The sequence below is a fragment of the Rhizobium sp. No.120 genome (genome assembly GCF_054558365.1).
On the sequence record NZ_BAAJNQ010000011.1, the window covers coordinates 57,672 to 114,703 of the forward strand.

The window sequence follows — 57,032 nt, forward strand, 5'->3', positions numbered from 1 at the left end:
CGCTTACGGCGGGCAACGTGAACTACCGTACGAAGGCCAATGGCCGCGTGTACGTGTCTGTAATGCCGAAAGCGGAAGCAGCGGAATAAGCCGGTAGCGCTCTAAAACAGCCGGCGTCTCATCGACCCGGCTGACCGCATCAGGTTCAGTCCAGAAAACAGGGGAGATGGGGCGCCATCTCCCCTTTTTCTTTACCCTCAACCAAGGAGGACTGAACCATGCAAGGCGAATTGTTAAGGGAAGGCCAATCGAGGTCTCCCGAAGAGCGGCTGAGGCCGGAACGGTTAAGGACCGATTGCCCCGTCTTACTGTCGGAAAGGCTCGTTCTGCGCGCGCCCCACGAAGAAGACATCGACGCCCTTGCCCATCTCGCCAACAACGCCAATGTCGCCACAATGGTATCGCGTATGCCGCACCCGTATACGAACGCCGATGCCGCCGATTTCGTGCGACGCACGAAGCTTGGCGAGATTGGCAAGTGCGTCTATGCCATTACCAAAGCCGACAACGGCGCCTTTCTCGGTTGCTGCGGGGTCGAACCCACGGGCGATCCGAACACGGTCGAGATTGGTTACTGGCTGGGCGAACCTTATTGGAACCAGGGCTATACGACGGAAGCGGCTCATGCCCTTATCGACATGGTCTTCCGCACCCGTGAAAACGTCGCGCAGATCGATGCCCGTTGCCGGGTAACGAACGTCGCATCGCGGCGCGTCGTCCAGAAGTGCGGCTTCCAGTTCCAGGGATCCGGCCTTGCCGCATCGCTGGCGCTCGGCAGCACCGTACCGGTCGAATGGTACCGGCTCGACCGCAAGACCTGGATCTCGCTGCGCAGCTGGGGAGGCATGAGATGAACGCTCTCGCCCTCACCCGCCGCGACGCCCGGATACTGATGCCTGGGCCAACGCCGGTCATCCAGACCGGCCGACTGACGCTGCGCCCGCACCGGCTCAGCGATGCCGATATGATTGCGGAATCGCTTTCGGATTTCGCCATCACCCGCATGCTGGCCCGCGTTCCCGCGCCCTATGACCGGCAGGATGCGCTCGACTGGCTGGTCGAGCACACCTCCGGCCTCGGTGTCGATTGGGAGCTCGCCATTACGGAGCGGGATGATGCCCATATCGGCTGCGTCGGCATCGAGCTTCGCCACGGCCGCTGGCACCTCGGTTATTGGCTGAACCGCTTCTATTGGCGGCAAGGCATAATGACCGAAGCGGTCAAGGCTGCGCTCGAACGTTTTGCCCGCCGCATGCCCGAAGTCGCCGTTCATTCCGGCGTCTTCGCCGACAATCCGGCGTCGCTCAAGCTGCAGCAGAAGCTCGGCTTCGAGATCACCGGCTGCTCGGAGATCTACAGCTTCGCCCGCAACACCATGGTTCCGCATATCGAAACCGTGCTGAAGCCGGGAGCGCTGCGGCTCTCGCAGGCGGCTTGAAGTCCTGAGAATAGGCCATCGCTGGCCCGTCCGGCGATGGCCGTCATACCAATCATGCAGTTCCGCCCCTTTATGGCGCTGGAACCGCACGATATTCTTTGACCTCAGCTCGAAGCGCCTATATCGAAGGCGACATGACGGGCAAACGGCCGCTCGATGTATCTTTTGGATGCAAAAGGAGCGGCAGACATTGAAAAGAGCGCATAGGCTTTTGTGAATCCCAATCGATCCAAAGGGATATGCGTCGACACCGGGTGACGGACGTAAGATGAAATTTCTCGATGAAGCAAAAGTCTATATTCGCTCAGGCGATGGCGGCGCGGGCAGCGTCTCCTTCCGCCGCGAGAAGTTCATCGAGTTCGGTGGTCCAGACGGCGGCGATGGCGGCCGCGGCGGCGATGTCTGGGTTGAGGCCGTCAACGGCCTGAATACATTGATCGATTTCCGCTACCAGCAGCACTTCAAGGCCAAGGTCGGCATGCATGGCATGGGCAAGAACCGCGCCGGCGCCAAGGGCGACGATGTGACGCTGAAAGTGCCGGTGGGAACGCAGATTTTCGAAGAAGATGGCGAAACCCTGATCTGCGACATCACGCAGGAAGGCCAGCGCTTCCGCCTTGCCGCCGGCGGCAATGGCGGCTTCGGTAACGCCTATTTCAAATCCTCGGTCAACCAGGCGCCTGACTGGGCCAATCCCGGCCTTCCGGGCGAAGAAAAGACCATCTGGTTGCGGTTGAAGCTGATCGCCGATGCCGGCCTGGTCGGTCTGCCGAATGCCGGAAAATCGACTTTCCTGGCTGCCGTCAGCCGCGCCCGGCCGAAGATCGCCAACTATCCGTTCACGACGCTGCACCCTAATCTCGGCGTCGCCACCATCGACGGCCAGGAATTCATTCTGGCCGATATTCCCGGCCTGATCGAAGGCGCCCACGAAGGTGTGGGCATCGGCGATCGCTTCCTCGGCCATGTCGAGCGTACCCGCGTACTGTTGCATCTGGTCTCCGCCCAGGAAGAAAAGGTCGGCAAGGCCTACAAGACCGTGAAGCACGAGTTGGAAGCCTATGGCAACGACATCACGGACAAGCCGGAGATCGTCGCCCTCTCGCAGATCGACGTGCTGGACGAGGAAACGCTGAAGAAGAAGACGCGCGAGCTGGCGCGGGCCTGCGGCAAGACGCCCTTCCAGATTTCCGCCGCCACCGGACGCGGCATGACGGAAGTATTGCGGGCGCTGCGCGACGTAATCGTCGAAGCCAATGCCGGCGAAGCGGACAAGCCCGCGAAAACGCCGAAGCTGCGGCACCGCGACATGCAGTCCGCCGATGATGTCGGCGCTGACGACGAGGACAATCAGGGATGACTGCCCGCAAGCCGCTCGATCGCTACCGCCGCATCGTCATCAAGATCGGCTCGGCCCTTCTCGTCGATCGCAAGACCGGCTTGAAGAAATCCTGGCTCGACGGCATGTGCGCGGATATTGCCGCGCTGAAGGCGAAGGGCATCGATGTGCTGGTGGTTTCCTCGGGCGCGATCGCGCTCGGCCGCTCCGTACTCGATCTGCCCTCCGGCGCGCTGAAGCTGGAGGAAAGCCAGGCGGCAGCAGCCGTCGGCCAGATCTCGCTGGCCCGCGCCTGGTCGGAAAGCCTATCGCATGACAATATCGTTGCGGGCCAGATCCTGCTGACGCTTGGCGACACAGAAGAGCGACGGCGCTATCTCAATGCGCGCGCCACCATCAACCAGCTCCTGAAAATCGGCGCAGTGCCGATCATCAACGAAAACGATACGGTCGCGACCAGCGAAATCCGCTATGGCGACAATGATCGCCTCGCCGCCCGCGTCGCCACCATGACCGGCGCGGACCTTCTGGTGCTGCTGTCTGACATCGACGGGCTCTACACCGCCCCGCCGCATCTCGATCCGCAGGCGAAATTCCTCGACGCGATCGCCGAAATCACGCCCGAGATCGAAGCCATGGCCGGCGGCGCCGCCTCGGAACTGTCGCGCGGCGGCATGCGCACGAAGATTGATGCCGGCAAGATTGCGACCGGCGCCGGCTGCGCCATGATTATCGCATCGGGCAAGACCGACCGGCCGCTGAATGCGATCGAGAGCGGCGCCCGCTCCTCCTGGTTTGCGCCGTCGGGCACGCCCGTCACCGCGCGCAAGACCTGGATTGCCGGCCAGCTGCAGCCGGCCGGCGAATTGCATGTCGACGATGGCGCGGTGACTGCGCTTGGCGCCGGCAAGAGCCTGCTGCCTGCCGGCGTCCGTAAAATTGTCGGTCATTTCGGCCGCGGCGACACCGTTGCCGTCATAGGACCCTCCGGCCGCGAGATCGCTCGCGGCCTTGTCGGCTACGATGCCGAAGAGGCCCGCCAGATTACCGGCCGCAAATCGGCTGAGATCGAGGCAATCCTCGGCTATGCCGGCCGCGCCGCCATGGTGCATCGCGACGACCTCGTCATGACCGCTTCCGTCAAGGCGAAGGCCGAGAAATCGAAGAAGGATGAAGCTCATGCTTGATACTGTCGCACAAAGCCCCGACATCGACGCGCTGATGAATGATATCGGCCGCAAGGCCCGGGCTGCGTCGCGACCGTTGGCCTTCGCGTCTACTGACAGCAAGAATAAAGCTCTGAATGCCATGGCGGATGCCATTCTGGCTCGCAAGGATCATATCCTCGCTGAAAACGCCAAGGACCTGAAAGACGTCGAAGGTACCGACATGCTCGCCTCCTTTGTCGACCGCCTGACGCTGACTGACAAGCGGGTCGCCGAAATGGCCGAAGGCATCCGCGCCATCGCCGCCCTGCCTGATCCCGTCGGCGAAGTCATCGCCGCCTGGGATCGCCCGAACGGTTTGAAGATCGAGCGCGTCCGCACGCCGCTCGGCGTCATCGGCGTTATCTTCGAAAGCCGGCCGAACGTGACGGCCGATGCCGGCGCACTGTGCCTGAAAGCCGGCAATGCCGTGATCCTGCGCTGCGGCAGCGATTCGCGCCGCTCCTCGCAGGCGATCCATGAGTGCCTGGTCGAAGGATTGAAGGCCGCTGGCCTGCCGGAACATGCTATCCAACTCGTGCCCGTCAGCGATCGCGCCGCCGTCGGCGCCATGCTGCGCGGCCTCGAAGGCAATATCGACGTCATTGTGCCACGCGGCGGCAAGAGCCTCGTCGGACGCGTGCAGACCGAGGCGCGCGTACCGGTCTTTGCCCATCTTGAAGGCCTTTGCCACATCTACATCGATGCGTCGGCTGATCTCGACATGGCGAAATCCATCGTCGTCAACGCCAAGATGCGTCGCACGGGCATCTGCGGCGCGGCCGAAACGCTGCTGGTCGACAAGAAGGCCGCTTCCACCCATCTGAAGCCGCTGCTTGACGGACTTGCTGCGGCCGGCTGCGAAATCCGTGGCTCCGCCGATGTGCTGCAGCTCGTTCCCGGCCTCAAGGCGGCAACGGAAGAGGATTGGACGACGGAATATCTGGCCGCGATTATCTCTGTCGCGCTGGTCGACGGCATTTCAGGCGCAATCGGCCATATCGGCAAATATTCATCGAACCATACCGAAGCCGTGATCGCCGAAGATCCTGATGTTGTCGAGCGTTTCTTCACCGAGATTGATTCGGCGATCCTGCTGCACAATGCTTCCACGCAATTTGCCGATGGCGGCGAATTCGGCATGGGCGCGGAAATCGGCATCGCCACCGGCAAGATGCACGCGCGCGGGCCTGTCGGCGTCGAGCAGCTCACCTCCTTCAAATATCGCGTTCGCGGCACCGGACAGATACGGCCCTAACGTGCTGAAAGAAGAGGTCGATCAACGCTATCTGCGCATGCCCCATGCCGAGCGCGGCATGGTGGTCGGTCTTTTCGGCGGCTCGTTCAACCCGCCGCATGAAGGCCATGCCTTGGTTGCCGAAATCGCCATCCGCCGGCTTGGCCTCGATCAGCTCTGGTGGATGGTAACGCCGGGCAACCCGCTGAAGAGCCGCAATCATCTGGCGCCGCTTGCCGAGCGCATCGCGCTAAGCGAACAGATCCTCCACAATCCGCGCATCAAGGTGACAGCCTTCGAGCAGACGCTGGGCATGAGTTACACGGCCAACACGCTGGCGCATGTGAAGGCGCGCAACCGCCATGTCCATTTCATCTGGATCATGGGCGCCGATAGCCTGAATACGTTCCATCGCTGGCAGAAGTGGCAGGAAATCGCGCAAACCTTTCCGATCGCCGTCATCGACCGGCCGGGATCGACGCTCTCCTATCTCTCCGCCAAGATGGCAAAGACGTTCCACTACGCACGCGTCGACGAAGATGACGCCCGAGTACTCTGGAAGAAGCGCGCGCCGGCCTGGACCTTCATCCACGGACCGCGCTCGACGCTCAGCTCGACAGCTTTGCGAGCCGCACAATAATTCCGCCAATTTTCGGAAAACCTGGAAAAATAAAAAGCCCGACGCGGGAGGAGGTGCGTCGGGCTTTTGAACCTGATCAGCAACTGGGAGGAGGAGAGTTGCTGATCCATATCGGACGGCTTTGGGAGGAGGAGATCGCCGTCTCGATGGTTATGTTTTACCAGATTCTACCGATTGATAAATGGGCGATTGCGCAATGCAGCAATGCATTTAACGCATGGCTATCAAAATTTTCTGCCCAAAAAACGCTTCTTTTGCAAATTGCACGCCGCTCCGCCTTCAGTGTCCGGCTTAATTCGGCGAAAGAATGACGCGGGATCCCACGGTTCGTAACGTTACGTCTTGCTTCGTGAGCGTTCGCCAATCCATTGAGCAAATCGAGTCATGCATTTTTGTAATGCCCAAAGCCATTCATATGCGCCATATCATGGAAAATCCATAAAATTCGTGGGTTTATACGATCATATTGCGATGTGTTTTTCTAAATACATCCCTAGCCAAGCCTTGTCGGTCGTTATATCTCTCAGAATATGTCGACATCTTTGGGAGAATTCAGATGACCACCAGCCGACGCCGATGGATCAAGCTTGCCGCCGCTGCAATATCAACCGCATGGCTGGGCCTTTCGGTCATCCCAGCACCGGCCGTCGCCGCCGACAAGATCGTCGTCTTTGCCGCCGCCAGCATGAAAAACGCACTCGACAATGCCGATGCCGCCTTCACCAAGGAAACCGGCAAGGAAGTTACCGTCTCCTATGCGGCGAGCGGACCGCTCGCCAAGCAGCTTGAAAACGGGGCGCCGGCCGATGTTTTCATCTCCGCCGACACCAACTGGATGGATTATGTCGCCGGCAAGAAGCTGATCAAGGACGATAGCCGCGTGAACCTGCTGGGTAATAAACTCGTTCTCGTCGCCGCCAAGGACAAGGCGAAACCGCTCGAGATCAAGCAGGGCTTTGATCTGGCTAGCCTGCTTGGCGACGGCCGCCTGGCCATCGGCCAGCCGGAATCGGTACCAGCCGGCAAATACGGCAAGACGGCGCTGGAAAAGCTCGGCGCCTGGCCCTCGGTCGAAAAGAAGGTCGCAGGCGCCGAAAGCGTGCGCGCCGCCCTCGCCCTCGTTTCGCGCGGCGAAGCTCCTTACGGCATCGTCTATCAGACCGATGTCTCCGCCGATCCTGGCGTTGCCGTCGTCGGCACCTTTCCGGCAGACAGCCACCCGCCAATCGTTTATCCAATCGCGATTACCAGCAGCAGCAAGAACCCGGATGTACAAGCCTATTTCGACTTTCTGAAATCGGCTAAGGCTGTTCCGTTCTTCGAGCATGAGGGCTTCACGGTTCTGAAGCGGTGAGAATTGTCACTGCAAGATAGAACATGAAAGTTCAACCCTCAGGCTCGCCAGCTCGTGGCGGGCCTGAGACGTTCTAAGGGGCGGAATTTGGATGTATTGGGTTTAAGCAGCGACGAATGGACAGCCATAGAGCTGAGTCTGCGGGTTTCCATCGTCGCCATGCTGGTCAGCCTGCCCTTCGGCATCGGAGCCGCATATCTGCTTGCGCGCGGGCGGTTCTGGGGCAAATCGATCCTCAATGGCCTCATCCATCTGCCGCTGATCCTGCCGCCCGTCGTCACCGGCTTTATCCTCCTCATCCTCTTTGGCCGTAAAGGACCGATCGGAACGCTCTTCGAACAATATCTCGGCCTCGTCTTCTCCTTCCGCTGGACGGGCGCCGCACTTGCCTGCGGCGTCATGGGCTTTCCGCTGATGGTAAGAAGCATCCGCCTCTCGGTCGAAGCCGTCGACCGCAAGCTGGAGGAAGCCGCCGGCACATTGGGCGCAAGCCCCATATGGACCTTTCTGACGGTCACCCTGCCCCTGATCCTGCCCGGGATCATCGCCGGCATGATCCTATCCTTCGCCAAAGCCATGGGTGAATTCGGCGCCACCATTACCTTCGTTTCCAACATTCCTGGCGAGACACAGACGCTATCGTCTGCCATTTATACCTTCACCCAGGTACCGGGCGGCGATGCCGGCGCCATGCGGCTCACTATTGTCGCCATCGTTATTTCCATGGCGGCACTGCTTGCCTCGGAATTCCTCGCCTATCTCGCCGGACGGAGGGTGGATTTCGAATGACGCTTTCAGTCGATATTCGCCACCGCTTCGGCGCCTTTTCGCTAGAGGCTGCATTCACGTCCGATGGCGGCGTGACGGCCCTCTTCGGCCGCTCCGGCTCCGGCAAGACGTCGATCGTCCGCATCATTGCCGGCCTGACGCGCCCTGATCACGGCCATATCAGCCTCGACGATACCGTGCTTGCCGATAGCAACAGGCAGATCTTTGTGCCACGCCACCGCCGCCGCTTCGGCTATGTCTTTCAGGAGGCACGCCTGTTCCCGCATCTATCCGTGCGGCAGAACCTCAATTATGGCCGTTGGTTTGCACCCAAAAGCGAGCGCGGTGAAAGCTTTGACGGCGTCGTCGATCTCCTCGGCATCAGTGCTCTTCTCGACCGGCGTCCGGCAAAACTCTCCGGCGGCGAAAAACAGCGCGTCGCGATCGGCCGCGCCCTGCTCTCTTCGCCGCGGCTCCTGCTGATGGACGAGCCGCTGGCTGCGCTCGACGAAGCCCGCAAGGCGGAAATCGTGCCCTATCTCGAACGGTTGCGGGATGAGACGAAGATCCCGATCATCTATGTCAGCCACTCCATCGCCGAGGTGGCGCGGCTTGCCAACCGCGTCGTCGTCATGCGCGACGGTAAAGTCGATGCGATTGGTGCTGCCGTCGATATTTTCAGCCAGCTCTCCAGTCCGCTGGCGGCCGACCGCCGCGAAGCCGGTGTGCTATTGGAAGGCCGCGTGGAATCGATGGACGATCGCCATCAGCTCACCGTGATCGCTTTGAAGGCGATAAAACTCATCGTGCCAGGTCAGGCGGCGGCTGTGGGCAAGACCGTGCGCGTCCACATTCCCGCCCGTGACGTCATGCTGGCAACGACGCGACCGGAGGGTCTCAGCGCCCTCAATATCCTCGACGGCAAAGTGCTGGAGATCAATATGGATGCAGATGGGACGGCGGAGATTAGGGTCGATTGCAGCGGCGACATCATAACTGCCCGCATCACGCAATTTTCCGCCGAACGACTGGGCCTGCGCATAGGCCTGCCCATCCATACTGTCATTAAGACCGTGGCGCTCGAACACTAGTCAGGATTTCTTCGAAGAAGCGTCCGCCGAGCTGCGATTGGCTTCGAGCCAGTTCAGGTCATCGGCTATTGCCGCGCGCAATGTCGTTTCCATGCCGCGGAATCGCCGCAGCAACTCCTCGCCAAACGGCGTCAGGGCAGCGCCGCCGCCCTTCTGGCCGCCGCGCTGCGATTCAACGACCGGTTCGCGGAACATATGATTGAGTTCGCTGATGAGCAGCCAGGCCCGGCGATAGGACATATCCATGGCGCGACCGGCGGCCGAGATCGAGCCGGTCTCCTGAATATGCTCGAGAAGCTCCATTTTGCCGCGTCCAAGCCTATCCTGCCCTGGAAAGCTGATGCGGAGGATAGGCTTCAACGGGGACTGCGGAGCATCTGTCATGGCGTCTGTAAGCAGTTGATATCTGCATAATCTATACGTGGCCTTCGTCCGGCTGTACATGCCGACGGAAATGGACAATCGGTTGAATCGGCCTATGTGATCTTCAGAAAAAAACGCATTGGTGCGTCGAGTACGGACCGCGCCAACCTTAGTGTTTGAGAGGAGGAGATCGATGCCGGCCTATATCATTTCCGATGTCACCGTCAGGAACGCCGAAGCCTTCCAAACCTACCGGACCCGAGCGGCCGCCTCCATCGCTCACTATGGCGGGCATTATCTTGTCCGTGGCGGCTCGATCGAAAAACTCGAGGGCGGCTGGTCGCCGCAAGCGATCGTAATCGTGGAATTTCCGGATTTGGAACGAGCGAGAGCCTGGTATGGCTCGGCGGAATATGCGCATGCCCTCGAAGTCCGCGACCAGGCGCTCAGCCGCAACCTTATTCTTATCGATGGAGTGGGCGGGGAAGGCTGATTTTCGTCTTCGGCACGAATATTCGCCCATATCTGGTGCGAAAGCGCCCTATTCGGACACAAAACCTTGTCTTCAAGGCCCCAAGATGGCCGTCAGCGTCTTGAAACCTTAATGCTTTGATGCCTATCTTTGTCGTGTGATCGACTCAGATCACCTCCGTGCATGTTCTGTTACTCAAGGAAGGAAGAGCACTGACAACAGTACACGCCAAGGGAAGAACGCCTGTCGTTATCCCGAAGAGCTCGGAACGTGGCGCCGATGCCGCTGCCCGCGCCCTGCAAGCCGTCCTCGCAAGCCTCGAGGACTCCAAGGCCGAAAATATCGTCACCATCGACATTGCTGGCAAGTCTGCGCTTGGAGACTACATGGTCGTCGTCTCCGGCCGATCGAACCGCCATGTCCTGGCGATTGCCGACCATCTCATGACCGATCTCAAGGACGAGGGCTTCGGCAATGCCCGCGTCGAGGGTCTCGATGGCGGCGACTGGGTGTTGATCGACACCGGCGACATCATCGTTCATGTCTTCAGACCCGAGATCCGCGAGTTCTACAACATCGAAAAGATGTGGGCAGCACCCGATCTCGACGAAGGCACGCTGCACTAGCGGAGCGACCGCATTTCCAGGAAAACTGCGCAGGCGGTTTTCCGTCCAAAATGCGGAATGATCCAAGGGCGCCTTCCCGGCCCCCCCGTGTGCAGGTTTACTGCGCAGCTTTTTGATCGCCGGAGATGAAGCCTCCGGCCAGAGTTTCGTTTTGTGCCGCCATGACGGCGGATATGTGGGAGCGGGGATGCGGATAGGTCTTTTTGCGGTGGGACGGCTGAAAGCCGGCCCGGAAAAGGATCTTGCGGCTCGCTATCTCGACCGTTTCGCCAAGGCCGGCCCGGCAATCGGCCTTGAAATGGCGCGCATGACCGAGGTTGCCGAAAGCCGCGCCTCCAACAGCGAGACCCGCAAGCGCGAGGAAGCGGGCCTGCTGCAGAAGGCGCATCCCGAGGGCGGCGTCCTCATCCTTCTCGACGAACGCGGCAAGGCGCTCGACAGCGAAGCCTTCGCCGCCATGCTCGGGACATATCGCGATCAGGGCAAGCGCGACCTGACGATCGCCATCGGTGGCGCCGATGGCCTCGATCCCGCCCTCTACGACAAGGCGGACATGACAATTTGCCTGGGAAAGCTGACCTGGCCGCATCAGCTGGTGCGTATTCTGATTGCCGAACAGCTCTACCGCGCCGTGACCATCCTCTCCGGGCACCCCTACCACCGGGTGTGATTACTCCATCCATTTTGAAAACAGTTTGGCTTTCGCCGTTTTTGCGTTAACGAAACGCTCACAGAGGCGTGTTTTGATTCCCGCCCTGAAAATAACGATGCTTCCTGGATGATCGCGGCAAATCAGCTTATTTTCGCGTGATCCGAAGGGACCAGGCCGAACCGACTGGATGAGAAAAGCCCCGCCCATGCTTTCACGTATCGTGCTGCCAGCTTTGGCGGCAACGCTCGGCATGGGCGTCTATATGGCAGGCCCTTTCTCCCGGGAAGACGTCGCCGTCGCGCAGGAAGCCGATGCCATCGCGCCGCAAGCACCCGATGATCACACTTCGACGACAGCTTCGATACTGCCGTCCGCACAAGAGGCGCCTGACCCGGCAGCGGACCTTGCCCGCAAGCGTGACGAAACCCGCGCGCAGCTCGATGCGCTTTCCAAGACGATCAGCCTTTCCTCCGGCAAGACGCAGGAGCTGGAAGACAGCATCGCCTCGCTCGACAAGAGCACCGAAAGCCTGCGCCAGGCGCTGATCGACAGTGCAGCCCGCCGCAAGGACCTGGATCGCAAGATCCAGCAAAGCGAGAAGACGCTGACGAATCTTGCGGTCAAGCAGGATAAGATCCGCGCATCGCTGCACGAACGCCGCGCCCTTCTTGCGGAGGTTCTCGGCGCACTGGAGCGCATGGGACGCAATCCGCCGCCGGCGCTTCTGGTGACGCCGGATGACGCCCTCGCCTCGGTGCGCAGCGCCATTCTTCTCGGCGCCGTCGTCCCCGGAATGCGCAAGGAGACGGACAAGCTCATTGCCGATCTGACCGATCTCAGCAAGTTGCAGGCCGATACCGCCGCCGAAAAGGCGAGCTTCACCGCCACCATGACCAACAGTCTGGAGGAGGAGCGGCGCATGGATCTGCTGATTGCGGAGAACGACAAGCACAGCAAGGAAAATGCAGCCCAGCTCGAGGCGGAGCGCAAGCGCGCGGAAGAGCTGGCAGGCCAGGCGACCAGCCTGGAAGGCCTCGTTGCCTCCCTCGAAAGTCAGATCGGCTCCGTGCGCGATGCTGCCGCTGCTGCCCGTGCGGAAGAAGCGCGCCGGGCGCAGATGAGCGAACAGCAGCGCGAGCAGGCGAAAGCCCTTGCCGAGAACGGCGTGCCCGATAAAAACCGCATTACGCCCGCATATGCCTTCTCAGACCTGAAGAAAAAGTTGGAGTTGCCCGTGGCGGGCGATATTCTCCGCCAGTTCGGCGACGACGATGGCACCGGCCACACCGCGATGGGACTTACCGTCGCGACCGGTCCGGAAGCACTGGTCACGGCTCCCGCCGACGGCACGGTCGTCTACGCCGGCGCGTTTCGCAGCTACGGACAGATGATCATTCTGGATACGGGCGACGGCTATCACATGGTGCTGTCGGGCATGGACGCGATCAAGACGCGCCCTGGCAGATTCGTCTTCGCTGGCGAGCCGCTAGCCACCATGGGCCAAAAAAGAGTCGCGAGCGCGACCGCATTGGCGCTGGAAACGGATCGGCCAACGCTTTACATTGAATTCCGAAAAGATGGAAAACCAGTCGATTCTCGGCCCTGGTGGACCTCCAAAGACACTGGAAAGGCACGCAATGATACGTAGGGCTTCTCTTGTTCTCGTCGGCGCATTGATGGGTGCGACCGCGATGGGCGCTATCTACTCGGCGGTAGCACCGGCGGAAGCCGCTGGCACTTCCACCTACAAGGAGTTGTCGATTTTCGGCGATGTCTTTGAGCGTGTCCGCGCGCAGTATGTGACGCCTCCCCAGGAAGACAAGCTCATCGAAGCCGCCATCAACGGCATGCTGTCTTCGCTGGACCCGCATTCGAGCTACATGAACGCCAAGGATGCCGAGGACATGCGCACCCAGACCAAGGGTGAATTCGGCGGTCTCGGCATCGAAGTGACGATGGACAACGACCTCGTCAAGGTCATCACCCCGATCGACGATACGCCTGCCGCCAAGGCCGGTGTCCTTGCCGGCGACTATATCACAGCCATCGACGGCCAGTCCGTGCGCGGCCTGAAGCTGGAAGACGCCGTCGAGAAGATGCGCGGCCCGGTCAAGACGCCGATCAAGCTCACCCTGATGCGCAAGGGCGTCGACAAGCCGATCGAGCTCACTGTCGTCCGTGATGTCATTGCCGTTGCCGCCGTCAAGTCGCGCGAGGAAGGCGGCGATGTCGGCTATATCCGCATCATCTCCTTCACCGAAAAGACGACGCCGGACCTCGAAGCCGCGATCGCCAAGATCAAGAAGGATATTCCGGCCGATAAGCTGAAGGGCTATGTGCTCGATCTGCGCCTCAACCCGGGCGGTCTGCTCGATCAGGCGATCAACGTCGCCGACGACGTGCTCGAGCGCGGCGAGATCGTTTCGACCCGCGGCCGCAATCCGGATGAAACCCGCCGCTTCAACGCCACCCCAGGCGATCTGACCGACGGTAAGCCGATCATCGTGCTGACCAATGGCGGCTCGGCCTCGGCTTCGGAAATCGTCGCCGGCGCCCTGCAGGATCTGCGTCGCGCCACCGTGCTCGGCACGCAGTCCTTCGGCAAGGGCTCTGTGCAAACGATCATTCCGCTCGGCGATGGCAACGGCGCGCTGCGCCTGACGACGGCGCTCTACTATACGCCGTCGGGGCGCTCGATCCAGGGTACGGGCATCACGCCTGACATTAAGGTCGACCAGCCGCTTCCCGACGACCTGAAGGGCAAGCTGACGACGGAAGGCGAATCCAGCCTGCCGGGCCACATCAAGGGCCAGAGCGAGACTGACAAGGGCTCCGGCTCTTCGGCCTACGTGCCGCCGGATCCGAAGGACGATATCCAGCTCAACTACGCGCTCGACCTGCTGCGTGGCGCGAAGACGGATCCGGCCTTCCCGCCGAACCCCGAAAAAGCGGTTTCCTCCAAGTAAGGATGGGCGCCGGGCTGGAAACAGACCCGGCGCTTTCATGATGAGGGGGGCGGGATAGGCATATCGTTCCGCTCTTCCTCGATCAGCCTCTGAATCCAGCGTCATTCAGAACAGTTTTGTTCAATGTTTTAGCACTTCGAGTGCCGCGGGCATTTTTCCGCTTTGCCGTGAGCGATATGCTTGAGGCCAATAGAGTTTTCCGCTTGGGGTGGATTGAAGCTTGGGAACGGATTTGCATGCACCGTTGGGACAGGATCGCGGCGCCGGCCGCCAGCGGCGCCCCATTCCCTTCGGGCGCATTCTCGGCGGCTTCTGTCTGATCGCGATCGCCGGCTTTTCTCTCTATTCGGCGCTGATGCGCGATCCCTTGCAAAAGACCCAGCCTGTCGAGACGGCAAAGAAGGAAGATCCGGCGCCTGCGGCCGAAACCAAGCCGGCGGGAGCCGAACAAACCAATCAGGCCGGATTGACCCAAGTCGATCCGCAATCGGGCGCCAATACCACGCGCGTCGTTACAGGCGACGGTTCGGTCGTCACCATGTTCAGCCCCAGCAATCGCGATGGCAGCGGCCCGGTCTTGATCAACGCCAATCAGGTGGGCCAAGATCCGCGCATGGCGGCAACGCCGAATGACAGCCTGTTGGAAGATTCGCCCTTCGGCAAACTGCCGATTATCGGGCCGAGCGGTTTGCGGCCGATGGATCAATACGCACGGCCCTGGTCGGGAGCGCGCGGCACTCGCATCGCCATCGTCGTCAGCGGCCTTGGGCTGAGCCAGACCGGCACCCAGCGCGCTATCGAGAAGCTGCCGGAGGAAATCACCCTTGCCTTTGCCGCCAGCGGCAACAGCCTGCAGCGCTGGATGCAGGAAGCAAGGCGCGGCGGCCACGAGATCCTTATCCAAGTGCCTTTCGAGCCCTTCGATTATCCCGGCAACAATCCCGGACCGGATACGCTGTTGACCTCGCTGTCATCAGCCAAAAACATCGAAAACCTGCATAAGGCGATGGGCAAGATCACCAATTATACCGGTGTCATGAACTATCTCGGCGGCCGCTTCCTTGCCAATCCCGGCGCCATGGAACCCGTTCTGCGCGACATTGGCAAACGCGGCCTGCTATTCCTCGACGACGGCTCATCGGCCCAATCAAAATCCGGAATGCTTTCGAAAACGCTTGAGGTGCCGCACGCTTTTGCCGATATCCAGCTCGATGGCGAGCTGCAGCAGGACGCCATCCTCAGGAAACTCGACGAACTCGAGCGCATCGCCCGCCGCAACGGCTCCGCGATCGGCGTAGCCTCCGCTTTCGACGAAAGCGTCGATGCCATCAGCAAATGGAGCGAGGAGGCAGCCATGCGTGGTATTGAAGTCGTCGCGGTCTCGGCGCTTGCCGAGGATCCCAAACACCCCTGACCTGGAGAAGAAGATGAGCACGCCCCACGCGTCCGTGAGAGCCGAAGACCTGCCCTACCGTCCCTGTGTCGGCATCATGATCCTGAACCGGGATGGCTTGGTCTGGGCCGGTCGCCGCATTCCGATCGGCAATTCCGAATATGACGGCTCGCCACAGCTCTGGCAGATGCCGCAGGGCGGCATTGACGAAGGCGAAGACCCGCTGAAAGCGGCCTATCGCGAACTATATGAAGAAACGGGCATGAAGACCGTGACCCTGCTGGCGGAAGCTACAGACTGGATCAATTACGATCTTCCGCCGCAGCTGATCGGCATCGGCCTCAAGGGGAAATATCGCGGCCAGACTCAGCGCTGGTTTGCCTTCCGCTTCGACGGCGACGAAGGCGAGATCGCCATCAACCCGCCGCCCGACGGCCACGAACCGGAATTTGATGCATGGGAATGGAAACCGATGGCGACGCTGCCCGAACTGATCGTCGCCTTCAAGCGACCGGTCTACGAGCAGGTGGTTTCGGAATTCAGCCATCTGGCCGGCCTGAAGGCCGAAGACTGAACGAAAAAACCGGCCGCAAAGCGGCCGGTTTTCTACAGCAATTCCAAGAAAAATGCGGTTTTCCGTCCGGAATTGCGTGAAAACAAAAAGATGGAGCGGTTCAGATATTCCGTGACGAGCTGAACCGCTCTGGCATCGATTATTCGGCAGAATCGGCGGAATCAGCGTTGAGCTGGCCGTATTTGGCTTCACCGATCTTGCCGAGCAGTTCGAGCTGCGTTTCGAGGAAGTCAATATGGCCTTCCTCATCCGCCAGAAGCTCTTCGAACAACTTCATGGACACATAGTCACCGGCATCGTGACAGATATCTCGGGATTTCTTGTAGGCCGTGCGGGCATCGTATTCACCGGCCAGATCGGCTTCCAGCACTTCCTTGACGTTCTGGCCGATACGCAGCGGCGCGAGCGTCTGCAGGTTGGGATGGCCTTCAAGGAAGATGATGCGGGCAACGAGGCGATCGGCATGCTGCATCTCTTCGATGGATTCTGCGCGCTCCTTCTTGGCAAGCTTGGTGTAGCCCCAGTCTTCGAGGAGTCTGTAGTGAACCCAATATTGGTTGACTGCGCCAAGCTCGAGGAAGAGTGCCTCGTTAAGCCGCTCGATGACCTTTTTGTCGCCTTTCAATGTCCGCTCTCCTGTTGTCTTCATGGAATTTTTTCAGGCGGGACATGAAATCAAAGATTTCCGCTTCCGTCGAGTGGCGGCGGGCATGATAATCTTGGGTTGTCTGTATAATGATATCAACGACATTCGGGAAGCAGCCGCAGCAACGGCCGCGCTTTTCCATCGCGTGATAAACCTTGGCGGGAACGATGAGCTGCCAACAATCCTGATCAAGGAGTTCGTTGATGACGTCCCGGATTTCTTTGTCGGTGATGTAATTACAACTGCAAACCAGCATTCTTCGATCAGCCCGTCAAACATGACATCTGCTGTCTTGTTATCTGCTAAAGAAGACGCTCTTTGTCAAGAAAGAAACGATTCGAATCTTATCCATTAGCTGGGCTCCGACGTTATCGACCGCGACGAAGCCCGCGATTCAGTGGAAATTGCGGCCCCGCGGCATGACTTTTGCGGTTTCGCCACCATGGCTGCGGCCTTCCATCGCTGCCCCTCCATCGGAAGAGGGTGTCGGAAAGACGGACTTCCGCTTCTCCCTGTGATCCATGGTCGGCCGCAATACTTCATCCGCCCGGTCGCTGACGCCGAAACGCCGTGCCTCGCGTTGGAGAATGCCGAGTGCCGGCGTCATATCTTCGATATGATCGACCACTACATGGACGACACCGCTCTCGCTCTGCAGCCGGCCACGGATCTTCACCAGCCGCGCACCCATGACGATAGCCCGGTATTTCTCGAATTTTTTCCGCCAGACGATCGCATTGGCAACGCCGGTCTCATCTTCCAGCGTCATGAAGATCACTCCCTTGGCCGAACCCGGCCGCTGGCGCACCAGCACCAGCCCTGCAATCGTCACCATGCGGCCGCTGGCAATACCGTTCAAATCCCGGCTTTGCACGATGCCCTGCCGCGCGAAATCGGCGCGCAGGAAGGAAACCGGATGCGCCTTCAAGGACAGCGACAGATAGCGATAATCCTCGATGACCTGTTCGCCTGGAAGCATTTCCGGCAAAACGACAGCCGGTTCAATCTGGAGTTCCGCATAATCGCCGAGATCGAAGAGGGGAAGCTTTTCGGCGGCACTTCCGGCATCGAGCGCTCGTACGGCCCATAGCGCCTCCCGTCGGCTCAAGCCGATAGAGCCGAACGCATCCGCATCCGCCAGGCGCTCGATCTGCGCCTTGGCAAGGCCGGAGCGCAGCCAGAGATCGCGCACCGACCGATAGCCATCGCCACGACGTTCGACAAGCTGCTTCATCTCTTCCTCGGACAGACCCTTGACCTGCCGGAAGCCGAGGCGAACGGCACATTGCGTCTTGATGATCCCGCGCATCGACGCATGACGCGGCTCGACCGCATCCTTATCGAAGCGTCCCCGCTCGAGCAGGCAATCCCAGCTGGAACGATTGATATCCACCGGCCGCACCTCAACGCCATGCTCGCGAGCATCCCGCACCAGCTGCGCCGGAGCATAGAAACCCATCGGCTGCGAATTGAGGATCGCCGCACAGAAAACATCGGGATAATAGGCTTTGAGCCAGGATGAGGCATAGACGAGCAAAGCGAAGGACGCCGCATGGCTTTCGGGAAAGCCATATTCGCCGAAACCCTTGATCTGCTCGAAACAGTTCTTGGCGAACGCACGATCGTAGCCTTTCGCAGCCATGCCCTCGACCATCTTCTCCTCGAAAGTATGGATAGTCCCGGTTCGCTTGAAGGTCGCCATCGCCCGGCGCAACCTGTCAGCCTCCGCAGGCGTAAACCCTGCCGCTGTAATGGCGATCTGCATGGCCTGTTCCTGAAACAGGGGAACGCCCAGCGTTCGCTTCAGCACCTCCTTCAGCTCGTCGCTTGGATAATCGAGCTCCTTTCCCGCTCGTTTCGCCTCCCGTCGCTTGAGATAGGGATGCACCATATTGCCCTGGATGGGACCGGGGCGAACGATTGCCACCTCAATGACCAGATCGTAGAATTCGCGGGGCCGCAGGCGCGGCAGCATACTCATCTGCGCCCGGCTTTCGATCTGGAAAACGCCGATCGTGTCGGCACGGCAGATCATGTCATAAACTGGCTCGCCATCGGGGTAGTTGGCATAACCGAGATCGGCGAGTTCCTTCTTCACGTCGTAATGCAGCAGTAGCAGATCGAAAGCCTTGGCAAGGCAGGTCAGCATACCGAGCGCCAGCACGTCGATCTTCAAGATGTTGAGATTGTCGAGATCGTCCTTGTTCCATTCGATCATGTAGCGATCGTCCATTGCCGTATGCATGATCGGCACGACCTCATCCAGCCGATCCCGAGTAATGACGAAGCCGCCGACATGCTGGGTTAGATGCCGCGGAAATCCCATCAGCGTCGAGGCATAGGAAAGGACGTTGCGCGTCGTCTTGTCCTTGAGATCGAGGCCGGCGATCTTCGCCTCACGCTCGGACAACTCCTCCGTCGACCAGCCCCAGACGCCGCTCGCAAGTGCAGACTGCACATCCTCCGACAGACCGAAGGCCTTGGCCACTTCGCGGCCGGCCGAGCGCGCCCGATAGCTGGTAACCGCCCCAGTCAGCCCGGCATGCTCCTTTTTGTAATGCCTGTAGATGAATTGAATGACTTCTTCGCGTTTCTCATGCTCGAAATCGACGTCGATATCAGGCGGCTCTTCACGCTCAATCGAGATGAAACGTTCGAATAGAAGTGTCGTAATCTTTGGATTGACTTCCGTGATCCTGAGACAATAACAGACCAAAGAATTGGCGGCTGAGCCCCGGCCCTGACATAAGATATTTTGACTACGGGCAAACTCCATAATCCGGCGCACCGTTAGAAAATAAGGCTCATATTTCTTCTCGCGAATGAGTTCGAGCTCATGTTCGATCTGCTTGACGATTTCATCGGGGATTTCTTCGGAAAAGCGGGACCTGGCTCCTTCCCATGTCAATCGCTTCAGCGTTTCTGCGACGGTCTCGCCGTCATTGCTTTCGTCAGGATAATTATGCTTCAGCTCATCCAGCGAAAAAGACAGCCGACTAAAAAACTTCTGTGTATTGGCGATGGCCTTCGGATAGTCTCTGAAGAGGCGCGCCATCTCGGCAGCGTCCTTCATGTAACGTTCGGCATTCGCCGCCAGTTTGAAGCCAGCCTCCGCGATCGGCACATGCTCACGGATCGAAACGACGATATCGGCAAGCGGCTTGCGTTCGGTCGCATGATAGAGCGGCTGGTTGCTGGCGATCAGCCGCACGCCATTGCGCTGCGCCAGGATGGAAAGCGTGGCGAAGACCATCCGGTCCCGCCCGTCATAGGCCGGCGACAGGACCATATGGAACTTCCGGCCGAAGCGCATCCATAGCCGCTTCAGACATTGCTCCAGCTTTGCCTGCCCCTCCGGCGTCTCAGCACTTTCAGCATCGGGAACGAGCGCCAGCATCATCTCGTCACCCCATTCCACGAGGTCGCTTTCATTGAGGACGCACATGCCTTTTTCGCCGCGCAGATTACCGGCGCTCAGCAGCCGGCAGAGATGCGCCCAGCCCTTGCGGTTTTCCGGATAGGCAAGAATGTCGGGCGTGCCGTCCGAAAACACTAGGCGCGCGCCAGGCTGGAAAGGAACTGGCTCCAAAAAAAGTTCTTCCGGCTCGCCCTTGGCGCGCAGCTCTAGATTTTTCTTTATGCCCTCCTTGTATTTCTCCCGGAGAAGCTTGGTATGTGCATGCGCCTTCACGACGCCTGCCACCGAATTACGATCGGCGATCCCGAATCCGGAGAGCTTCAGGAAGGCGGCCTGCGCCACGATTTCCTCCGGATGCGAGGCCCCCTCGAGAAAGGAGAAATTCGTTCTCACTCCGATCTCGAAGAAGGGGGCAGGTTCGTGAAAGCTCGGGCGCGCGTTCATGCGAAGACCCCATGCATGTACCAATCCGGCGTCGGGCCGCTTCGGCCATAGAGCCCCTTGCGGAACAGCCAGAAACGATGGCCTTCCTCATCTTCGACCTGGAAGTAATCGCGGTCAGGTTCTTGCCTTTCCTCAAGCCACCATTCCGCCGAAAGCCGCTCCGGCCCTTCGGCCCGGTTGACCCGATGCATGACCCGCCGCCAGCGGAATTGCCGGGGAGGGCCATCGGGCACTTCGGCAGCCACGGTTTCGATCAGTTCCGGCATGCGAAACAACCGCAGCGGCCGCTCGCCGCGGACGAAGCCATGGCCAGCATCCTCCTGACCTGTGCGCTGCTTCGAGGCGAGAATAGTCATGGCTGGTAGCGGCCGTACGGCTCGTTCGGGAATATGGCTCTGCCGCAACTCGAACCCTTGCAGACAGTCCGGCCCCAGCCGTGCGGTCACACGATCGACAAAGGCGGCAAGCGACCCTTCCTGGCGGCCTTCTCCGACGAAATCGCCTTGCATGGCATCGAAGAGCGCATGCTGAAGCACATTGAGGCGGACGATTTCGAAACCATAGCCGACATCGAGATCGTCATGAATGGCGCCGAAGCGTTCTGTGAACAGGCTGGCGATCCGGCTCGGCTCCCGCAGCGGCTGCGACGCGCCGGCGGCGATGCGGAAGACTGCCCCATCCACCCTGAACAACAGGAGTTCGAAGGAACGGCCGCCGACACCGCGGGCTTCCAGCCCCGGCTTCAGGGTTTCGGCAAGCTGGCGGGCAAGCAGCAGAATATCCTCTTCCGCCTGCACCGGCTCGGCCAGCCGGCGCTCGGCCGACAATTGCGCGATCGGGCGGCGCGGCGAGATCGGCTCCTCGACGAGACCAATGGCCTGATCGAGCCGCAGCAGCAGCTGCGCGCCGAAGCGGCGGGCAAGCGGCGCCCGCGGCGCGGCCAGAAGATCGCCCACCTGCTTCAGGCCCATCTTCTGCAAGGCTGCAACGGTCTCCTCGCCAAGCCGAAGGCATACGACCGGCAGCGGTGCCAATGCCTCTTCCATGGCTTCCGGCGGAACGATACGGCTCGCGTCAAAGCGGGCGACAGCCCAGGAGAGGCCGGGTGCGGAGGAAATGGCGCCGCGCACATCGAAGCCCAGCCGGGAGATCCGGATTAGAATGTCCTCAAGCAGTGCCTCCTCGCCGCCGAAGAGATGGGCGCAGCCGGTAATATCGAGGAAAAGGCCATCCTTGCCGTCGATCGCCACCAGTGGCGTATAGCGGTCGCACCAGTCAGCAATCGCTTCCAGGAGCTTGCGATCCGCTGCCGGATCCTCCTCGACGACATCGAGATCGGGACAGATCGCCTTTGCCTCGGCCACGCCCTGCCCCTGTTTCAGGCCGATCATCTCTGCGCGTTCGTTGAGCGCGCTCAGTCGCATCGCATTGTTGAGCTTGCCGGCACAGGCGAGCGGCGGCGCTTCAAGCCTGCCTGTCGAACGCCAGGATAGACCCCAGCGCTTGCGCGCGATGCGGTCGGTCGGCAGATGCGGAAAGGTCAGCGCCAGAATGCGCTGCGTGTTCGCCGGGAAAGGCAGGGTGCTGAACATCGGAGACAGGGGCAAAGCGGCGGTCATGGGCATTCCACTCCAGGGTTATGGAAAGGGGCGCCGGGTTTCGGCTCTTTTCCAAGGTGAGACGAAAGGCCGGATGACCGATGCTGCCGCCAAGCACCGATCCGTCCGGCAGGGGCCGCGCCTGCGCAGGCGCGGGTTCGACGGAAAAGCGGAAGAGCGCGCTGCTTGCTTCCTCCTCGCCTCCCTGTCGCAACAGAAACAAGGGCCGTCCCGCCGCCTTGGCCCTCAGCGCCAGCCGCCGGCTCTCGGTCAGACCGAAACGGGCGGGATTGCCGCGTACTTCCAGAATGACCGCGGCAAAGGCAGCACTGCCAAGGGCTGCCTCCGCCACCCAGAGCGCATCATCCAGCTTGCGCGGTGACGCCTGTAGAAAAGCCTCGGGTTCCAAGCCAAAATCCCGGATGCCGATAGCGTAGGGCAGGCCCGCCTCCATCGTGGCGACCGTATCGCCGATCCATAGGACGGGAGACTTGGCCGTGGCCATATCCGATGCTTGCGCATGCAGCCGCGCCGCAAGCGCAAGGGCAAAACCGCTCGCCGCCGCAGCATCGCGCAAGCCGAGCGAGCGGATTTCCGTCAGCGCATCGAGTGGCAGGCCGCCTTGCAGCGCCGCATCGAGCTCGTCGACGCCGACCGGAAGGAGCGTCTGTTCAAGCATAGACGGAGCGGGCAGGGGTTTCGCAATCCCCGCCGCCTCCCTCACTGGCTTGTCTGCCAACGTCTCATGCGCCGCGGCTGCCAGTGCCGGGATCGGCCTGCCTTCCAGTCGGGCAATAGTTTCACGCAGGGCAAAAAGCGTTTCCCGCGCCACGGCAGCCTCGGCCATGACGTTCACTCCAGATCGATAATGTTCCTGTTATGTTCTTATGGATTCCAGAGCTTGAAGAAAGAGTCAACACCATTTAATGAGAAAATATTCCTCTGCCTCAATCTACTCTCGTAAAAGCAGCGCAAAGTCTCTATATGACCAGCCAAGGAAGGAATATTCATGGCTCGCGTCGACCAGAGCGAAGATTGGCGGGATCGCCACTCTCCCTCCATCAGCACATTCGAATCCCTGGCAATGGAGGCCTATAGCCACCTGCCGGAGGAATTCCGCTCGCTCACCGGCAACCTCGTCATTCTCATCGAGGATTTCCCGGATGACGAAGTGTTCGAGGATATGGCGCTGGAAACCCCCTTCGACCTGCTCGGCCTCTTCGAAGGCCGCGGCATCTCGGAGCGTTTTACCGCCCAGACTGGCGACATGCCGAACAAGATTCGACTCTATCGCCGGCCAATCATCGACTATTGGGCGGAGAACGACGAAACCCTGGGCGACATCATAACCCATGTCCTGATCCACGAGATCGGCCACCATTTCGGCCTGAGCGACGAGGACATGGAGCGCATCGAGGCAAGCGCCGAAGAAGCGACGGATCGCTGATCCCTCCCGACCGCAAGACGGCCGGGAGAAGAACTTCAGTTATGGCTTACTGCTCCGAAAGCTTCATATCCGGATCGTAATCCTTGCCAGCCACGTCCTTGACGACGGCTTGGCCGCATTCCATCCGCCCGCTTGCAGAATTGAAACCATAGGTAGGCGAGCCGTATAGCTCCCAGCCCTTGTTCAGCGCCGCGCTTACCTTGTGGCAGAAGGATGCGTCGTCGGGACCGGTGAGGAAGCGGTAGAGTTTCATCAAGGCATCTTTCTTGTATTTGGCAATCAGACATCGCCGCGGGGCGTTGCGGCGGCGCCCGAGGAGCGCTGCGCAATCAGGCGAGCTTTATGGACGAGTCTCTCCGCCTGGACAAGGTGCAGCCGCTCCACCATCCGCCCGCCAATGTTCACGACATTGAGAGTTGCGGCATCCGGTGCGGCGAAGGCGGCGATAATGGCTTCGGCTTCGGCGAGGGCGGCCTCAGCCGGACCGAAATACCGATTGGCTGCTTCGATCTGGCTCGGATGGATCAGCATCTTGCCGGCAAAGCCCATGGCGACCCCCTGGCCGCATTCTGTCTCGAATTCTTCGGCATTTCTGAAGTCGTTGAAGACGCTGTCGATCGCCTCGAGGCCGTAAGCGCTGACGGCCAATATCACCTGCATAAGCCAGGGCACGAGATAGGGGCGACCGGGCTGCGGCAGGACACCCGTTTCCTTTCTGAGGTCGTTGAGACCGACGACAAAACAATCGAGCCGGCTCCCGGCCGTGCGCCCGGCCTCGGCGATCGCGGCCGCATTCAGGATGCCGCGTGGCGTCTCGATCATGGCCCATATACGCAAGTCTTCCGCTGCATCGGCTTCCGCAAGCCGGTCACTGACATCGGTCACGTCCTGCGGCTCGTCCACCTTCGGTAGCAGCACCGCATCCGGCTCAAGCTCCACGACCAGAGCCAGGTCATCGGCACCGAACTTGGAGGAAAGCGCATTGATGCGGATGATCCGCTCCTTGCTCGGCTGCGGCGCGACAGCAAAGAAGGTCCGCAAATTCTCCCGCGCCTCGGCCTTTTTCTCCGGCGAAACGGAATCCTCGAGATCGAAGATGACGGCGTCGCAATCGAGGCTCGAAAGCTTGTCCAAAGCGCGGCGGTTGATGGCGGGAACGCTCAAGACCGAGCGGCGCACCCAGGCGGGACGGGAAGGGGGGTTTTGGCTCGCAGACTGGCTCATTATGCCGTTTTGCCGCGCTTTTAATTGGTAGGCAAGTCAACAAAAAGCCATGCTCCTCTTGCAGATGACAGAGATGACGACCACATTGCTTGGTGTAGAGAGGTCTCGACCATGCAGAATATACGTTCCCTGTTCATCGCGCTTGCTGGTATCACCGTGTTTGCAGCCATGGCGCTGTTTACCGTTTCGGTCACGCTCGCCGTCGGCGCTATTCTCACCGTGCTGATGGCAGCACGCGCGCTTTCGCTGCGCATGAAGCCGGCACCGGTGCGCGCTAAAGCGAAGACGAACGGCCAGCGCGAAATGCGCATCTGGAACGACGGTCGCGGCACGATCATCGACCTCTAGGATTGAAAGCAGGGCAGGGTGGTCCATCCGCCGGCCGATGTGTCCGATCGAGCCTGGTTCGGAAGGACAGGTCGACCCAAAGCGCCATGTTTTAGAGCATTTCCAAGATTCTCCTTCATTTCGGGCCGGATTTGCTCTATTGGCAGGATAATTCGTGCTTAGACGAGAATGAAGGCAGGACCCCATGGACAAGTTCGTGAAGTTGACCGGTGTCGCAGCACCCCTCCCGGTCGTCAATGTCGATACCGACATGATCATCCCGAAGGATTATCTGAAGACCATTAAGCGCACGGGTCTCGGCAAGGGGCTCTTCGCTGAAGCTCGCTACAATGAAGACGGCACGCCGAATGAAGATTTCGTGCTGAACAAGCCGGCCTATCAGAATGCCAAGATTCTCGTCGCCGGCGACAATTTCGGCTGCGGCTCCTCGCGCGAGCATGCTCCCTGGGCGCTTCTTGACTTCGGTATCCGCTGCGTCATCTCGACGAGCTTCGCCGACATCTTCTACAACAACTGCTTCAAGAACGGCATCCTGCCGATCAAGGTCAGCCAGGAAGATCTAGACAAGCTGATGGACGACGCCTCGCGCGGCTCCAACGCCATTCTGACGATCGACCTCGAAAACCTCGAAATCACCGGCCCGGACGGCGGCTCGCTGAAGTTCGAACTCGACGAATTCAAGCGTCACTGCCTGCTGAACGGCCTTGATGATATCGGCCTGACGCTGGAAAAATCCTCCGCGATCGACAATTTCGAAAAGTCGAACGCCGCATCGCGCCCTTGGGCCGCCTGATAGGTTTCATAACTATTTCGCGTTTCGAAGCCGGGCCTTGCGCCCGGCTTTTTTCATGCCAAAACACCCGCCGACTGCGGAGAGGGGGAACTATCCGCGGCTGCGGCACCCCCGGGAACGGAAAACGCAAATCCCGGAAACGGGACACCATCTTTCCCACCCGCTGTAATATGATCGACAAGAAGGGGGTTCATACAGGCGTGCCGAGACCTTCGGGCCTCTTCTCCCGCCCTTAAATCTTCTCCACGCAATGGAGCCTCCCCATGACCTCCCTTCCCATTGTTGGCGCCGCCATGACGCTTGACGACGTCGAAATCCATCGCAACTGGTTGCTAGAAAAGCCGCGCGACCTGGAGCTGCAGAGCTTCGTCGAAGCCGAAATCCTCAACGGCGATTGGGCTCCGCTTGCCGAGCGCGCCCGCAAGCTGCTCGACGGCCACCAGGGCCGCCTCGGCATCCACGGCCCGTTCTGGGGCTTCGTCATCGCTTCGCAGGATCCGGATATCCGCGCCGTCGTCACCAAGCGCCTGCTGCAGGCACTCGACGTCTGCGCCAATATCGGCGCCACGCAGATGGTCATCCATAGCCCCTATACGTCGTGGTCCTACAACAACCTCGATAACAACAAGGGCGAGCGCGAGAAGATCATCGAATACACGCATCTGACGCTGAAAGAAGCCGTCAAGCGCGCCGAAGACATCGGGCTTACCATGGTCATCGAAAATATCGAGGACAAGGATCCCCATATCCGCGTCGGCCTCGCCGACAGCTTCAATTCGCCCGCCGTCGCCGTTTCGATCGACACCGGCCATGCCCATTACGCCCACGGCTATACGGGTGCTCCGCCTGTTGACTACTACGTCCATGCCGCCGGCAACCGCCTGCAGCATGTCCACCTGCAGGACGCTGACGGCTATGCTGACCGCCACTGGAGCCTCGGCGAAGGCAGCATCCACTGGCGCGCCGTCTTTGCCGCCCTGGCCAAGCTTAACAGCAATCCGCGCCTGATCATCGAGATCAAGGACAAGTCGAAGATCCCAGCTTCGGCTGCCTACCTCGCTTCGCTCGGGTTAGCTGAATAAGCGGATTAATCACCCGCCCTCATGGTTCGAGGCGGCCTTCGGGTCTCCTAACCATGAGGGTTCGTCCTCTCGCCCAGCTTATAACTCGCCTACCCTCATCCAGGGCCTGCCGAAGGATCGGAACGGCGATGGCCGAGCAAGAAGGTAGCCCTCACCCTGAGGAGGCCTACAAGGCCGTCTCGAAGGGTGAGGGCGGATAGCTGCATTCAAAAGCCCGAAAACCGTACCGTTTCGGCCCCTTCCTCGCTTGAAAAGCCGCATTTGGAAGTCTAAAAACCCCGCAACTTTTTCTTTCGCGGAGGCTTCCTCATGACAGTGCGCAATCTTTTCCTCCTGCCGGGCGACGGCATCGGCCCTGAAGCCATGGGCGAAGTTCGCAAGATCATCGCCTACATGAACGAGTCGAAGAATGCCGGCTTCGTCACCGATGAAGGCCTTGTCGGCGGCTGCGCTTATGATGCGCATGGTGCCGCCATTTCCGAAGGAGACATGGCAAAGGCGCTTGCGGCTGACGCCGTGCTTTTTGGCGCCGTCGGCGGCCCAAAGTGGGATAGCGTACCTTACGAAGTGCGCCCGGAAGCCGGCCTCCTGCGGCTGCGCAAGGATCTGCAACTCTTCGCCAACCTGCGCCCGGCCATCTGCTACCCGGCGCTGGCATCGGCCTCATCGCTGAAGCCGGAACTGGTCGAGGGTCTGGACATCCTGATCGTGCGCGAGCTCACCGGCGGCGTCTATTTCGGCGAGCCGAAGGAAATCATCGACCTCGGAAACGGCCAGAAGCGCGGCATAGACACCCAGGTCTACGACACCTACGAGATCGAGCGCATTGCTGGCGTCGCCTTCGAACTGGCGCGTACCCGCAGCAACCGCGTCTGCTCGATGGAAAAGCGCAACGTCATGAAGTCCGGCGTGCTCTGGAACCAGGTCGTCACCGCGACGCATAAGGAAAAATATGCCGACGTGCAGCTTGAGCATATGCTCGCCGACGCCGGCGGCATGCAGCTCGTGCGCCAGCCGAAGCAGTTCGACGTCATCGTGACGGACAACCTGTTCGGCGACATGCTGTCCGATGTCGCCGCTATGCTGACCGGTTCGCTCGGCATGCTACCGTCGGCTTCGCTCGGCGCCCCCGATGCCAAGACCGGCAAGCGCAAGGCGCTCTACGAGCCGGTACATGGCTCGGCCCCCGATATCGCCGGCAAGGGCATTGCCAACCCGATCGCGATGATTGCTTCCTTCGCCATGTGCCTGCGTTACTCCTTCGGCCTCGTCGCGGAAGCCGATGCGCTGGAAAAGGCGATCGCCAACGTGCTCGACAGTGGCATCCGCACCGGTGACATCATGTCGCCTGGCAGCCGCCAGGTCGGCACAGCAGAAATGGGCGACGCCATCCTTGCCGAGTTCAAGGCTTTGACGGCCTAAACCGGGTAGATCGCCTGGTATATATTTCACGTGAAACACGAAAGCCTCGTTCTTCGCTGGAACGGGGCTTTTCATTTCAAGCAGGATAGGCTTCCCGACCTAAACGCACGATCGCCGCTTCAGGTCGCGTCATTAATTTTTAGCAAATTAGAAAAACTGTAATAACAGCCTGTTATTTGTCGAATTGATTGGAAATCGACAATAGGCACTCATTATGCAGGCGATCTTGACGTCTCTCGACAGGCGTTGGCGGCGGAGCAATGCTGCATTTGCACCATCTCACTGGAAAATCTGCCTTTTTTTGACTGCCAATGTCGTCCTTCTCTCGGCTGTCCTGTTCGATTGGCCCGTCGGTGCCACCCTCCCAAGTATGCCGACCTTCATTCGCTTCATCGGCGGAATGTTGACCGATTTCGGCGATTCCGGATGGATCCTTATCATCAGCGCCTTTCTGTTTTTCGAAGGTTGGGCAGGCAGCAAGCTGTTGCATTCGCAGCGCTGTCGCTGTCAGGCACTGCGCATCTGTCAGATCGGCGGCTATCTCCTGACGACGGTGGCGTTTTCGGGCATCCTTGCCAATTTGCTGAAGCGCGCCATCGGCCGCGCCCGCCCGACGCATTTTGCCGATTGGGGTCCTTTCGGCTTCTCGCCCTTCAACGGCCGGGCCAGCTTCGAGAGCTTCCCGTCAGGCCACGCCACAACCATCGGCGCCCTCTTCGTGGCGCTTGCCTTCCTGTTTCCGCGCTATCGCTATATCTTCGCCGCTTGCGCCCTATGGCTTGCGATTACCCGCGTGATGGTCGGCGCCCATTATCCGAGCGACGTCATGGCTGGCCTGGCGCTCGGCGGCTGGTTTTCCTTCATGGTAGCCATCGTCTATTCGCGCTACGGCCTGCTTTTCCGCATCGACGCCGCCGGCTGGCCGACACCGCGCTTGCCACTTTTTAAAGGCAGCAGGCTGCGCGAGACCGATTCTTGAGCCCATCGCGGCTGCACCGCAAAGGTTGCCAAGGCTTACGTACATTCATATATCTGCAGGGCAGGGACGGCCAAAGGCGGTCAACCCGATTTCGTTTGCGATGAACATCATGGATGCCGGGCCGATACGTTTGAGCGAAAGGCAGATGGGATTGATCTCCCGGGCACTTGCCGAGCCGCGACGCGTGCAGATCTTGAAAGAGATCGGCACACGGAGCGAACCCATGCCCTGCAGTCTCCTGAACGAGTGCCACGCCGTCAGCGCCGCGACGATGTCGCATCACATCAAGGAACTGGAGAATGCCGGTCTTATCGAGATCCAGCGAGAAGGTAAATTCGCCAATCTCGTGTTACGCCGCGATACCCTGAACGCCTATATGGCGGAACTTTCCAAGATCTGACGCTTCCTTACACGCCATCAGCATTTCTTCTTGTGGCTCTTGCATCAATTAGATGATTATCTAAATATCAAAGTGACGGTGCGATCGGTTTTCGGGTCGCATGCGCCAAATGATTCGATGATTGTAAAATTGTCTAAGTTTTTCGAAGGAAAATGACATGAGCAAACTGACAGGCAAGGTCGCGATCGTGACCGGAGCATCCAAGGGCATCGGCGCCGGCATCGCCAAGGCAATGGGCGAAGCGGGCGCGGCCGTTGTCGTCAATTACGCATCGAGCCGCGAAGGCGCCGACAGGATCGTGGCCGAAATTACTGCCAAGGGCGGCAAGGCGCTCGCCGTCCACGGCGACGTTTCCAAATCCGAAGACGTCAAGCACCTCTTTGCCGAGGCTAAGCAGGCCTTCGGCCGCGTCGATATCCTTGTCAACAATGCCGGCGTCTATCAATTCGCCCCGATCGAGGAATTCGCCGAGCAGGAATTTCATCGCCAGTTCAATATCAACGTCCTGGGCACATTGCTGGCTACGCAAGAGGCGGTGAAACATTTCGGCCCTGAGGGCGGCAGTGTGATCAACATCGGCTCCAACGCCGTCAGCATGAACCTGCCGACTGCCTCCGTCTACACGGCAACCAAGGCCGCCGTGGATTCCATTACCAAGATCCTCGCCAAGGAACTCGGTTCACGCAATATCCGGGTCAACAATCTGGCACCGGGCGGCGTCGAGACCGAAGGCGTCGTTGCCGCAGGTATCATCGGCAGCGATTTTGAAAAGCATCTTGTCTCCCAGACACCTCTCGGCCGTCTCGGCCAGCCGACCGATATTGCCCCGGTCGCCGTCTTCCTCGCTTCGCAGGATGCCGCGTGGGTGACCGGCGAAACTCTCTATGTCGGTGGTGGTCTGAAGTAGACGCTATTCGCGAGACTGCCCTCCGAAGGGAGGGCGGTTTGCCGGGCGCGACACAACCCCGCGCCTGGCCAATACATTAGCAAGCAATTGCCAAACCATCTCATTTTCCTATTTAATGGATATGTTCGGGTTTTCCGCTTAAGCATCGCAGTCAGCCGCGCTGCAAAACGGCATTTTGGCTGCGAGATTTCAAAACGATCCTGTCTTCAATGCGATCCCACGCAGCAGCTGATGTCATCGAACTCCCCTAAGATCCGCCGGCGATCGCTGTCGTGAACAACAACGGAGGACGTCTTTATGAATACCGCCAATACCAAATCGAAATTGGGTACGCGCACCAATCTCAGCGAGGAGGCAACGCGCGATATTTCCGCAGCCCTGAGCGCCTTGCTGGCAGATGTCTTTGCCCTCTATCTCAAAACCAAGAATTTTCACTGGCACATGAGCGGACCGCATTTCCGCGACTATCACTTGCTTCTCGACGAACAGGGCGAGCAGATTTTCGCGATGACCGACCCCATGGCCGAACGCGCCAGGAAGATCGGCGGAACGACCCTGCGGTCGATCGGTCAAATCGCCAAGCTGCAGCGCATTCCGGACAATGACGCCGAATATGTCGATCCGCAGGACATGCTTGCCGAGCTGGCGGACGACAATCTCAAGCTCTCTGCTGAAATGCGGGCTGTCCACGACGTCTGCGACGAGTACGGCGATGTCGCTACAGCCAGCCTTCTGGAAAACTGGATCGACGAGACCGAGCGCCGCACCTGGTTCCTGTTTGAAACCACACGCAAGTCCAACCGCTGATACTGAAACGGCACGCCTTCGAACGTGGTGAAGGCCCATTTCGGCACGCTCGATTTCCTCGCTTCCGCATCGATGAAAGCGAGGAAATCCTTGACTCCTGTGGAAAACATCTTAGAACCGGCGACGGAAAAGGAAGACTTCCATGGTTCGCTTCGAACAGCTCGATAGCCTCAGTCACCTGGCGCAATGCGCCGGGCGGGATGTCTATTTTCCGGTTTCTTCCAAAACCAAGGCCAAAACGACGACGAAAACCGTCTGACGTCTCTGGCCTGCCGCTCTCTCCCCGGCCCGGCCGGGGACAGGAACCGGTCGTCACGACCGCGGTTCCCCCCCTCGCCCAAGAGGAGAGAAGAGAAAGAGAGCTTGAGAAATGGGTTTCAAAGTTGCAGTAGCGGGCGCGACCGGGAATGTCGGCCGCGAAATGCTCAATATCTTGGCCGAACGCGGCTTCCCGGCCGATGAGGTCGTGGCGCTTGCATCGGCTCGCTCGCAGGGAACCGAAGTTTCCTTTGGCGACCGGACGCTGAAGGTTTCCAACCTGGAGAATTACGATTTCTCCGACACCGACATCTGCCTGATGTCGGCCGGCGGCGACGTTTCGAAGAAGTTCTCGCCGAAGATCGGCGCCCAGGGCTGCGTCGTCATCGACAACTCCTCCGCCTGGCGTTACGACGCCGACGTGCCGCTGATCGTGCCGGAAGTAAACCCGGATGCCGTCACGCAGTTTACCAAGCGCAACATCATCGCCAACCCGAATTGCTCGACCGCGCAGCTCGTCGTCGCCCTGAAGCCGCTTCATGACTTCGCCAAGATCAAGCGCGTCGTCGTTTCGACCTACCAGTCGGTCTCCGGCGCCGGCAAGGACGGCATGGACGAGCTGTTCAACCAGACCCGCGCCGTCTTCGTCGCCGATCCGATCGAGGCGAAGAAGTTCACCAAGCGCATCGCCTTCAACGTCATCCCGCATATCGATGTCTTCATGGAAGATGGCTACACCAAGGAAGAATGGAAGGTGCTGGCCGAGACCAAGAAGATGCTCGACCCGAAGATCAAGGTCACCTGCACGGCTGTCCGCGTGCCCGTCTTCATCGGCCATTCGGAATCGGTCAACATCGAGTTCGAAAACGAGATCACCGCCGACCAGGCGCGCGACATCCTGCGCGAGGCGCCCGGCTGCCTCGTCATCGACAAGCGCGAGAACGGCGGCTACATCACCCCGTATGAATCCGCCGGCGAAGATGCTACCTATATTTCGCGCATCCGCGAAGACGCGACCGTCGAGAACGGCCTCAACCTGTGGGTCGTCTCCGACAACCTGCGCAAGGGCGCCGCGCTCAATGCCATCCAGATCGCCGAATTGCTCGTCAATCGCGGCCTGATCAAGCCGCGCAAGCAGGCTGCATAAGGATCTGTAAACCAATTTACGGTTTATCAACCCTCATTGGGTAAGCAGGATAGAACGGAAGCCCCGCCATCTTGATGAACGGCGGGGCTTTTTTGAATGATTTTGGCGGCGATGTTTCACATGAAACGAAAACATCACTCGCTAAAATATGATGACATGATAACCGGATACTGGCATGGTCCGGTGGCGACTGAACGCGCGTGATCCCCTGACTTTCAAGGGTTTGCGCGCTATTGAAAACGGTTACCGCGTTCGCATCGCGGTAAGAATTCGGGGACACTGAATGCGCTTCACAAAGTCTGGAATGGCAGCTCTCGTGGCGGGCGGGTTGCTGCTGGGAATGCCGCTTGCGGCAAATGCCGCTTCTTGCGGCAACACTTCCGCCGGATTCGAGAACTGGGTGCAGGAATTCAAGCGGGAAGCGCAGGGACAGGGGGTAAGTCCTTCCACCCTCGACAGGGCCTTCGCCAACGTTCATTACAACCAGCCCACCATTCGCGCCGACCGCGGCCAGAAGAGCTTCAAGCTTTCCTTCGAGGAATTCATGAAGAAGCGCGGCGGCCAGACGATCATCAATCGCGGCAAGAGCATGAAGCAGGCCAATGCCGCGCTCTTTGCCAAGATCCAGAAGCGTTTCGGCGTTCCCCCGGGCCCGATCATTGCCATCTGGGGCATGGAAACCGGCTTCGGCAGCTATCTGGGCGACCAGCACACGCTTTCGGCGGTCTCGACGCTGGCTTATGATTGCCGTCGTTCCGCATTCTTTACCGAGCAGCTCTACGCCGCCCTCAAGCTCGTCGGCGAAGGCTATCTCAACCCGGCGGCGCGTGGTGCAGCTCACGGCGAAATCGGCCAGACGCAGTTCATGCCGAAGAACGTGGTCCTCTACGGCGTCGACGAGGACGGTGATGGCAGGGTCGATCTTGTGGGATCGCGCGCGGATGCGCTGGCCTCGACCGCCAATTTCCTGCGCGGCCATGGCTGGCAGCCCGGTGCCGGCTATCAGCCCGGCGAGCCGAATTTCTCCGCCATTGCCGGCTGGAACGACGCAAAGGTCTATCAGCAGGCGATCGCCTATATCGGCCAGCAGATCGACGGCAAGTAAGCCTGATCTCATGAATCAAAAAAAGGCGCTGCGACCAGATGGTCAGCAGCGCCTTTTTCGTTTGATTCGTCTGGCGTCCTGGCAGGCACCCGGGCCCTTAAACCTCGGGGCGGATGAAATCGCGCGTCGCCGGGTCCATGACCCAGAGCTCGCCGGTCGAAATATCGAACCAGGCGCCGTGAAGACTAAGCTTGCCCTCTTCCTCACGCGCCCTGATCTCCGGAAAACTGCGGAGATTGTCGAGCGAATTGCGGATCGAGATGCGCTCCAGAGCCGTCTGACGTTCGGTCTGCGTCATGATGTCGTTGCTCTGGATCTGTTCGGCGGCCGGCTTCAGCAACGCCATCCATCGGCCGATGAAATCGCCTGGCGACAGTGGTTCGGCATTTGGATCGAGCGCGGCGCGGATGCCCCCGCAGCGGCCATGTCCCATGACGACGATATCCGACACTTTCAGCGACAAAACCGCGAATTCGAGCGCCGCCGAAGTCGCATGGAAATTGCTGTCCGGCTCATAAGGCGGCACCATATTGGCGACGTTACGGATGACGAAGAGTTCTCCAGGTCCGGCATCGAAGATGATCTCCGGCGCCGAGCGGGAGTCGCTACAGGCGATCACGAGAGTCGACGGGCTTTGGCCGAGCTCCGCCAGAGTGCGATAGCGTTCGCGCTCATCGGCGTAACGCCCGCTCATAAAGTTGCGATAACCGTTCAGAAGGGTGTCGGGAAAGCTTTTCATGATATTGGATTACCCCGCACTTAGGCCAATGGCAACCGTTGCGCCGCAAAAAGCCCCGGTCGAAAACCGGGGCTTTGCGAAAATCCGATCGTCCGATCTCAGAACTGGTCGTCGTCCTCGTCGTCGCGGCTGGTCGACTTCAGCGACTTCAGCTTGGCGAAAACGGCATCGGCGTCGATTTCCTTTTCCTTCTCTTCTTCACGCTCATAGCTGAAGCCGAGCTTTTCGGTTTCCTGAGCCGGCTGCAGGGTTGCGCCGAGCTCGGCGGCGGTCGGCAGCGGACGGCCCTTAGAGGCCTTTTCCACTTCCATGTCGAGGTCGATCTGGCTGCAGAGGCCGAGCGTGACCGGATCCATCGGCGTCAGATTGGCTGCGTTCCAATGCGTGCGATCACGGATCTGCTCAATGGTCGACTTGGTGGTGCCGACGAGGCGGGAAATCTGCGCATCCTTCAGTTCCGGATGGTTGCGCACCAGCCACAGGATAGCGTTCGGGCGATCCTGACGCTTGGAGACCGGCGTGTAACGCGGGCCACGGCGCTTGGATTCCGGCACGCGGACCTTCGGCTCGGAAAGCTTTAGCTTGTGGTTCGGGTTGGCTTCGGCGCGAGCGATTTCATCGCGCGTCAGCTGGCCGGTCGAGATCGGATCGAGGCCCTTGATGCCCTGTGCTGCTTCGCCATCGGCAATAGCCTTCACTTCGAGCGGATGCAGCTTGCAGAACTGCGCGATCTGGTCGAATGACAAGGCTGTATTGTCGACAAGCCAGATGGCGGTTGCCTTCGGCATGAGCAATTGTTGAGCCATGGATATAGTCCTTCTGTCAGTCCGCGCCGGTGTCGCGGTCCGGGGTGTAACACCACATTGTCCGGGAAATACGGCCCTATATAACGATAGTGTCGCGGAATTGCAATTCTTTGCGCATGAAATGCACTTTGTCTAATTGCTGTCGTAGTTTGACCTGCTATTTATTGCGCGGAAAGAGCACTCACAACGATAAATCGGAGTGCAAGGGAGCTGAGGAGGAAAGTATGTCGGAGAAGGTTCATCCTGTGACGAAGGCGGCCAAGGCTCATGCTTTGATCGACAAGGCGAAATACCAGAAATGGTATGAGCAGAGTGTTCAGGATCCCGACAAGTTCTGGGGCAAGCACGGTAAGCGGATCGACTGGTTCAAGCCCTTTACCAAAGTGAAGAACACGTCGTTCACCGGCAAGGTCTCGATCAAGTGGTTCGAGGATGGCGTCACCAACGTTTCCTATAATTGCATTGACCGCCATCTGAAGAAGCATGGCGATCGCGTCGCCTTCATTTGGGAAGGCGACAATCCCTATATCGACAAGAAGATCACCTATAACGAACTCTACGAGCAGGTCTGCCGCCTGGCGAACGTGCTGAAGAAGCATGGCGTCAAGAAGGGCGACCGCGTCACCATCTACATGCCGATGATCCCGGAAGCGGCCTATGCGATGCTCGCCTGCGCGCGCATCGGCGCAGTGCATTCGGTCGTCTTCGGTGGCTTCTCGCCGGAAGCGCTTGCCGGCCGCATCGTCGACTGCGCCTCGAGCGTCGTCATTACCTGCGATGAAGGTGTTCGCGGCGGCAAGTCGATCCCGCTGAAGGAAAACACCGATAAGGCTGTTCAGATTGCCGCCAAGCAGCAGGTTGCGGTCAAGACCGTGATCGCCGTACGCCGCACCGGCGGCAAGGTCGCCTGGGAGCCCGGCCGCGATGTGTGGTATCACGAGGAAATCGCCAAGGTGAAGGCGGATTGCCCACCGGCGAAAATGAAGGCGGAAGACCCTCTCTTCATTCTTTATACGTCGGGTTCCACCGGCAAGCCGAAGGGCGTGCTGCACACGACGGCGGGCTACCTCGTCTATGCGGCGATGACGCATGAATATGTGTTCGACTATCACCCCGGCGATATCTACTGGTGCACGGCCGATGTCGGCTGGGTGACCGGGCATTCCTATATCGTCTACGGACCGCTCGCCAATGCAGCGACCTCGCTGATGTTCGAAGGCGTGCCGAACTACCCGGATCAGGGCCGCTTCTGGGATGTCATCGACAAGCACAAGGTCAACATCTTCTATACCGCGCCGACCGCGATCCGCTCGCTGATGGGAGCCGGCGACCATTTCGTCAAACGCGCCTCGCGATCCAGCCTGCGCATCCTCGGCACGGTCGGTGAACCCATCAATCCGGAAGCTTGGGAATGGTATTACAAGGTGGTCGGCGACAGCCGCTGCCCGATCGTCGATACATGGTGGCAGACAGAAACCGGCGGCCACATGATCACGCCGCTTCCAGGCGCGACCGATCTGAAGGCCGGTTCGGCGACGCTGCCCTTCTTCGGCGTGCAGCCGCAGTTGGTCGACAATGAGGGCAATGTGCTGGAAGGGGCGGCCGACGGCAATCTCGTCATCACTGACAGCTGGCCGGGCCAGATGCGCACCGTCTATGGCGACCATGAGCGCTTCATCCAGACCTACTTTTCCACCTACAAAGGCAAGTACTTCACCGGCGACGGCTGCCGCCGCGACGAGGACGGCTATTACTGGATCACCGGCCGCGTCGATGACGTGCTCAATGTCTCTGGCCACCGTCTCGGCACGGCGGAGGTGGAATCTGCCCTGGTGTCGCACAAGCATGTATCGGAAGCCGCCGTCGTCGGCTATCCGCATTCCATCAAGGGCCAGGGCATCTATTGCTACGTCACGCTGATGGTCGGGTTGGAAGGCACAGAAGCGCTGCGACAGGAACTGATAAAGCATGTCCGCGCCGAAATCGGCCCGATCGCCTCACCGGACAAGATCCAGTTCACACCCGGCCTGCCGAAGACCCGTTCCGGCAAGATCATGCGCCGCATCCTGCGCAAGATCGCCGAAGACGATTTCGGCGCGCTTGGCGATACCTCGACGCTTGCCGATCCGGCTGTCGTCGACGATCTGATCGCCAACAGGCAGAACAAGGCGGATGCGGCTTGATTTTGGCTGGATATTTCAAGGCGCCGTCCCCCCCCGGGGACGGCGCTTTTCAAGGTATATTTCGAAAGTTCGAGGCTTACTCTACGTCGCGCATCTGAAATGCGCCGGGCTTGAGATATCTCGGCTCTATCTCTCAAAAATCGATCGCCCGCCCATTGATCTCCCAATCGCCGAAGCGAGCGGGATCGGCGCCGCCGCGGCCGCCGATTTCGGGTGGAAGTTCGGCCTGTGCTTGAGCTTCCTGCGCCTTGCGGCGCTCCTCGGCTTCGGCGAGCGCGCGCTTAGCCGCAGGTGAGAGCGGCTTGCGCGTAATTTCACCGGTTTCGATGTCGAGTTTATTGTCGTTATCGGCTGTCTGCATGATCTGGATCGGTCCGGAACCGTTGAATTAGGCGGAGGAATAGCCAAATCATAGTGCGTCCGGCCGCAAAGAGAAAGGTTTGGACGACAGATGTGTTGGAGACCTTTCGATGAATCTCATGCGTACTGCCATGCTGCTTGCCTTCATGACCGCTTTGTTCATGGGCGTCGGCTATCTGATCGGCGGTCAATCGGGCATGCTGATCGCATTGGTCGCCGCTGCCGGCATGAATTTCTTTTCCTACTGGAATTCGGACCGAATGGTGCTGTCAACCTATGGTGCGCAGGAGGTGGATGAGCGCAGTGCTCCGGAATTCTACCGCATCGTTCGCGATCTCGCCCGCAATGCCGGCCTGCCGATGCCGAAGGTTTATCTCTATGACAGCCCGCAGCCGAACGCCTTTGCCACGGGCCGCAATCCGGAAAATGCCGCCGTTGCCGCTTCCACCGGCCTGCTGCACGCGCTGACGCCGGAGGAAGTGGCCGGCGTGATGGCGCATGAGCTTGCCCACGTGCAGAACCGCGACACGCTGACCATGACGATCACGGCGACGCTTGCCGGTGCCATTTCCATGCTCGGCAATTTCGCCTTCTTCTTCGGCGGGCGTCGCGACAATAACAACCCGCTCGGCATGGTCGGCGTTCTCGTAGCGATGATTGTCGCTCCCCTGGCCGCCATGCTGGTGCAGATGGCGATCAGCCGGACGCGCGAATATTCGGCCGACCGCCGCGGCGCGGAAATCTGCGGCAATCCGCTGTGGCTCGCCTCCGCGCTCGGCAAGATCGCCCGCGGTGCGGCGCATATTCCGAACGAAGAAGCCGAAGGTCATCCGGCGACGGCGCATATGTTCATCATCAATCCGCTCTCCGGCGAGCGCATGGACAATCTGTTTTCCACCCATCCAAACACGGAAAACCGCATCGCCGCGCTGCATAACATGGCCCGTTTCGGTGGCGGCGGTGGCTCGCCGATGACACCGTCTTCCGGCTCATCTTCCGGCTTTGGCTCGACGGGACCGTCCTTCACTGGTAATCCGGGGCGCAAATCGCGCTCCGTGCCGAATACGGGTCGCGGTGGTTCGCAACCGCCGAAGGGTCCCTGGTCTTGAGTTCTGATACGAAAAACAAAGCTTCCAACAAAGACGGAAAACGATCGGGCAAACGGCCGCAGCCAGCTCGACAGACTGATACGTCACCGCCGAAGCCGGGCCTCGCGGCTCGCGCAGCGGCGTCGAAGATCCTGGGAGCCGTGCTCGACCGCAAGACCTCACTCGACGGCATGCTCGACGCCGAAGGCGGCAGCGCCGCCTATACGACGCTCAGTGATGGCGACCGTGCGCTGGTACGGGCCATTCTGAACAGCGCACTTAGGCACCTGCCGCGCATCGAGGCGGCGATCTCATCGCTGCTCGATTCGCCGCTGCCGGATGGCGCACGCGCGCTGCATCATGTGCTCGTCGTCGGCGCGACGCAGATCCTCTATCTCGACGTACCGGACCATTCCGCTGTCGATCTTGCTGTCGAACAGGCCAACCGCGATCCTCGCAATCGCCGCTTCGCCAAGCTGGTCAACGCCATTCTCCGCCGCATCGGTCGCGAGAAGCAGGAGATTCTCGAGCAGGTCGTGAAGGTACCGGCCATGCCCGCCTGGTTCCTTTCCCGCCTCGAGGCTGCCTATGGCGCGCCGGCCGCGCGCAAAATTTCTGACACGCAGCTCGAGCCGGCCGCTATCGATCTCACCGTGAAATCCGATCCCGAAGGCTGGGCGAAGCGGTTGAACGGCACCGTGTTGCCGACCGGCGGCGTGCGGCTTGCCGCGTTCGAAGGGTCCATTCCTTCACTGGAAGGCTTCGATGAGGGCGAGTGGTGGGTTCAGGATGCCGCCGCCAGCATTCCGGCCAAGCTTTTCGGCCCATTGACCGGCAAGCGGGTCGTCGATCTCTGCGCGGCACCTGGCGGCAAGACGGCGCAGCTCATTCTCGCCGGCGCTAAGGTCACGGCTCTCGATCAATCCGCCAATCGCCTGAAGAGGCTGTCCGGTAATCTGGCGCGTCTAGGCTTCGAAGCAGAAACCGTCGTTGCCGATATGAGCAAATATCAACCCAACGAACTTTTCGATGCGGCTCTTCTCGATGCCCCCTGCTCCTCCACGGGAACGACGCGCCGCCATCCGGACGTGCTTTGGACCAAGGGGCCGGAAGATATCGCCAAGCTCGCCGCCCTGCAGGAACGCCTGCTTCGCCACGCCCTGACATTGGTCAAGCCGGGCGGCGTGGTGGTGTTTTCCAACTGCTCGCTCGATCCGGAAGAGGGCGAGGATCTGGTCGCACGCCTGCTAGCCGACACGGAAAATGTCGAACGCGTCCCAATCGCAGCGGGCGATTGGCCGGGTCTGGAAACGGCGATTTCACCGCTAGGAGCCTTCCGCACCACGCCGGACATGCTGCCGCTTGCCGATGGGTTTGCGTCCGGCCTCGACGGCTTCTTTGCTGTCGTGCTTCGCCGCACGCATTAGCTCCCAGTTCGGATCGTTTTTACCGGGCGGTAAAAAAGCCGGCAAATGTGTCTCTAATTGATATATTTGTAACCTCTTTTTAACCACGGCTAATGAGAGTAAGCAGAAGCACATATGCAGTTCTGCGGCAGGGTTTTGTGAGTTCATACATGCGGGAAGCATGGCGGCGGATGTCGCGCCGCGCGGCGTTGACGCGATTGCGTCTCACCCGCCACACGATGCGTGTGCCGGAACGTCTGATCGTGGCACCGACAGATCTGCGCAGTGTCGATCCCTTTTTCGTGGAAGAACTTCTGAACGGCCGCATCCTGCTGGCCGGGCGCGTTCTGGAAACCCAAGGCGCATCACCCTTCTCGCTCGAATTGCCGTCGTTGGCCTTTGCCGCCCGGCTACATAATTTCCGCTGGCTGCGGCATTTACGGGCGGAGAAGAGCGATCAAGCCTCGGCCATGGCGCGATCGATCCTTACCGACTGGATTGCCGTTCACGGCCGCCGGCTGCATGGTCTTGCCTGGTCACCCGATATAGCGGCGCAGCGGCTGATCGCGCTTCTGTCGCATTCGCCCGTGCTTTTGCAGGGTACGGATAGTGGTTTCTACCGCCGTTTCATGCGCATGCTTGTTTTCCATGTGCGCTTTCTGCGGCGGATCGTTGCGTCGTCGCCCGACGGCATCACAAGGTTTCGTGTGCGCATCGCGCTTGCCATGGCTTCGGTCGCCATGCCGACCAGCTCGCTGACGCTGAAACGGGCAGGGCAGGCACTCGACCGCGAGATCGACCGGCAAATCCTGCAGGATGGCGGCCATATCTCGCGCAATCCGCGGGCATCGCTCGAGCTGCTGCTCGATCTGCTGCCGCTGCGCCAGACCTATGTCAATCTCGGCCATGATGTACCGATCCGGCTCATTCCTGGCATCGACCGCATGTATCCGGCACTGCGTTTCTTCCGCCATCAGGATGGCGATCTGGCGCTGTTCAACGGTGCGACATCGACACTCGCCAACGAGCTGATGTCGGTGCTGCGCTATGACGAGACGGCCGGTCAAGCCTTCAAGGCACTGCCGCACACGAAATATCATCGTTTGGCCGCCGGCTCGGCCGTCGTCATCATCGATACTGGGGCTGCAGCCTCGACTGATCTCAGCCGCACGGCGCATGCCGGCTGTCTCTCCTTCGAGATGTCGTCGGGCAAGACACGCTTCATCATCAATTCCGGCGCGCCCGAATTTGCGGGAGATCGCTTCATGCAGGCGGCGCGGGCGACCGCGGCGCATTCGACCGTCACGCTCAACGACACCTCCTCCTGCCAGTTTTCCAAGTCGAAATCGCTTGGACCGATCATGGTCAGCGGCGTCAAGAAGGTCATCGTCGAGCGCGCCGAGACGGAAGACGGACGCGATTATGTGCGTGCCGCGCATGACGGCTATCTCTCCGCCTTCGGCTATGTTCATGAGCGCGAGATCAGTCTGAATGCCAGCGGCACGATCGTCGCCGGCCGCGACCGGTTCTTCGTGCCGGAGGGCAAGAAGCATCAACCGAAGGGTGAGGGCATCGCTTCGGCCCGCTTTCACATTCACCCCTCCATCAGCCTGCTGCAGACCGAGACGGATGCCGCGCTGTTGATCGCTCCGAATGGAGAGACATGGGTCTTCTCCTCGCCCGGCAACGAGGTACTTGTGGCGGAGGATATCTTCTTTGCCGATCCCTCGGGCATGCGCTCCTCCGATCAGCTCGAGATCGTCTTCCGGATCACCGAAAAGCCGGAAATCCGCTGGTTTTTATCGCATCGGCCATAGGCTAAGCGCGTGACCTATGCTAACGGGGCGGCATTATCCGTCCCGCACCTTCTGCCGGACGCCACATCTCCCTATGCTAGACCGGAGAAAGCCCATGGCCGTCGTTTCCAAGAAAATTCCTGCTCCCGACAAGGTGAAGGTGAAAACCGCGCTTCTGTCCGTTTTCGACAAGACCGGCATCGTCGAGCTGGCGCGTGCGCTGAGCGAGCAGGGCGTGCGCCTGCTGTCGACCGGCGGCACGCACAAGGCAATTGCTGCCGCGGGCCTCGCGGTGACCGACGTCTCGGAAGTGACGAATTTTCCGGAGATCATGGACGGCCGCGTCAAGACGCTGCATCCGAAGGTGCATGGTGGCTTGCTCGCCATCCGTGACGATGCCGAGCATCAGGCTGCGATGAAGGAACATGGCATCGAAGGTATCGATCTTGCCGTCATCAACCTCTATCCCTTCGAGGACGTGCGCAAGGCTGGCGGCGACTATCCGACGACGGTGGAGAATATCGACATCGGCGGTCCGGCAATGATCCGCGCTTCGGCCAAGAACCATGCCTATGTAACGACGCTGACCGATCCCGCCGATTACGCCGAACTGCTGGCGCAGCTTTCCGCCGACGCCGGCCATACGAGCTATGATTTCCGCAAGCGCATGGCCGCGAAGGCCTTTGCCCGTACTGCTGCCTATGATGCGATGATCTCCAACTGGTTTGCCGAAGCGCTCGATATCGCCACGCCGCGCCACCGCGTCATCGGCGGCGTTCTGCGCGAGGAGATGCGTTATGGCGAGAACCCGCACCAGAAGGCGGCTTTCTACCTGACCGGCGAAAACCGCCCCGGCGTCTCGACGGCGATGCTCATTCAGGGCAAGCAGCTGTCCTACAACAACATCAATGACACCGACGCCGCCTATGAGCTCGTTGCCGAGTTCCTGCCGGAAAAGGGACCTGCCTGTGCGATCATCAAGCACGCCAATCCCTGCGGCGTTGCTACAGGCCCGAGCCTGGTGGAAGCCTATAAGCGCGCGCTTGCCTGCGATTCCACCTCTGCCTTCGGCGGCATCATCGCGCTGAATAGCCTGCTTGATGCAGAAACGGCCGAAGAGATCGTCAAGCTCTTCACCGAGGTCATCATTGCGCCCGAAGTGAGCGAGGAAGCCAAGGCGATCATCGCTCGCAAGCCGAATCTCCGCTTGCTCTCGGTCGGCGCCCTGCCCGATCCGCGCGCCGCTGGCCTGACCGCCAAAACCGTCTCCGGCGGGCTGCTGGTTCAGAACCGCGACAACGCGCTGGTCGAGGACATGGAGCTCAAGGTCGTGACCAAGCGCGCGCCGACGGCGCAGGAGCTTGAGGACATGAAGTTCGCCTTCCGCGTCGCCAAGCATGTGAAGTCGAATGCCGTCGTTTACGCCAAGGATGGCCAGACGGCCGGTATCGGCGCCGGACAGATGAGCCGTGTCGATTCCGCCCGGATCGCCGCCATCAAGGCCGAGGAAGCCGCCAAGGCCATGGGGCTTGCAGAGCCGCTGACGCGGGGTTCCGCCGTCGCTTCCGAAGCCTTCCTGCCGTTTGCCGACGGTTTGCTTTCGGCGATTGCCGCAGGCGCCACGGCCGTCATCCAGCCCGGCGGTTCGATGCGCGACCAGGAAGTGATCGACGCGGCCAACGAGCACAATGTCGCGATGGTCTTTACCGGCATTCGCCATTTCCGCCATTGATCGGCGGATATACCAGATTTATAAAACGTATATCCCGGTTGGTTTGCCAACCGGGATTTTTTTTGCCTACTTAGCCTTGTCGGCCGGATAGGGCGTCGGCAACAGAAGCAGCAGGCCACCGGCGAGGAAGATGACAAGCGTCGCCATGCCGAGGCGGGCAGAGCCGCTCCAATAGGTCACCAGTGAGAAAAACAGCGTTGCCATGAAGCTGGTGGCGCGGCCAGACAGCGCGTAGATGCCGAAATAGCGGCCGGCCTCCGAGAGGGTGACGCTGCGGGCGAGATAAGAGCGCGAAGAGGCCTGCACAGGCCCGAAAGCGATACCGATCAGCAGGCCGTAGCCGATATAGGCTTTTTCCGCCGCGGTGCCGAACAGACCGCCGGAGCTGACTGTCGGTAGCGGTACGAGGCCGAAGAGCGTGAATCCAGGGCCGGTCGAGAGGATGCCGAAGGTGGCGAAAAGCAGCAGCGTCAGGCTGATGATAACGGTCGTCTTCGAGCCCAGCCAGCGATCGACATAGCCGGCGGCAAAGCAGCCGAAGATGGCGATGACGTTGAGGATGATGCCGTATATGCCGATTTCGATCGTGGCCCAGCCGAACATGCCGGCCGCAAAGGTACCGCCGAGGATCAGCAAGCCATTGACGCCATCCTGATAGATCATGCGGGCAATAAGGAAGAGGCTGATGCCGCGCCGGCGCTTCAGTTCGCCAAGCGTGGTCGATAGCTCGCGTAAGCCTGAACGCACCGCAGCGCCAAGCGGCAGGCCCCGAGCTGCATCCGGCGTGAAGAGGAACATCGGCAGAATGAAGATGAAATACCACACGGCCGAGATCGGCCCGGTGATACGCGCATCCTCGCCCAGCATAGCGTCGAGGCCGAAGAGCGGGGTTAAGCCGAGAATGGTCTTGCCGGTCTGCGGGTTGCCGGCGAGCAGTACCACAACAGTGATCAGCACGATCATGCCGCCGAGATAGCCGAGCCCCCAGGCGGCGTTCGACAGCCTGCCGATATCGTCCTTACCGACCAGCCGTGGCATCATCGAATCGTTGAAGACGATCGAGAATTCGGCCGAGATCGAAGCGAGGATCATGAAGATCACCGGATAGATGACTGGCGATCCGGGGGCTGCGCCCCAGAGGCAAAAAAGGCTGACGATCTTGATGACGGCGAAGAAGGCGATCCAAGGCTTACGGGCGCCGGATTGATCGGCGATCGAGCCGAGGACCGGCGAGAGGATGGCGATGATCAACGAGGAGATCGTCGCCATATTGCTCCATGTCGTCTGGGCGGAGACGGGATCGGCCGTCAGCCGCGCGACGAAATAGGGGCCGAAGATGAAGGTGGTGACGACCGTGAAGAAGGGTTGGGCCGCCCAGTCGAAGAACATCCAGCCCCAGATGCCGCGTGCCGACACTTTAGCCGGCACGTCATTTTCAACAATTTCGGTTGCCACCAGATCCAGCCCTCATTCCCTCACCCGTTCGCCGGGTCGGGGCGGACTGTGTCACCTTGCCCGGCCGTTCGCAAGATCGGCGAGCAGGCCGGCGGCGACGGTGATGCGGGCGAGGTTGGGATCGCCGCTTTCGCTGAGGCCGCCGAGCTCTTCGGCGATGCGATTGATGCGGATTCGGTCTTCCGCATGCCAGGCCTGAACCGGCTGCTTGTCCTTCGGATGATTGGACAATGCGGAGATGACGATGTCCCGGCGGGCGCTGGCGATCTGGTCAAGGCTGCGTGCCAAGGCGAGGCTCTCATAGTGGTCGCCGGTGACGATCCGGCTGCCGGCAAGCAGCAGGCGGCCGACGCGGAAGGTTTGCGACACCGTGAAGTAGCTTTCGGCCGCCCGGTTCAGCGTATCGCCGGTTCGTTCGGCGATCTGCATGATCTCCGGCACGAGGACAAGCGCGTAGATCGTGGCAATCTCCGAAGCGAGCTTCTCCGGCAGGCCGGCAGCCAAGTATTCCGTTTCGCGAGCCGCAATCTCGGCTGCGAAATCCGCTGGAATATGCGTCAGGAAGACAGGTCGCAGTTTCTTCAGAGCTGCGCGAAGCCGGCTAACGGTTTCCTCGATTTCGCCCTTGGCCGCCCCGGTCTTCAACAGCAGGCGCGTCAGCACGGTATAGACTTCGGTGATCTCGCCATAGACGCGATTCTGCATCTGGCCGCCCACCTTACCATCAAGCGCATCCGTCTCGTTCCAGAGCCGGTCGAGATCGAAGCCGTCGCGGGCGATGACGGCGGCCTTGACCACCTCGGCCGCCGATGCCGCCGTCGCGTCCATCATGCTGACGGCAAAGCCCGGACCGCCACGGTTGATCGCTTCATTGGCGAGCGCCGTGCCGATGATCTCGCGGCGCAAGCGATGGCTTTCGATATCCGTGGCATTCGAACGCTGCATCTTGGCGGGGAAATAGTGGTTGAGCGTGGCTGCAAAATAGGGATCGTCAGGCAGGTCGCTGGCGACAAGCGCGTCGAAGAGCACGATCTTGGCATAGGAGAGCAACACGCCGATTTCGGCGCGCGTGAGCGGCCGCCCATTGGCGTAACGCTCGGCGAAAGTCTGATCGTCGGGCAGGGTCTCGACCTTGCGGTTGAGCTGCTTGGCGGCTTCCAGCACGCTCATGAACCGGCTGAGTTCCAGGCCATTGCCGGTGCTCTTGCGCTCGGTCAGCGAGATCGCCAGGGATTGCAGATAGTTGTTGCGCAGGACGAGCGCTGCCACCTCATCGGTCATGGAGGCGAGCAGTGTGTCGCGCTTGGCGCGGGTCAGCCGGCCGTCATGCATGGCGTTGGCAAGCGCGATCTTGATGTTGACCTCGACGTCGGAGGTGTTGACCCCGGCGGAATTGTCGATGGCATCGGAGTTGCAGCGCCCGCCCTTGAGGCCATAGGCGATGCGCCCCTTCTGGGTGACACCGAGATTGGCGCCTTCACCGATCACCCTAGCGCGGACTTCGTCGGCCGTGATGCGGATCGGATCGTTGGCGCGGTCGCCGACTTCCGAATCCGTTTCCGAAGGCGCCTTGACGTAGGTGCCGATGCCGCCGAACCACAAGAGGTCGACGGGCGCCTTGAGGATCGCCGTCATGATCTCGAAGGGGGTTGCGACCGACTTGTCGATGCCAATGGCGGCAACGGCTTCCGGCGTCAGCGTGACCGATTTTGCCGAACGGGAGATGATCATCGCGCCCTTCGACAGGACGGACTTGTCGAAATCCTGCCAACTCGAACGCGGCAGGTTGAAGAGCCGCTGCCGCTCGGCGAGCGTCTTGTCCATATCCGGATCGGGATCGATGAAGATATCGCGGTGGTCGAAGGCGGCGAGCAGGCGGATTTTCGGCGACAGCAGCATGCCGTTGCCGAAGACGTCACCGGACATATCGCCGACGCCGACCACATTGAAGGGCGTCGTCTGGATATCGATGTCCATTTCGCGGAAATGCCGCTTCACGGTTTCCCAGGCGCCGCGGGCGGTGATGCCCATCTTCTTGTGGTCGTAGCCGGCCGAGCCGCCTGACGCAAAGGCATCGTCCAGCCAGAAGCCGGCTTCCTGTGCCAATGCATTGGCAGTGTCGGAGAAGGTCGCCGTTCCCTTGTCGGCGGCAACGACGAAATAGGGGTCGTCACCATCGAGCCGCACGGTGTCGGCAGGCGGGATGATATCGGCGCCGGAGATATTGTCGGTGATCGACAGCAGCGTGCGGATATAGGTCTTGTAGGCCTCGCGCCCGGCGTTGAAGATCTCGTCGCGGCTGCCGCCGACCGGAAGCTTCTTCGGATAGAAGCCACCCTTGGCGCCGACGGGGACGATAACGGCATTCTTGACCTGTTGCGCCTTTACGAGGCCCAGCACTTCGGTGCGATAGTCCTCGGCGCGATCCGACCAGCGCAACCCACCGCGCGCCACCTTGCCGAAGCGCAGGTGGACGCCTTCCACTTCGACACCATAGACGAAGATTTCACGGAAGGGCCGGGGTTCGGGCAGGCCGTCGAGCAGCTTCGGATCGAGCTTGAAGGCCAGCATAGCCTTGGGCGTGCCGTCTGCATTCTTCTGAAAGTAATTGGTGCGCAGCGTCGCGTCGATGGCGTTGACGTAGCGACGCAGGATGCGGTCGTCGTCGAGGCTCGGTACGTCGGCAAGCTTCGTTTCGATGGCAGCATGCAGATCGACGAGCTTCTTGGTGCGGTTCTTGTCGCTGAGCTTCGGATCGAGCGTGTCGTGAAAGAGGCTAAAAAGCGAAGCGGCGATCCCCGGATATTTATCCAGGGTGGAAGCAATATAGTCCTGCGAATAGGCAATGCCGGCCTGGCGCAGATAGCGGGAATAGGCGCGCAATACGTTGGTTTCGCGGGCTGAGAGATCGGCGGAAACGATCAGCCGGTTGAAAGCGTCATTGTCGATCGTGCCGCCGAAGGCAGCAAGGAAGGCTTCTTCCAGCGCGGCGCCGTGGCGGGCGAGATCGATCGTCAGACCGCTGCGAGTTTCGAGCTCCATGTCGTGGAGCACGACATGACCGGTCAAGCCGTCTTTGCCCGTGACATAGATATCGAAGGTGCGCTCGCTGAGGACGTTGAAACCAAGATTTTCGAGCAGCGGTACGCGGCGCGACAGCGCCAGGTTGCCGCCTCCATGAAAGATCTTCAACGAGAGAATGTCACCCGCTTCATCCTTGCGAATATAGAAGCCGATGCGGATCGGCTCGGTGCCCGCCGTGGCAATGATATCGGGCAGATCGGCAAAGGCGTCTTCCGGCGAGAAGGCTTCCTGGAAAGCCTGGCTGACTGAAATGCTCGGCGCTTTTGGGCCTGCCAGCATGGCGAAGCGTTCGTCCCAGCGGGCTGTTATGGCGCGGATCGCTTCTTCAAGCTTGGCTTGCGGAATATGCGGTGTCTTGCCGGCGCTGCGGCCGATGATGAAGTGGACGCGTGCTACGCCGCCCTCCGGGAAGGCTGGATAGTAGGCGGAGACACGGCCGTCATAAATGGTTTTCAGGTAGTTGCCGATCTTCTCGCGGACAACGGAATCATATTCCTCGCGTGGGACATAGACGATCACCGAAACGAAGCGGTCGAAATGGTCGATACGCGGCAGTACACGCACGCGCGGCCGGTCGGTCAGGTCGTTGATCTGCTCGGCGAAGCTTGCCAGCAGCGAAGTGTCGATCTGGAAGAGGTCGTCGCGGGGATAGGATTCCAGCGTGTTTTCGAGCGCACGACCCGAGTGGCTCGTCGGATCGAAGCCGAAGTGATCCTTGACCTTTTGCACCTTCGAGCGCAGCAACGGTACGTCGGTGGCAGAGCTCGTATAAGCCGTCGATGTGAAGAGGCCGACGATGCGCAGCTCGCCCGTCACCTTGCCATCAGCGTCGAAGCGTTTGACGCCGACATAATCCATATAGGCGCGGCGGTGGACGATCGATTTGACGTTGGCCTTGGTGACGATCAGGAAATCCGGACCGTCAAGGAAAGCGAGGATTTCCGGCGTCGTCGTAACCGCGTCCTTGCCCTGGCGAAGGACGCGAACGTCCGGATTGGAGAGAATGCCGAGGCCGGTGCCTCGATCGCGCTCAACCTTGGCGTCGGCGCCCTTGCCCGAATAGACATATTCTCGCATGCCGAGGAAGGTGAAATTACCGTCGCGTAGCCAGGCAAGGAAGGCAAGCGCCTCGTCGCGATCATTCTTGCGGCGGCCGGCCGCCTCATAGGTTGAAAGCTCCGATATCACGGTCTCGAGGCGCGACAGCATCGGCTTCCAGTCGGAAACGGCAAGATGCGTCTGGTCGAGTACGGTCTGTACCCGCTTGGTCAGATCGGTCGCCTGCGCTGTCGTCAGCGGCGAGATATGCAGCTGGATATGGCTGACACGATGGGCCGGATCGCTCGGGTAATCGGCTGAATAGAGGCTCGGCTGCTTGCCCTTCTCGATGACCAGGATCGGATGCACCGCCATTTGAAGATCGCGGTAACTGCTCGTCACTTCACCCATGATCGATTCGTAGAGGAAGGGCATGTTGTGGTCGGTGATCGAAAGAATCGAAACGGCAATACCATCGGGCTCGATGCCGGCGACCTGCTCGATGCTGACGCGGGGAGACGTGCCGCTCCAGGCTGCCAGTTCCTTCGCGGCGTGCGCCGCGGCAAGTGCCAGCATTTCCGGGCTGTAAAGCTCCATGTCGTCATTGCTCGCCCGGCCGAACAGGGTTTCGGGATCAAGATGCGCTTCGCCCGTTGCCGCCGCAATTTTGCGTGCCGCTTCGATCTGTTTTTCCCGTTTAGGATTGGTCTTGGGCGCCATGAAATTCCTCCCGATTTTCGAATTTTGACGACAGTAGCAGAAGGTTTAACGAAATAACTGGCAAAAAGAATGCGAATTTGGTTGCTTTCGGACTGTTTTTGGCCGGTTTTTTCAAAAATCTTGCCGAAAACGGCGATCTTGATGAAAAACAGGCTCGATCGGCAAGAAACTGGCGGAATCGACTCGTCAACAGAGGTTTTCATGACACTGTGAAGGGCGGTTGACAGAGTGCCGCGAAAGGGATCATCAACTGGCGCCATTGCAGTTTGAAGCCCTGAACCGAAAGCAAACATCATGTCGCAAGTGTCGGCCGGCGCAGTTATCGTCATCTCCAGCCATGTCGTTCGGGGGTCGGTGGGTAATCGTGCTGCAGTTTTTGCGCTGGAAACGCTCGGCCATCCGGTCTGGGCGCTGCCGACCATCGTTCTGCCGTGGCACCCCGGCCATGGCCGCTCGACGCGGCTGACCTTCAACGAAACCGATTTCGACCATGCGATTGACGACCTCATCACCGCACCCTGGCTTTCCGAGGTCAAAGCGGTGCTATCGGGTTACTTCGGCAATGCCGCCCAGGCGCACGCCGTCGCACGGCTGGTGACGGCGCTGCGGGAGAAAAACCCGGATATTCTCTATGCCTGCGATCCTGTCATCGGCGATGCCGGCGGGCTCTATGTGCCGCAGGCGACGGCGGAAGCGATCCGCGACCACCTGATCCCACTGGCGTCACTCGCAACGCCGAACCGTTATGAGCTTGCCTGGCTGGCGGGAGCGCCGCTCGAGGATAACAACGCCATCATGGAGGCGGCCCTCGCGCTTGGACCGTCGCGCATGCTGGTGACGTCTGCCGTTCCGATGATGGCCGGTGGTATCGGGAACCTCTATCTGAGCGGCCGAAACGCCCTGCTTGCTGAGCATCGCAGCGTCGAAGGCGCGCCGAATGGACTCGGCGATCTCCTGTCGGCCGTCTTCCTGTCGCGCCTGCTTTCAGGAATGGATGAGGAGCGGGCATTGCAGCTGACGACGGCGAGCGTCTTCGAGGTGCTTGCACGGGCCGTCAAACGCGGCAGCAATGAGCTGACGCTCGCTGTCGATTCAGCAAGCCTGTCGACACCGATGGCGATGGTGCAGCTGCGCCACCTCGTCCATCCCGCACAACGCAAGAAAAAGTAACGGCCAGGGCTTTTTCAGCCTGGAGCAGTTCCAGCAAAAGTGCGAAGCGGTTTTGCGTCCGGAACCGCGTAAAAATAAAAGACAGAGCGTTTTCGCGATTCGAAGAAAAGCGAAAAGATTTATCGCGCCCCGAAGATCGCCGAGCCGACGCGAACGCTGGTCGCACCGAAGGCAACTGCAATTTCATAATCGCTCGACATGCCCATGGAGAGCTTGTCGACGCCGGCTTGCTTGGCAAGTTTTGCAAGCAGGGCAAAATGCGGCCCCGGATTTTCGTCGGCCGGCGGAATGCACATCAAGCCCTCGATCGAAAGCCCGAGTTCCTTGCGGCAGAGGTCGACGAAAGCAACCGTATCGTCAGGCGCGATACCCGCCTTCTGCGGCTCGAGGCCGGTATTGACCTGGACGTAGAGCCGCAAACTCTTGCCCTGGCGCTTCATTTCATCGGCAATGGCTCGCGCGATCTTTTCCCGGTCAATGGTTTCGATCACGTCGAAAAGCGCCACGGCATCGGCCGCCTTGTTCGATTGCAGCGGCCCGATCAGATGCAGCTCGATCCCGGGTGTCTCGGCCTTCAGCTCCGGCCACTTGCCCTGGCTCTCCTGCACGCGATTTTCGCCAAACACCCGCTGGCCGGCCGAAATCGCCGGGCGGATCTGATCGGCATCGAAGGTCTTGGAAACAGCAACGAGCTGCACGGAACCGGCAGTTCGGCCGGCCTGACGCTCGGCAGCCGCGATATGGGAACGGACTTCGTCCAGGCGCTCTTGAAGTTCCATCTTTTCGTCTCGATATTTGGCTTGCTTCTCAAACTTTGCAGTAATGAGGCTCGCAGGCTTTGCCAAGGGCGAATGCGACCGAATCCGGCTTTGCATTGCAAGATAAGGCACTTGCTGCGGCTGCTAAACTTGACGCTTGGGTGGTTTCGTGGTGAAGGTCACGCCTTAATCCCCATGATTTTCCGGAATACAAGAACAGATGACTAGCGAACGTTATAATCCGCGCGACGCCGAGCCCCGCTGGCAGGAAAAATGGAACGAAGAGAAGGTCTTCGTGACAGACAATGCCGATCCGCGTGAGAAATATTACGTGCTAGAGATGTTTCCCTATCCGTCGGGCCGCATCCATATGGGCCATGTGCGAAACTATGCCATGGGCGATGTCGTTGCCCGCTACAAGCGCGCCCGCGGGTATAACGTGCTGCATCCGATGGGCTGGGACGCCTTCGGCATGCCGGCGGAAAACGCCGCACGCGACAACAAGGTGCATCCGAAGGAATGGACCTACCAGAACATCGCCTCGATGCGCACCCAGCTGAAGGCCATGGGCCTGTCGCTGGATTGGAGCCGCGAGTTCGCGACCTGCGATGTCGACTATTATCATCGCCAGCAGATGCTCTTCATCGACATGATGGAAAAGGGTTTGGTCTATCGCAAGAAGTCCAAGGTCAATTGGGATCCGGTCGACAACACTGTACTCGCCAATGAGCAGGTTATCGACGGCCGGGGTTGGCGTTCCGGGGCGCTCGTCGAGCAACGCGAGCTGACGCAGTGGTTCTTCAAGATCACCGAGTTCAGCCAGGAACTGCTGGATGCCCTGGATACGCTGGACCATTGGCCGGAAAAAGTGCGGCTGATGCAGAAGAATTGGATCGGCCGCTCCGAGGGCCTGACCGTTCGCTGGGAAATCGTGACCGAAACAGCTCCGAATAGCGATCGCGAGATCACCGTCTACACGACCCGTCCGGACACGCTGTTCGGCGCCTCTTTCCTGGCGATCTCGGCCGACCATCCGCTCGCCAAGGAAGCGGCGGCCAAGGATCCGGCGATCGAGGCCTTCTGTGAGGAATGCCGCCGTGCTGGCACCTCGCTGGCAGCACTCGAAACCGCCGAGAAGAAGGGCATGGACACTGGCATCCGCGTCCGTCACCCCTTCGATCCGTCTTGGGAGCTGCCCGTCTACATCGCCAATTTCGTGCTGATGGATTATGGCACAGGCGCCATCTTCGGCTGCCCGTCGGGCGACCAGCGCGACCTGGATTTCGCCCGTAAATACGGCCTGCCTGTCGTTCCCGTCGTCATGCCCGCGGATGGTGATGCAGCAAGCTTTACCGTCGGGGACATCGCCTATGATGGTGACGGCGTGATGATCAATTCTCGTTTCCTCGACGGCATGAGCACCGAGGAAGCCTTCCAGACGGTGGCGACGAAGCTCTCCGAAACGTATCTCGGCAACATACCGCAGGCAGAGCGCAAGGTGAATTTCCGTCTGCGCGACTGGGGCATCTCCCGACAGCGCTATTGGGGCTGCCCGATCCCGGTCATCCATTGCGATGACTGCGGCGTGCTGTCGGTGCCGAAGAAGGATCTGCCGGTCAAGCTGCCCGATGACGTGACTTTCGACCAGCCGGGCAACCCGCTCGACCGGCACGCAAGCTGGCGGCACGTCGCCTGCCCGCAATGCGGTAAGGATGCCCGCCGTGAAACCGATACGATGGACACCTTCGTCGATTCGAGCTGGTATTTCGCCCGATTCACCGCCCCCTGGGAAAGCCAGCCGACAGATCCGAAGGCCGCAAATCACTGGCTGCCCGTCGATCAGTATATCGGCGGCATCGAGCATGCGATCCTGCACCTGCTCTATTCGCGCTTCTTTACCCGCGCGATGCGTGAAACCGGCCATCTTGACGTGAAAGAACCCTTCAAGGGCCTGTTCACGCAAGGGATGGTCGTGCACGAAACCTATAGCCGCGGAAGCGGCCTCACGCGCGAATGGGTGTCGCCAGCCGATATCAAGATCGAGGAAGTGGACGGCCAGCGCCGCGCTACTCTGCTGTCGACGGGCGAGGACATCGCCATCGGCTCGATCGAGAAGATGTCGAAATCGAAGAAGAATGTCGTCGACCCCGACGATATCATCGCCTCCTATGGCGCGGATACAGCACGCTTCTTCGTGCTGTCCGATTCGCCGCCCGATCGCGACGTCATTTGGTCGGAAGCTGGTGTCGAGGGCGCGCATCGTTTCACGCAACGCATGTGGCGCTTGGTGTCCGAAGCTGCCGATGTCCTGAAGGCGGTCGAATCTGCGCCGGCTAAGGAAGGTGAGGGCCTGGCGATTTCGCAGATTGCTCACCGCACGCTGAAGGCAGTTCAGGGTGATTACGACAAGCTCGCCTTCAACAAGGCCGTGGCGCGCATCTATGAATTCGTCAATGCGCTGGCGGCACCGCTCGGCAAGGTCGCGGCCGGCCAGACGGATGGCGCCTATCGCTCTGCCGTTCGTGAAGCCGTGGAAATTCTGATTGCCCTCGTCGCGCCGATCACGCCGCATCTGGCTGAAGAATGCTCCGCTGCGCTCGGCAACGTCAACATGGTCGCGACCAGCCCATGGCCCGTTTATGATGAGACGCTCGTCATCGAGAATGAGATCGTCTATCCCGTTCAGATCAACGGCAAGAAGCGCGCTGAATTGACAATCGCGCGCGACGCAGATCAGAATGCCGTTCAACAGGCCGTGCTCGCCCTGGATGCCGTTACGAGCGCATTGAATGGTCAGGCGCCAAAGAAGATCATCGTCGTTCCACAGAGGATCGTAAACATTGTCGTCTGATAGACTTTTCAAATTCGCCCGCATGGCCGGCGTTGCGTCTCTGGTAGCCGTTGCCGGCCTCCTGTCTGCGTGTCAGGTTCGACCGCTCTATGCCGTCAGCACCGGCGTGACGCAGAAGCTGTCGGAAGTTTCCTTCTCCGACGTCGGCTCGCGCGTCGGTCTTCAGGTGCGCAACCAGCTGATCTTCATCGCTGGGCGTGGTGCAGGCGAGACGAAAACGCCAAAATACAATGTCGATCTGAGCGTCAGCTCCGGCACTGGCGGCGTGCTTTATCTTCCGTCTTCAAGTACGTCCGCCGCAGGCCGCACGACTGTGACCGTCTCCTTCACATTGAGGGAGATCGGCACCGGTAAGGTCATCAAGTCCGGTAGCCGTTCGGTGACTTCGCTGGTCGATTTCCCCACGCAGGAATTCGCCAAGCAGCGCGCAATCCGTGATTCGGAAGACCGTGCGGCCCGCGAAGTCTCCGAGATGGTCGCAGCCGACATCGGCGCTGCGCTCAGCCGCTTATAGAGAGCGCGGCATGGCAGAAATCAAGTCTCATGAATTTGACGGATTCCTGCAAAATGCCGCGCGCAACTACCGGATCTTCGTGATCTATGGTCCGGATCGCGGTCTCGTTTCCGAACGCGCGGCGCAGATTGCCGCTAAGACGGGCGTCGATCTCAAGGACGCATTTTCCCTTATCAAGCTCGACGTCGGCGACCTGCAAAATGACCCGGGGCGTCTTCTCGACGAAGTCAACGCTATCGGCCTGTTCGGCGGTGAAAAGCTCGTCTGGATCCGCGGTGCGGCCAACGAGAAGGCGCTGGTCGATGCCCTGCAGATTATCGCGGACAATCCGCCCGATGCCAGTTTTGTCATCGTCGAAGCCGGCGATCTCAAGAAGGGATCGGGATTGCGCAAGGTGGCAGAGCCAGCCCGATCAGTCGCGACCATTCCTTGCTATGCCGATGATGCAAGGGCGCTCAACAATCTGATCGACACGGAATTGGCAAATGAAGGCCTGCGCATCTCGCCCGCTGCCCGCCAGGCTCTGCTCGAACTTCTCGGTGGTGACCGGATCGCCTCGCGCAACGAAGTGCGCAAGCTCGCGCTTTATTGCCGCGGGCAGGGGACGATCGAGGAAGAGCATGTGATCGAAATCATTGGCGATGCCAGCGCCATTTCCACCGACGACGCTGTGGATGCCATCCTGAAAGGGGATTCTGCAGCCTTTCTGCATGCCATGCAGAAAATCGCCTCGTCCAAGACGCCGATGTTCCTCGTACTGCAAGGCTGCCTGAGGCAGTTTCAGATGCTTGATACCATGCGGGCTGAGATGGATGAAAAGCGCCTAGCGCCCGCTCAGGTCATGCAGACACACGGGCGCCATCTTCATTTTAGGCGAAAGCCGGTAATCGAACAGGCTCTGAAGAGCTGGAGCGCTCCGGCCATCGCCCGCGAAATGAACAGGCTGCAAGCGGCCGTTCTGCAGACGCGTCAGCGCGCCAGCCTTGAGGACACGATCGCAACGCAGACGCTGCTTGCGACTACACTCCAGTCAGCCCGCAAGGGCTGATGTTTCACGGGAATCAAGCGAGCGCAGAAGCTCGGTAAAAGGCAAAATCTGCGCTAACACGCTGTTATTATTGCAGTTTCTCTATATCAGCGACGTTCCAAGAGCCGGCAGATTTCCTCGAGCTGCTCCAGCGTTTTATAG

The 57,032-nt window shown here is 60.1% G+C and carries 54 protein-coding genes and 1 pseudogene (2 of these 55 cut by a window edge); 39 read left to right on the forward strand and 16 right to left on the reverse strand.

Annotation, left to right across the window (positions count from 1 at the left end):
- The 11 genes from rpmA to modC all read left to right on the forward strand — a co-directional run.
- A protein-coding gene (gene rpmA / locus ACYJRZ_RS24445; RefSeq protein ID WP_004127267.1) for a 50S ribosomal protein L27 crosses the window boundary here: on the forward strand, positions 1-89 show its 3' portion. 181 nt of this gene lie to the left of the window's left edge; only the last 89 of its 270 coding nucleotides appear in the window; its start codon lies off the left edge, out of view; the stop codon is at positions 87-89.
- 129 nt (positions 90-218) lie between these two features.
- The gene (locus tag ACYJRZ_RS24450; RefSeq protein ID WP_459463403.1) at positions 219-854 is read left to right on the forward strand and encodes a GNAT family N-acetyltransferase; all 636 of its coding nucleotides are present in this window, start codon (positions 219-221) and stop codon (positions 852-854) included.
- The gene (locus ACYJRZ_RS24455) at positions 851-1,438 is read left to right on the forward strand and encodes a GNAT family N-acetyltransferase (protein WP_459463405.1); all 588 of its coding nucleotides are present in this window, start codon (positions 851-853) and stop codon (positions 1,436-1,438) included. Before ACYJRZ_RS24450 ends, ACYJRZ_RS24455 begins: the two co-directional genes overlap by 4 nt.
- Positions 1,439-1,706: 268 nt before the next feature.
- Positions 1,707-2,798: a GTPase ObgE gene (gene obgE / locus ACYJRZ_RS24460; RefSeq protein ID WP_459463407.1), complete on the forward strand. Its 1,092-nt coding sequence runs from the start codon at positions 1,707-1,709 to the stop codon at positions 2,796-2,798.
- On the forward strand, positions 2,795-3,964 hold the full coding sequence (proB, locus tag ACYJRZ_RS24465) for a glutamate 5-kinase (RefSeq protein WP_459463409.1): 1,170 nt from the start codon (positions 2,795-2,797) through the stop codon (positions 3,962-3,964). Before obgE ends, proB begins: the two co-directional genes overlap by 4 nt.
- Positions 3,957-5,240: a glutamate-5-semialdehyde dehydrogenase gene (locus ACYJRZ_RS24470; RefSeq protein WP_459463411.1), complete on the forward strand. Its 1,284-nt coding sequence runs from the start codon at positions 3,957-3,959 to the stop codon at positions 5,238-5,240. Before proB ends, ACYJRZ_RS24470 begins: the two co-directional genes overlap by 8 nt.
- Before the next feature lie 37 nt (positions 5,241-5,277).
- On the forward strand, positions 5,278-5,859 hold the full coding sequence (locus tag ACYJRZ_RS24475; RefSeq protein ID WP_244441482.1) for a nicotinate-nucleotide adenylyltransferase: 582 nt from the start codon (positions 5,278-5,280) through the stop codon (positions 5,857-5,859).
- Between the two features lie 98 nt (positions 5,860-5,957).
- Positions 5,958-6,170, forward strand: a complete 213-nt coding sequence (locus ACYJRZ_RS24480; RefSeq protein ID WP_459463413.1) for a hypothetical protein — start codon at positions 5,958-5,960, stop codon at positions 6,168-6,170.
- A 245-nt stretch (positions 6,171-6,415) separates the two neighbouring features.
- Entirely contained in the window at positions 6,416-7,213 is a 798-nt protein-coding gene (gene modA / locus ACYJRZ_RS24485; RefSeq protein WP_459463415.1) for a molybdate ABC transporter substrate-binding protein, read from the forward strand.
- Positions 7,214-7,300: 87 nt separating this feature from the next.
- Positions 7,301-8,002 (forward strand): molybdate ABC transporter permease subunit, encoded by a 702-nt coding sequence (modB, locus tag ACYJRZ_RS24490; RefSeq protein ID WP_459463417.1) that lies wholly within the window; start codon positions 7,301-7,303, stop codon positions 8,000-8,002.
- Entirely contained in the window at positions 7,999-9,072 is a 1,074-nt protein-coding gene (gene modC, locus ACYJRZ_RS24495; RefSeq protein WP_459463419.1) for a molybdenum ABC transporter ATP-binding protein, read from the forward strand. The genes modB and modC overlap by 4 nt, the downstream gene beginning before the upstream one ends.
- On the opposite strand, the gene ACYJRZ_RS24500 is transcribed toward modC, so the two are convergent.
- Positions 9,073-9,456, reverse strand: a complete 384-nt coding sequence (locus ACYJRZ_RS24500; protein WP_459463421.1) for a winged helix-turn-helix domain-containing protein — start codon at positions 9,454-9,456, stop codon at positions 9,073-9,075.
- A 172-nt stretch (positions 9,457-9,628) separates the two neighbouring features.
- Between ACYJRZ_RS24500 and ACYJRZ_RS24505 the strand changes: the two genes are divergently transcribed.
- The 7 genes and pseudogenes from ACYJRZ_RS24505 to ACYJRZ_RS24535 all read left to right on the forward strand — a co-directional run bounded on the left by ACYJRZ_RS24505 (position 9,629) and on the right by ACYJRZ_RS24535 (position 16,118).
- Positions 9,629-9,928, forward strand: a complete 300-nt coding sequence (locus tag ACYJRZ_RS24505; protein WP_459463423.1) for a DUF1330 domain-containing protein — start codon at positions 9,629-9,631, stop codon at positions 9,926-9,928.
- A 162-nt stretch (positions 9,929-10,090) separates the two neighbouring features.
- Positions 10,091-10,533: pseudogene (rsfS, locus tag ACYJRZ_RS24510) on the forward strand (ribosome silencing factor).
- Between the two features lie 187 nt (positions 10,534-10,720).
- Positions 10,721-11,203: a 23S rRNA (pseudouridine(1915)-N(3))-methyltransferase RlmH gene (gene rlmH, locus ACYJRZ_RS24515; protein ID WP_047634055.1), complete on the forward strand. Its 483-nt coding sequence runs from the start codon at positions 10,721-10,723 to the stop codon at positions 11,201-11,203.
- A 187-nt stretch (positions 11,204-11,390) separates the two neighbouring features.
- Positions 11,391-12,833, forward strand: a complete 1,443-nt coding sequence (locus ACYJRZ_RS24520; protein WP_459463425.1) for a murein hydrolase activator EnvC family protein — start codon at positions 11,391-11,393, stop codon at positions 12,831-12,833.
- Positions 12,823-14,151, forward strand: a complete 1,329-nt coding sequence (locus ACYJRZ_RS24525) for a S41 family peptidase (protein ID WP_459463427.1) — start codon at positions 12,823-12,825, stop codon at positions 14,149-14,151. Before ACYJRZ_RS24520 ends, ACYJRZ_RS24525 begins: the two co-directional genes overlap by 11 nt.
- 220 nt (positions 14,152-14,371) lie before the next feature.
- Entirely contained in the window at positions 14,372-15,565 is a 1,194-nt protein-coding gene (locus ACYJRZ_RS24530) for a divergent polysaccharide deacetylase family protein (RefSeq protein WP_459463429.1), read from the forward strand.
- A 13-nt stretch (positions 15,566-15,578) separates the two neighbouring features.
- On the forward strand, positions 15,579-16,118 hold the full coding sequence (locus ACYJRZ_RS24535) for an RNA pyrophosphohydrolase (protein ID WP_459463431.1): 540 nt from the start codon (positions 15,579-15,581) through the stop codon (positions 16,116-16,118).
- A 139-nt stretch (positions 16,119-16,257) separates the two neighbouring features.
- Here the strand turns inward: ACYJRZ_RS24535 and bfr are convergent, their stop codons facing one another.
- On the reverse strand, positions 16,258-16,743 hold the full coding sequence (gene bfr / locus ACYJRZ_RS24540; RefSeq protein ID WP_069611399.1) for a bacterioferritin: 486 nt from the start codon (positions 16,741-16,743) through the stop codon (positions 16,258-16,260).
- Entirely contained in the window at positions 16,709-16,981 is a 273-nt protein-coding gene (locus ACYJRZ_RS24545) for a (2Fe-2S)-binding protein (RefSeq protein ID WP_459463543.1), read from the reverse strand. The genes bfr and ACYJRZ_RS24545 overlap by 35 nt, the downstream gene beginning before the upstream one ends.
- Between ACYJRZ_RS24545 and ACYJRZ_RS24550 the strand changes: the two genes are divergently transcribed.
- Complete coding sequence (locus ACYJRZ_RS24550; protein WP_459463544.1) at positions 16,868-17,119, forward strand: hypothetical protein; 252 nt, start codon at positions 16,868-16,870, stop codon at positions 17,117-17,119. The genes ACYJRZ_RS24545 and ACYJRZ_RS24550 overlap by 114 nt on opposite strands.
- 39 nt (positions 17,120-17,158) lie before the next feature.
- Here ACYJRZ_RS24550 and ACYJRZ_RS24555 read toward each other — a convergent pair whose 3' ends face one another.
- The 3 genes from ACYJRZ_RS24555 to ACYJRZ_RS24565 are packed head-to-tail and all read right to left on the reverse strand — an operon-like array spanning position 17,159 to position 23,071.
- Complete coding sequence (locus ACYJRZ_RS24555; RefSeq protein ID WP_459463433.1) at positions 17,159-20,626, reverse strand: error-prone DNA polymerase; 3,468 nt, start codon at positions 20,624-20,626, stop codon at positions 17,159-17,161.
- Positions 20,623-22,050, reverse strand: coding sequence for a Y-family DNA polymerase (locus tag ACYJRZ_RS24560; protein ID WP_459463545.1), 1,428 nt, complete (start codon positions 22,048-22,050; stop codon positions 20,623-20,625). Before ACYJRZ_RS24560 ends, ACYJRZ_RS24555 begins: the two co-directional genes overlap by 4 nt.
- A gap of 40 nt (positions 22,051-22,090) precedes the next feature.
- Positions 22,091-23,071, reverse strand: coding sequence for an ImuA family protein (locus ACYJRZ_RS24565; protein ID WP_459463435.1), 981 nt, complete (start codon positions 23,069-23,071; stop codon positions 22,091-22,093).
- A gap of 162 nt (positions 23,072-23,233) precedes the next feature.
- Here ACYJRZ_RS24565 and ACYJRZ_RS24570 point away from each other — a divergent pair, with 162 nt between their 5' ends.
- Positions 23,234-23,671, forward strand: a complete 438-nt coding sequence (locus tag ACYJRZ_RS24570) for a metallopeptidase family protein (RefSeq protein WP_106999598.1) — start codon at positions 23,234-23,236, stop codon at positions 23,669-23,671.
- A gap of 46 nt (positions 23,672-23,717) precedes the next feature.
- Here the strand turns inward: ACYJRZ_RS24570 and ACYJRZ_RS24575 are convergent, their stop codons facing one another.
- Both ACYJRZ_RS24575 and ACYJRZ_RS24580 read right to left on the reverse strand, forming a co-directional pair.
- Positions 23,718-23,924 carry a DUF1737 domain-containing protein gene (locus tag ACYJRZ_RS24575; RefSeq protein ID WP_069611395.1) on the reverse strand — a complete coding sequence of 69 codons (207 nt, stop codon included), beginning with the start codon at positions 23,922-23,924 and terminating at the stop codon, positions 23,718-23,720.
- 26 nt (positions 23,925-23,950) lie between these two features.
- Positions 23,951-24,895, reverse strand: a complete 945-nt coding sequence (locus tag ACYJRZ_RS24580; RefSeq protein ID WP_459463438.1) for an HpcH/HpaI aldolase/citrate lyase family protein — start codon at positions 24,893-24,895, stop codon at positions 23,951-23,953.
- 111 nt (positions 24,896-25,006) lie between these two features.
- Between ACYJRZ_RS24580 and ACYJRZ_RS24585 the strand changes: the two genes are divergently transcribed.
- From ACYJRZ_RS24585 to lpxE, 5 genes are all read left to right on the forward strand, one after another.
- Entirely contained in the window at positions 25,007-25,243 is a 237-nt protein-coding gene (locus ACYJRZ_RS24585) for a hypothetical protein (protein ID WP_459463440.1), read from the forward strand.
- A 184-nt stretch (positions 25,244-25,427) separates the two neighbouring features.
- Positions 25,428-26,036: a 3-isopropylmalate dehydratase small subunit gene (gene leuD, locus ACYJRZ_RS24590; protein ID WP_459463442.1), complete on the forward strand. Its 609-nt coding sequence runs from the start codon at positions 25,428-25,430 to the stop codon at positions 26,034-26,036.
- A 263-nt stretch (positions 26,037-26,299) separates the two neighbouring features.
- Positions 26,300-27,118: a sugar phosphate isomerase/epimerase family protein gene (locus tag ACYJRZ_RS24595; RefSeq protein WP_459463444.1), complete on the forward strand. Its 819-nt coding sequence runs from the start codon at positions 26,300-26,302 to the stop codon at positions 27,116-27,118.
- 309 nt (positions 27,119-27,427) lie between these two features.
- A complete protein-coding gene (gene leuB / locus ACYJRZ_RS24600; protein WP_459463446.1) occupies positions 27,428-28,540 on the forward strand; it encodes a 3-isopropylmalate dehydrogenase in 1,113 nt (370 codons plus the stop codon).
- A 214-nt stretch (positions 28,541-28,754) separates the two neighbouring features.
- A complete protein-coding gene (gene lpxE / locus ACYJRZ_RS24605) occupies positions 28,755-29,519 on the forward strand; it encodes a lipid A 1-phosphatase LpxE (RefSeq protein ID WP_459463448.1) in 765 nt (254 codons plus the stop codon).
- 45 nt (positions 29,520-29,564) lie between these two features.
- Here lpxE and ACYJRZ_RS24610 read toward each other — a convergent pair whose 3' ends face one another.
- The gene (locus ACYJRZ_RS24610) at positions 29,565-29,744 is read right to left on the reverse strand and encodes a hypothetical protein (protein ID WP_459463450.1); all 180 of its coding nucleotides are present in this window, start codon (positions 29,742-29,744) and stop codon (positions 29,565-29,567) included.
- Here ACYJRZ_RS24610 and ACYJRZ_RS24615 point away from each other — a divergent pair.
- The 5 genes from ACYJRZ_RS24615 (at position 29,743) to ACYJRZ_RS24635 (ending at position 34,143) form a co-directional block, all read left to right on the forward strand.
- Positions 29,743-29,919, forward strand: coding sequence for an ArsR/SmtB family transcription factor (locus ACYJRZ_RS24615; protein WP_459463452.1), 177 nt, complete (start codon positions 29,743-29,745; stop codon positions 29,917-29,919). The two genes, ACYJRZ_RS24610 and ACYJRZ_RS24615, sit on opposite strands and share 2 nt — an antisense overlap.
- A gap of 157 nt (positions 29,920-30,076) precedes the next feature.
- Entirely contained in the window at positions 30,077-30,826 is a 750-nt protein-coding gene (locus tag ACYJRZ_RS24620; protein ID WP_459463454.1) for an SDR family NAD(P)-dependent oxidoreductase, read from the forward strand.
- Positions 30,827-31,123: 297 nt separating this feature from the next.
- On the forward strand, positions 31,124-31,633 hold the full coding sequence (locus tag ACYJRZ_RS24625; RefSeq protein ID WP_112338629.1) for a Dps family protein: 510 nt from the start codon (positions 31,124-31,126) through the stop codon (positions 31,631-31,633).
- 370 nt (positions 31,634-32,003) lie between these two features.
- Positions 32,004-33,038 (forward strand): aspartate-semialdehyde dehydrogenase, encoded by a 1,035-nt coding sequence (locus ACYJRZ_RS24630; RefSeq protein ID WP_069613887.1) that lies wholly within the window; start codon positions 32,004-32,006, stop codon positions 33,036-33,038.
- A gap of 283 nt (positions 33,039-33,321) precedes the next feature.
- Positions 33,322-34,143, forward strand: a complete 822-nt coding sequence (locus ACYJRZ_RS24635; RefSeq protein ID WP_459463457.1) for a lytic murein transglycosylase — start codon at positions 33,322-33,324, stop codon at positions 34,141-34,143.
- Positions 34,144-34,240: 97 nt separating this feature from the next.
- On the opposite strand, the gene ACYJRZ_RS24640 is transcribed toward ACYJRZ_RS24635, so the two are convergent.
- Entirely contained in the window at positions 34,241-34,882 is a 642-nt protein-coding gene (locus ACYJRZ_RS24640; protein ID WP_459463459.1) for a carbonic anhydrase, read from the reverse strand.
- A 98-nt stretch (positions 34,883-34,980) separates the two neighbouring features.
- The gene (locus tag ACYJRZ_RS24645; protein ID WP_106999610.1) at positions 34,981-35,688 is read right to left on the reverse strand and encodes a DUF1013 domain-containing protein; all 708 of its coding nucleotides are present in this window, start codon (positions 35,686-35,688) and stop codon (positions 34,981-34,983) included.
- 224 nt (positions 35,689-35,912) lie between these two features.
- On the opposite strand from ACYJRZ_RS24645, the gene acs reads away from it, so the two are divergent.
- Positions 35,913-37,871, forward strand: coding sequence for an acetate--CoA ligase (gene acs / locus ACYJRZ_RS24650; protein WP_459463461.1), 1,959 nt, complete (start codon positions 35,913-35,915; stop codon positions 37,869-37,871).
- 133 nt (positions 37,872-38,004) lie between these two features.
- Here acs and ACYJRZ_RS24655 read toward each other — a convergent pair whose 3' ends face one another.
- Positions 38,005-38,232 carry a DUF1674 domain-containing protein gene (locus ACYJRZ_RS24655; RefSeq protein ID WP_459463463.1) on the reverse strand — a complete coding sequence of 76 codons (228 nt, stop codon included), beginning with the start codon at positions 38,230-38,232 and terminating at the stop codon, positions 38,005-38,007.
- 109 nt (positions 38,233-38,341) lie between these two features.
- Here ACYJRZ_RS24655 and htpX point away from each other — a divergent pair, with 109 nt between their 5' ends.
- The 4 genes from htpX (at position 38,342) to purH (ending at position 44,253) form a co-directional block, all read left to right on the forward strand.
- Positions 38,342-39,340, forward strand: coding sequence for a zinc metalloprotease HtpX (gene htpX, locus ACYJRZ_RS24660; protein WP_459463465.1), 999 nt, complete (start codon positions 38,342-38,344; stop codon positions 39,338-39,340).
- Entirely contained in the window at positions 39,337-40,746 is a 1,410-nt protein-coding gene (locus ACYJRZ_RS24665) for an RsmB/NOP family class I SAM-dependent RNA methyltransferase (protein ID WP_459463466.1), read from the forward strand. Before htpX ends, ACYJRZ_RS24665 begins: the two co-directional genes overlap by 4 nt.
- A 92-nt stretch (positions 40,747-40,838) precedes the next feature.
- Entirely contained in the window at positions 40,839-42,542 is a 1,704-nt protein-coding gene (locus ACYJRZ_RS24670) for a heparinase II/III family protein (protein ID WP_459463467.1), read from the forward strand.
- A gap of 94 nt (positions 42,543-42,636) precedes the next feature.
- Positions 42,637-44,253: a bifunctional phosphoribosylaminoimidazolecarboxamide formyltransferase/IMP cyclohydrolase gene (purH, locus tag ACYJRZ_RS24675; RefSeq protein WP_459463469.1), complete on the forward strand. Its 1,617-nt coding sequence runs from the start codon at positions 42,637-42,639 to the stop codon at positions 44,251-44,253.
- Positions 44,254-44,319: 66 nt separating this feature from the next.
- Here the strand turns inward: purH and ACYJRZ_RS24680 are convergent, their stop codons facing one another.
- Both ACYJRZ_RS24680 and ACYJRZ_RS24685 read right to left on the reverse strand, forming a co-directional pair.
- Complete coding sequence (locus ACYJRZ_RS24680; RefSeq protein WP_459463546.1) at positions 44,320-45,711, reverse strand: MFS transporter; 1,392 nt, start codon at positions 45,709-45,711, stop codon at positions 44,320-44,322.
- 48 nt (positions 45,712-45,759) lie between these two features.
- Positions 45,760-50,550: an NAD-glutamate dehydrogenase gene (locus ACYJRZ_RS24685; RefSeq protein ID WP_459463471.1), complete on the reverse strand. Its 4,791-nt coding sequence runs from the start codon at positions 50,548-50,550 to the stop codon at positions 45,760-45,762.
- A gap of 294 nt (positions 50,551-50,844) precedes the next feature.
- Here ACYJRZ_RS24685 and pdxY point away from each other — a divergent pair, with 294 nt between their 5' ends.
- On the forward strand, positions 50,845-51,720 hold the full coding sequence (gene pdxY / locus ACYJRZ_RS24690) for a pyridoxal kinase PdxY (RefSeq protein WP_459463473.1): 876 nt from the start codon (positions 50,845-50,847) through the stop codon (positions 51,718-51,720).
- Positions 51,721-51,839: 119 nt separating this feature from the next.
- On the opposite strand, the gene ACYJRZ_RS24695 is transcribed toward pdxY, so the two are convergent.
- Positions 51,840-52,499, reverse strand: coding sequence for a YggS family pyridoxal phosphate-dependent enzyme (locus tag ACYJRZ_RS24695; RefSeq protein ID WP_459463475.1), 660 nt, complete (start codon positions 52,497-52,499; stop codon positions 51,840-51,842).
- A gap of 199 nt (positions 52,500-52,698) precedes the next feature.
- Between ACYJRZ_RS24695 and leuS the strand changes: the two genes are divergently transcribed.
- The 3 genes from leuS to holA are packed head-to-tail and all read left to right on the forward strand — an operon-like array spanning position 52,699 to position 56,891.
- Positions 52,699-55,329 (forward strand): leucine--tRNA ligase, encoded by a 2,631-nt coding sequence (gene leuS, locus ACYJRZ_RS24700; RefSeq protein WP_459463477.1) that lies wholly within the window; start codon positions 52,699-52,701, stop codon positions 55,327-55,329.
- Positions 55,319-55,843 carry an LPS assembly lipoprotein LptE gene (gene lptE / locus ACYJRZ_RS24705; RefSeq protein WP_459463479.1) on the forward strand — a complete coding sequence of 175 codons (525 nt, stop codon included), beginning with the start codon at positions 55,319-55,321 and terminating at the stop codon, positions 55,841-55,843. Before leuS ends, lptE begins: the two co-directional genes overlap by 11 nt.
- A gap of 10 nt (positions 55,844-55,853) precedes the next feature.
- Positions 55,854-56,891, forward strand: coding sequence for a DNA polymerase III subunit delta (gene holA, locus ACYJRZ_RS24710; RefSeq protein ID WP_459463481.1), 1,038 nt, complete (start codon positions 55,854-55,856; stop codon positions 56,889-56,891).
- Positions 56,892-56,977: 86 nt separating this feature from the next.
- On the opposite strand, the gene ACYJRZ_RS24715 is transcribed toward holA, so the two are convergent.
- Positions 56,978-57,032: the final stretch of a ParB/RepB/Spo0J family partition protein gene (locus ACYJRZ_RS24715; RefSeq protein WP_459463483.1), read on the reverse strand. The gene runs 830 nt beyond the window's last position; the window shows 55 of its 885 coding nt (coding positions 831-885); the start codon falls outside the window, past its right edge — the gene reads right to left on this strand; it ends in the stop codon at positions 56,978-56,980.

Coding starts and splice junctions, on each gene's coding strand:
- ACYJRZ_RS24635 (WP_459463457.1), top strand. CDS start 33,322: ATGCGCTTCACAAAGTCTGGAATGGCAGCTCTCGTGGCGGGCGGGTTG.
- ACYJRZ_RS24560 (WP_459463545.1), bottom strand. CDS start 22,050: ATGCGACTGAGCGCGCTCAACGAACGCGCAGAGATGATCGGCCTGAAA.
- ACYJRZ_RS24620 (WP_459463454.1), top strand. CDS start 30,077: ATGAGCAAACTGACAGGCAAGGTCGCGATCGTGACCGGAGCATCCAAG.
- proB (WP_459463409.1), top strand. CDS start 2,795: ATGACTGCCCGCAAGCCGCTCGATCGCTACCGCCGCATCGTCATCAAG.
- ACYJRZ_RS24475 (WP_244441482.1), top strand. CDS start 5,278: ATGCCCCATGCCGAGCGCGGCATGGTGGTCGGTCTTTTCGGCGGCTCG.
- ACYJRZ_RS24520 (WP_459463425.1), top strand. CDS start 11,391: ATGCTTTCACGTATCGTGCTGCCAGCTTTGGCGGCAACGCTCGGCATG.
- lpxE (WP_459463448.1), top strand. CDS start 28,755: ATGCAGGCGATCTTGACGTCTCTCGACAGGCGTTGGCGGCGGAGCAAT.
- ACYJRZ_RS24570 (WP_106999598.1), top strand. CDS start 23,234: ATGGCTCGCGTCGACCAGAGCGAAGATTGGCGGGATCGCCACTCTCCC.
- ACYJRZ_RS24615 (WP_459463452.1), top strand. CDS start 29,743: ATGCCCTGCAGTCTCCTGAACGAGTGCCACGCCGTCAGCGCCGCGACG.
- purH (WP_459463469.1), top strand. CDS start 42,637: ATGGCCGTCGTTTCCAAGAAAATTCCTGCTCCCGACAAGGTGAAGGTG.
- ACYJRZ_RS24450 (WP_459463403.1), top strand. CDS start 219: ATGCAAGGCGAATTGTTAAGGGAAGGCCAATCGAGGTCTCCCGAAGAG.
- ACYJRZ_RS24455 (WP_459463405.1), top strand. CDS start 851: ATGAACGCTCTCGCCCTCACCCGCCGCGACGCCCGGATACTGATGCCT.
- ACYJRZ_RS24500 (WP_459463421.1), bottom strand. CDS start 9,456: ATGACAGATGCTCCGCAGTCCCCGTTGAAGCCTATCCTCCGCATCAGC.
- holA (WP_459463481.1), top strand. CDS start 55,854: ATGGCAGAAATCAAGTCTCATGAATTTGACGGATTCCTGCAAAATGCC.
- ACYJRZ_RS24535 (WP_459463431.1), top strand. CDS start 15,579: ATGAGCACGCCCCACGCGTCCGTGAGAGCCGAAGACCTGCCCTACCGT.
- ACYJRZ_RS24645 (WP_106999610.1), bottom strand. CDS start 35,688: ATGGCTCAACAATTGCTCATGCCGAAGGCAACCGCCATCTGGCTTGTC.
- pdxY (WP_459463473.1), top strand. CDS start 50,845: ATGTCGCAAGTGTCGGCCGGCGCAGTTATCGTCATCTCCAGCCATGTC.
- ACYJRZ_RS24610 (WP_459463450.1), bottom strand. CDS start 29,744: ATGGGTTCGCTCCGTGTGCCGATCTCTTTCAAGATCTGCACGCGTCGC.
- ACYJRZ_RS24580 (WP_459463438.1), bottom strand. CDS start 24,895: ATGAGCCAGTCTGCGAGCCAAAACCCCCCTTCCCGTCCCGCCTGGGTG.
- leuS (WP_459463477.1), top strand. CDS start 52,699: ATGACTAGCGAACGTTATAATCCGCGCGACGCCGAGCCCCGCTGGCAG.
- ACYJRZ_RS24630 (WP_069613887.1), top strand. CDS start 32,004: ATGGGTTTCAAAGTTGCAGTAGCGGGCGCGACCGGGAATGTCGGCCGC.
- acs (WP_459463461.1), top strand. CDS start 35,913: ATGTCGGAGAAGGTTCATCCTGTGACGAAGGCGGCCAAGGCTCATGCT.
- ACYJRZ_RS24585 (WP_459463440.1), top strand. CDS start 25,007: ATGCAGAATATACGTTCCCTGTTCATCGCGCTTGCTGGTATCACCGTG.
- leuD (WP_459463442.1), top strand. CDS start 25,428: ATGGACAAGTTCGTGAAGTTGACCGGTGTCGCAGCACCCCTCCCGGTC.
- leuB (WP_459463446.1), top strand. CDS start 27,428: ATGACAGTGCGCAATCTTTTCCTCCTGCCGGGCGACGGCATCGGCCCT.
- ACYJRZ_RS24625 (WP_112338629.1), top strand. CDS start 31,124: ATGAATACCGCCAATACCAAATCGAAATTGGGTACGCGCACCAATCTC.
- ACYJRZ_RS24595 (WP_459463444.1), top strand. CDS start 26,300: ATGACCTCCCTTCCCATTGTTGGCGCCGCCATGACGCTTGACGACGTC.
- ACYJRZ_RS24505 (WP_459463423.1), top strand. CDS start 9,629: ATGCCGGCCTATATCATTTCCGATGTCACCGTCAGGAACGCCGAAGCC.
- ACYJRZ_RS24640 (WP_459463459.1), bottom strand. CDS start 34,882: ATGAAAAGCTTTCCCGACACCCTTCTGAACGGTTATCGCAACTTTATG.
- rlmH (WP_047634055.1), top strand. CDS start 10,721: ATGCGGATAGGTCTTTTTGCGGTGGGACGGCTGAAAGCCGGCCCGGAA.
- obgE (WP_459463407.1), top strand. CDS start 1,707: ATGAAATTTCTCGATGAAGCAAAAGTCTATATTCGCTCAGGCGATGGC.
- modC (WP_459463419.1), top strand. CDS start 7,999: ATGACGCTTTCAGTCGATATTCGCCACCGCTTCGGCGCCTTTTCGCTA.
- ACYJRZ_RS24525 (WP_459463427.1), top strand. CDS start 12,823: ATGATACGTAGGGCTTCTCTTGTTCTCGTCGGCGCATTGATGGGTGCG.
- ACYJRZ_RS24685 (WP_459463471.1), bottom strand. CDS start 50,550: ATGGCGCCCAAGACCAATCCTAAACGGGAAAAACAGATCGAAGCGGCA.
- ACYJRZ_RS24695 (WP_459463475.1), bottom strand. CDS start 52,499: ATGGAACTTCAAGAGCGCCTGGACGAAGTCCGTTCCCATATCGCGGCT.
- ACYJRZ_RS24565 (WP_459463435.1), bottom strand. CDS start 23,071: ATGGCCGAGGCTGCCGTGGCGCGGGAAACGCTTTTTGCCCTGCGTGAA.
- ACYJRZ_RS24555 (WP_459463433.1), bottom strand. CDS start 20,626: ATGAACGCGCGCCCGAGCTTTCACGAACCTGCCCCCTTCTTCGAGATC.
- htpX (WP_459463465.1), top strand. CDS start 38,342: ATGAATCTCATGCGTACTGCCATGCTGCTTGCCTTCATGACCGCTTTG.
- ACYJRZ_RS24470 (WP_459463411.1), top strand. CDS start 3,957: ATGCTTGATACTGTCGCACAAAGCCCCGACATCGACGCGCTGATGAAT.
- ACYJRZ_RS24670 (WP_459463467.1), top strand. CDS start 40,839: ATGAGAGTAAGCAGAAGCACATATGCAGTTCTGCGGCAGGGTTTTGTG.
- modA (WP_459463415.1), top strand. CDS start 6,416: ATGACCACCAGCCGACGCCGATGGATCAAGCTTGCCGCCGCTGCAATA.
- ACYJRZ_RS24575 (WP_069611395.1), bottom strand. CDS start 23,924: ATGAAACTCTACCGCTTCCTCACCGGTCCCGACGACGCATCCTTCTGC.
- ACYJRZ_RS24655 (WP_459463463.1), bottom strand. CDS start 38,232: ATGCAGACAGCCGATAACGACAATAAACTCGACATCGAAACCGGTGAA.